We start from the raw sequence: 57,448 nt of genomic DNA, 5'->3' as shown, positions 1-57,448 counted from the left end.
GGAATCTTTTGATGCCACGTTTTTTGATTTTGATTTCAAGATTAATGGCATCGGATCGAGAGGTAAATTCTTTAAGGAAGACGAGCTTCCATGGTTTGCCGGAATTAGTAGATTTGGATTGTCCGGAGGAATCTTTTGATGCCACGTTTTTTGATTTTGATTTCAAGATTAATGGCATCGGATCGAGAGGTAAATTCTTTAAGGAAGACGAGCTTCCATGGTTTGCCGGAATTAGTAGATTTGGATTGTCCGGAGTTGTGTTCAGTTAAACGTCTATCGATGTCGTTTGTGGAGCCGACGTAAAATCTGTTCTTTGAAGGACTGAAAATAATATATGTAAAAAAAGTTTCCATTGAAGATCTTGTCGGGGTGGAGAGATTCGAACTCTCGACCTCTTCGTCCCGAACGAAGCGCGCTAACCGGGCTGCGCTACACCCCGACTTAAATGGACAAGCAAAAATATAACTTTTTTTAATAATTTAAAACCAATAACCTCGAAAAGGGGAGGATGTATGAAAAAAATAATCACTATTCTATTTCTTTTAGTGCTTTTTGTCGTTCAATCTGTAAACGCTCAGTTATCTAAAAATAGCTGGGCAGTAGGTGTTGGATTTGACTATCCTCGATATGTAAATTCCAATATAACTGCCACAAACGCTAATTATGGTGCTTACTTATCGATTCAAAGGAATTTTTCAGAACATGTGGGGCTTCGACTCTCGGGTGAATATCTTCATCTGGAAGGAGAATGGGGAACACCAGTTACTACTACACTTAACAATACGATCACAGGTGATTTGAATCTTCTCTATTATCTTGCTCCATGTGAGCCGGTATCTCCATATCTTAGTGTCGGCGGCGGTGTAGCATATCGAATGCTTACAGATCAAGCTACGCCTGGAGTGGAAGATAATGCCGCAAGCGGTTTATTCAATGCTGGATTGGGTGTCGAGTGGTGTCTGAGTGCTGACTTTAAATTAGTAACAGAGGGAAATTACAACCTCGTGGCCAACTCGGAATTTGATGGTGCCCTCGGTGTGGGGGAAATCAATGGTAAAGATTCTTATTTGACAGCTAAAATTGGCGTTCTCTACTATTTCAAAAAAGGAGAGCCTTCAAAACTGTGTAATCTTTATTCTGGTCTGAGCGTAGAAGAGAAAGCACTGCCTATCGATTATGCACGCATTGAAGAAATTGTTCAAAGATATATTCCGAAAGAAGTGGTTAAAGAAGTTGTTGTAGAAAAACCGACCAAAGAAGAAAAAAGATGGATTCTTGTAGGCGTAAATTTTGAATTTAATAGTGCTGAATTGACTGCAGAATCATATCCCATTCTCTATGACGCTGTAAAAACACTGCTTGCTAATCCCGATATGAAAGTTGAAATCCAAGGCTATACCGATAATATCGGCTCCGAAGAGTATAATAAAAAGTTATCTCAAAAAAGAGCCGATGCAGTTAAAAATTATTTGATTGCCAAAGGCGTAAACGGTGATAGATTGACTTCAGTTGGTTACGGCGAGAGCAATCCAATCGCAGATAATAAAACCGCAGAAGGTAGGGCAGCCAATCGAAGAATTGAATTTGTAATAAGATAACTTTCTAATTGTATGAGAGAAGCCCTTTGCGACTTCTCTCATTTTGTTTTATTTAAATTTTTCTTAATTTTTCATTTAGAACAACGGAATCGAAGAGGTCCTGTGAACTATCGATATTGGCTCTTCAGCATTTTAGTATTTCTCTTGATTTCTTTCTACACTTTTACCTCATTTTACAACGACGAGAAAAATAACGTCATCAAAAATTCTTACCGCCTTCAAAACATTCACGCGCGACAAACTTCATTGTCATTTCAAGAAATGTTCGAAGACTGGAAAAGCATTTTGAATTATCTTGCAGCTGATGAGGACATTATTAAAATAAATGAACGTGGTAAAGAGGAGTTAAGATTTTTGTACAAAAATTTGAGCAGTGAATTAAAGAGCATTACACGCGTAGGACCGGACGGAAGAATTTCTTTTACAGTTCCTTATGAAGAAGCAATTGGTATGGACATTTCTTCTCAGGAACACATCCAAGAAATCTTTAAAAATAAAAAAACTGTTATAAGCGACGTATTTTTAACCGTTCAGGGCTTTTATGCCATCGGAATTCACGTGCCCGTCTTCAGAAAAAATAAATTCGATGGCACAATTGCTTTCGTGCTAAACTTCGAAAAAATAGCCGAGAATTTTGTTAGAGATGTAAGAATAGGTAAAAGTGGTTATGTGTTGTTACTAAGTCGAAACGGCACCGAACTTTATTGTCCTCAGCGGAAACATGTGGGCAATAATATCAAAAAGAGAATACATGACGATCCAGATTTTGAAGCTATGATTAAAAATATGCTCACCGGTAAGCAAGGTACTTCCGTATTTTTCTATGATCATGTTTCTGAATCGTACCGTAAAATGCATGCTTTTTATATGCCAATCTATCTCGACGGAATCCACTGGTCGATGGCTGTTATAATATCTGAAGATGAATTAATTGCCGGACTTTCCAACTTCAGAAACAAGTTGATGATACTTATCGGTGTTATTTTTTTGGGAGCTATTTTGCTATCATATTATGCCTTCAAAGCGTGGGGTTTAGCTAAAGAAACAAAAGAAAGAAAAAAAATTGAGGCAAAATTCCGTGCTATGCTCAGTAATTCCAACGATATCTTTATGCTTGTTGATCCCTCCGGGATTATTCTTTATGTCAGCCCGGCTATTGAAATGCTTACAAATTTTGAAAGAACAGACATTGAGAATTCATCGTTCAAAAAATTTATTCATCCAGATGACCTCGATAACGTTATGCAAGTTTGGGAGCAAGCGCTACAAAATGAAAAAATTGGTTTCAGGGTTGAATACAGGGCTTTAAAGAAAGACGGAAATTATATCTGGCTGGAAGCAGTAGGTAGAAATTTCCTATCGGATGAAAACCTCAATGCAATAGTTGTTAATATTAGAGATATTACTCAAAGAAGAATTAAAGACGAAGAAATACGTCAGAAAAATGAAGAGATTACAAGTTTTATATACAGCGTGTCCCATGATTTAAAGAGCCCAGTTATAACAATTCGCAGTTTTGTCGATTATATGAAAGAAGATCTGGAAAGAAACGACTTCCAGAGGTTATCAGATGATCTCATTTATATCGAAAAAGCATCAGAAAAGATGAGTTATTTGATTGAAGATTTGATAGAGCTTTCGCGACTTGGACGAGTAAGCTATAAAACGGAAGAACTACTTTTACAGGATGTGATTAATGAATCATTAGACATTCTTGCTGGATTGATAAAAGATAAAAATATTGCTATCGAAGTCACTGAAAAACCTGTAGTTATCTTTGGTGATCGGGAAAATCTAATCGAAGTTTTTCAAAACTTGCTTGAAAATGCCATCAAATTTACTTCTGACTGTGAGCGCCCTCACATCGAAGTTGGCATCAAGGAAAGTGAAGAAATAATTATCTATATTAAAGACAACGGTATAGGAATCGAACCAGAATATCAGAATAAACTTTTCGGATTGTTCGAAAAATTGCATAATAATTACGAAGGAACGGGTTTGGGATTAACAATTGTGAAAAAAATAATCGAAATACATGGGGGCAAAATATGGATTGAATCAGATGGACTGAACAAAGGAACAACTGTATTCATTACCCTTCCCAAAACAAAAATAAGGGGGTAATATGAAAAAAAGGACTGCAGTTATCCTATTAATTGAAGATGATTTTGCTCATGCAGAAATCGTGAAAAGAAGTATCGAAAACTCTGAATTTAAAATTGATCTAATTCACCTTTTCGATGGAAAAGAGGGGCTCGATTTCATTTTCAAAGCAGGAAAGTATACCGAAAACAATATTCAACCTGATATTATCCTGCTCGATATTCGTTTACCCAGAATCAATGGTTTCGAATTTCTTCAAAAGATAAAAAACAACGATACCTTCAAAGTTATTCCGATTGTTATTTTGTCTACCTCTTCGAATCAATCGGATATCGACAAAGCTTTTGAACTTGGCGCTAACAGTTATTTAGTTAAACCCCTTAGTTTCGACCGATATAAAGGAATGTTTCAAAAATTTACTGATTATTGGATAGGAGAAAATTTTTTTCCCCAGCCTCAAATATGAATTTTTTAGTAAACTTGTCTGTTTTCTAACTATATTTGGTATAAAATTCCAGGGATTTCTATGAAATATAAGAGATTCATCGCCGTTGCGACTCTGGCATTGGTTGTTTTAAGTCTAAATGCCTGTTGCACTTGTAAAAATATTCCTTATGAAAGTGGGAAAATCAAAGGTAGTATAGTAATTATCGGAAACGAGCCTTTTTCTAAACTTGCTCTTAAAACTGACGATGATAATGTATATATTCTTAAATGTAAACCAGATGTAGAAAGAGAATTATGGAAAAAACAAGGCAATTACTATCAGGTTACTTTTAGCAAAACCGAAAAAGGAGACAGAGCTATTGTGTTGGTTGTCGATGAAATTGTTCCTATAAACATCAATACAAAATAGGTAGTAATATGAAGAAAATAATTTTTGCACTAATGGTATTCTGGGCTATAAATATTTATGGCCAGATGCCCATTAAAATCAATAAATCAGCGGAAAAATCATCAATTTCCCTAAGCTATTCCGTTGATGTACGACCCTATCTTGAAAAATTCAGCAAAGCTAACGGAATTGACTTTTCAAAAATAGAACCACAGAGGACGCTCAAAAAAAGTTCTATGTGGGGATTTACTGTCGGCTCTAAGCATACATGGACCGCTTCGGATTTGGAAAATAACAATTTTTATAACGTACCTTCGACATGCCGTGCCGTCGGAAATAACTGCTATATTTTTGTTGAAGATGCTCTCTGGAATAAAGAAACTGTTGATCAGGATGCTGTTAATGCCGTATTAAATGCATTTGACAAATCGACTCCTGCAAATTCAACAAAAGGCATATACCAAACCGTTGTTGAAACTTTTGGAAATCCCCCAGATGTAGATGGCGATCCGAAAATAATTATTTTAATTCTCGATATTAAAGATGGCTATATGGAGTCTGGCGGCTATGTTTCGGGTTATTTCTATTCGTACAATGAAATGCCTAAGAGTGAACCGAATTATTCTTACAGCAACGAAGCAGAAATATATTACCTAGATGGCGTGCAGAATAAATTGCTCACCGAAGCAGGACTTACAAACGCTATGAGTACTACAGCTCATGAGTTTCAGCATATGGTCCATTTTAATTATATCTCCCAGCAAGAAACCTTTTTCGACGAAGCCTGGTCGCTTGCAGCTGAGTTTATATGTGGTTACGAAATTTATAATCAGAATCTGTATGCTCAGGAGTCCGATCATTATCTTCTCGACTGGCGTAGAGATGACAACAACGCAGTTTTGACTGACTATTCGAGAGCAGCGCGATTCTCACTCTATCTTTACGAACAGTATGGTGCGTCGTTCTTTAAAGAATATTTGAATAAGAAAATTAAGGGATTTAATGGAGTATCAAGTACACTCAGTTCATTCGATAATACTCTTACTTCTTCAACATTGCTTGAGAACTGGTTCCTGGCTAATTTTATCAATGACAGAAATGTAAATCCGAAATGGGGTTATTCCTATCCTGGTCTTCCCAAGATGACGGATATCAAATACTTTAATCCAAACGTTTCTGTAGCATCTGCCTCTGTTTTTAAGTACGGAGTCGATTATATTACTTTTACAAATGGTAGCAACTTGAACGTGAAATTTACAACCAACGAGAAACTTAATATAAAAGCAATTAAGAAGACTTCGTCAGGAAATATCGAAGTTGAAAACGTTCAGTTTGGTACTGATTACTCGTTAACATCATTTGGGTCCGAATATTCTGCTGTTACTTTTATGGTTTATCATGTTGACCAGAACGCCTATCCACTTACGAAGGCATTTCAATACTCTTTTAATGCCACCGGCACTTTCGAAAACAAACCGATCGAAATTGCCTATGACAAAACTGAGCCTGTAGGTGTATATGTATTGAGTGTCGGTGACACTGTTGCGGTAATATTTGATGGTATTGCAGGTACGCAATTGGATTCAATTAGAGTTGCTTTAAGAAATGAAGTACCAATGGAAGGCGGTGTATGGAGTTCTTTAAGCAATAAGGTACTAGCTAAAAGATATGCTCATTTTGAAGCAAAAGGCACAAGTACACCGGCATATAATAATGCAACACAAAGTTACCCGGTTCCTTATCCTAATTGGGTTACTGTTGATCTTAGAGAATTCAAAATTGATGCAGGTTCGAACTTTGCTGTAGCATTTGTAATCGATGGGGTCTACGAAAATTCTTCTTCGCCCACTAATAGAGTAATGCATACCGAGATAACAAGTTCTGGGCCTTATCATAGTTATACTTATTTGCATGAGCCATCAGAAGGTAAACTTCCTGGATGGTATTACATCGGGGATGGCGATAATATTTCGCTCTATTTAATTCGAGCTTATGTCAGTTACAAAGTTAAAGAAAATAAAGAGATAATTGAATTGTTGCCTGCTTCATTTAGTCTCGAGCAAAATTATCCTAATCCTTTTAACCCGACGACTATAATTACATATACATTGCCAGAAATGAGTGAAGTGCAAATAAAAATATATGATATTCTGGGAAGGGAAGTAAGGAATTTAATTAATGAAGTAAAGAGTGCGGGTAAGCACAGTATCCTCTGGGACGGCAAAGACAATTCCGGAAATCGCGTAAACAGCGGAACCTATTTCTATCAAATAAAAGCCGGAAATTTTGTCCAGACGAGAAAAATGTTGATGGTTAAGTGAGTAAAGAGGGATTAGAATTTAGGGATTAGGGAATAGGGATTAGGGATTAGGGGTTAGAGATTAGGGGTTAAGATTTGATTAAATTTAATAAGAGGAGCCTCAGCGGGATAGAGAGAGGCTCCTTTATTTTTATATTATTTCATAGACTGGAGTAGTTACTTTGCCATTCTTCTTGAGCTTCTTAGGTTGAGGAAGCTTAGTGTTACCGTTATCGGATGTTTCCACTTTAATTTTGGTTTCATCATTCTTTGCTTCACGATAAACGTAAATTTTATTTTGGTAATTACGCATTACAATTTTTTCTTCGTCACGATGCAAAATATAATCAGGTAGAACGGGTATTTTGCCACCACCGCCTGGTGCATCAATTACAAAATGTGGAATTGCCAATCCGCTTATGTTTCCGCGTAGTGCAAACATTATTTCAAGTCCTTTATCGAGCGTAGTTCTAAAATGGTTAGCGCCCCGTGTTTCATCAGCCATAAAAAGGTAATAAGGTCTTACGCGAATTTTAAGTAATTTTAGGAACAACTCTTTTAAAACTTCCGGGTCGTCGTTAACACCTTTCATTAATACTGCTTGATTATTAACAGGGAAGCCAGCATCTACAAGCATCTGGCAGGCTCTAGAACTTTCAGGAGTAATTTCCCAGGGGTGATTAAAATGCGTATTGATGTAGATAGGATGATATTTTTTTAGCATCTCAACAAGTTTAGGTGTAATTCGATGAGGCAAAACGCACGGCATCTTTGTGCCAAGACGTATTATTTCAATGTGAGGAATCTGGCGTATTCTTTTAATTATTTTTTCGAGCATTGTGTCGGTGAGCATTAGCGGGTCGCCACCGGACATAATGACATCACGTACTTCGGTATGTTCTTCGAGATATTTAAATGCCGATTCAAGCTGACGCATCGAAATTTTATCTGAGTTGCCCACTTTCCTTTTCCTCGTGCAAAATCGGCAGTACATTCCACATTGACTCGTAGTTAGGAACAATACTCGATCGGGATATCGATGAGTAATGTTTGGCACAGGACTCATAGCATCTTCTTGAAGAGGGTCTTCATAACCCTCGAGATCCTCAAGTTCTTTAACGTCGGGAACGCATTGAAGCCAAATTGGGTCGCCGGGGTAGCGGATTAAGCTGAGGTAATAAGGATTAATGCGTGCTTGAAAAAATTCGTCGAGCTCCTCGGCCACTTTTCTGTCGAGTTTGAATTTTTCAACGAGTTGATCTACTGTGTGTATACTATCTCTAATCATTTGTTGCCAGAGTTCCATTTTTGTGCCCTTTATTTTTATTTTTTTATATACTTTCCGAAGACAATAAGATTATCGTTTAGTTTGTAAAAATCTTTTATTTCGGCAACAATCGAGTAATTATTTCTGAAATAAAAATTCCGCGTCTCGTTATAGTTATCTTGCGAAGAAGTTTCTGCAAGTATCCACCTGCCGTTGTTTGTAATAGCAAATTTTTCGGCATGTTCGAGTAATTTTTTTCCGATCCCTTTATTCTGAAATTTCTTAGCTACTACTATCCAATAAAGGTCGAAAACCCCATCGGTCAAAGGTCTGCGTCCGATGCAATAGTAACCTGCAATTTTTGAACCTCGAAGATATACGAATACATTATAGTTATCGATGCCATCTTTTTCTAAAGCTTCTTCTATTAGTTCAATGGCAACCTTTTTTTCCTCTTGGCTGAAATTGTCAATACTATCGATAATCTCAAATAATTGTTGCTTGTCTTCAGATTGCAGCTTGCGTATCATATCGTATCCTCTTTTCTGCAAGTTCAGCAATTGTTAAAATAATATCTTCAAAACTTAAACCTGCAGCATTGGCAGACCTTATAAATCCTGCATCGGGTGATATATCGGGATTTGGATTGACTTCTATTACGTAGGGCACATTTCTTTTACTTAATCGAATATCAATCCTCGCATAATCCCTGCAGTCCAATGCATTGTATGCAGCTTGAGCAGTTCTCTTAATTTTTTCTTCTACATCTTTTGGTAGTTTAGCCGGGCATTCGGGCACAGTATGGTTATAATAGATGCTCTCGGGCGACCATTTGGCTTCGTAAGTTATAATCTTCGGTAAGTTCTCAGGCAAGCTGTCGAATTTTATCTCAGACAAAGGTAGTATTAGTGTATCAAGGATAGCAACATTAATTTCCCTTCCCTCGATATATTCTTCTATTAAAATTTCTTGTTTGTATGTTCTGAAAAGATATTCAAGTTGTTCATACAGTTCAGTAAAGTTTCTGACTAACGAGTTTTCCGAAATTCCTATGCTTGCATCTTCTCTTGCAAGTTTTGTTATAACCGGAAATTTCAATGAAAAATCTTCTCTTCTTGGATAAGAATTCAATTCAACGACTATAAATTTTGGAGTAAGAATACCATCTGATAATAAAATTTGTTTTGTTCTGCTTTTGTTTAAACAATTGCCAAGACAAAGCGGCGTATTTCCTGTATATGAAATTTCAAGAAGTTCATACACGCCTGCAATATAACTTTCAAAATTTGCATTTCCCTCGACTGACTCAACAAGGTTGAATACAAAGTCTGGGGAAATTGCTCTTAATTTGTCGATAAAATTTTTTATGTCTTTATTTACCGAAAGTACTTCTACTGAAGTATATTTTTTATTTAGAATCGAACGAATATTTTCAATCTGTTCGACAACGTTTTTTTCAGAGGAATCAATGTAATTAGTAATTTCAAGAGAATGTTTACCTGTGTAATTCTCATAGTAACGAACTGGTTCGTTAAAACAAATCAATATCTTTTTGTCACTCTTCATATGAGATTGTACCTTTTTGCAGCGTGGTAAAGTACTTTGTTAATCATTTCGCTGTAGGATAAACCAGCTGCTCGTGCAGCTTTAGGAAAACAGGAATTATCTTCTGGATTTGGTAAAACTCCAGGCAAAGGATTAACTTCTATAACATTTGGAATATCGTTAATATCGAGGCGGATGTCGATTCGAGCCCAGTCACGGCATCTTAAAATCTTATATGTAGAGAGTGCCGTCTTTTCAATCTGTATTTTAAGGTTATCGTCCAGTTGAGCAGGGCAGTTGAATATATTGAGCGGATTTTCTGGTGTATCGACAATCCACTTTGCTTCGAAAGAATAAATGGGAAGAAGATTTTCAGGCAACGAACTGTAGTTTATTTCTACAATTGGTAAAACTTCGATGTCGTCGTTGTTACCCATTATTGCAACGGTAAATTCGCGCCCGGGAAGAAACTCTTCTATCAATAAAGGTTGCTTATATGTATCGAGAAGTTCAGATAATCTTGTATGCAGCTCCTGTGTGTTGTTTACAAGTGATGAGTTAAATATTCCTTTGCTGGAGCCTTCAGCGATTGGTTTTATAATTACCGGGAATGAAAGTGTAAAATTTATAATGTCATCAATTGATTCTACAGTCATGAACTTAGCGTTAGGAATTCCGTAATAGGAAAGAATTTCTTTTGTTCTGGATTTGTCCAGGCATGTAGTAAGCGTTAGGGGATCAGAACCTGTATAAGGAATGCCGAGCATGTCGAGCATAGCTGGAATTTGTGCTTCGCGGCTTATACCATTAAAACCTTCTGCTACATTAAAAACTATATCAGGTTTGAGTGCCCTGAATTTTTCATAGGCTTCTTCATTTGCTTCGATTAAATATACTTCGTGAAATAGTTCGAGTGCATCTTTTATAGCATTTATCGTTTCGATAGTATCCCATTCTGCATAAGTGTCGTTCATTGTTAAGGTGTTGTTATTTTGAAAAGAGAGAGAGGTGCCTTCGGAAGTACTATCGACATCCGGTTTAATGTTATATGCTAATGCTAATCTCAGTCTTCTATTTAGTAAAGAAGAACTAATAGGAAATCCTTTTTATTTTTTTGTTACCAATATACAGATTTAAAAATTTTTTGCAAGAACAATAATAAATAATTAACCTATTTGTGATAATAAAATGTGTTTCGAATAAGTTTCTCTTAATACTTCTTTGATTCTAATATGCTCTTGTTGTTCTAGAAGAGGATCAGCATTAATTATATTGAAAGCAGCAGCGCGCGCAGAGTAAAGAATATCAAAGTCCTCAGCAATATTTGCATATTTAAATTCAGGCAATCCACTTTGCTTAGTACCAAAGAGATCGCCAGGTCCTCTTAATTTTAAGTCTATTTCAGATAACTCGAAGCCGCTGTTATATTTTGTCATCGCGTTTAAGCGTATCAATGTTTTGTATTTTTCTATTTGATTTGACGAAAGGTAGTCGAAATTAAAGTTGAATTGGTCAATCTTAACAGCAAATTCATCCTTTGTAATTAATATACAATAGGCTTGCTTGTCGCTGCGTCCAACTCTTCCTCTTAATTGATGCAACTGTGAAAGTCCGAATCTGTAAGCGTCGTGAATAACGATAATGTTTGCATCGGGTATATCGATGCCCACTTCAATTACTGTCGTCGTTACAAGTACATCAAATTCTTTACGAGCAAAACTCATCATCACTTCTTCTTTTTCTTGCCATTTCATTCTGCCATGTATTAGGGCAACTCTCAAATCAGTTAAATGGTTTTTGCGAAGAATTTCGTATTGCGCAATTGCAGCTTTGAGATCGAGTGTTTCTGAGTCTTCAATAAGCGGATAAACAAGAAAAGCCTGATAACCTTCTTTTACTTTCTGTTTTATGAAATTATAGATGTCTTTTAATTTACTTTCTCCTCGCAGAACTGTTTTAATAGGTTTTCTATTAGCAGGCATTTCGTCGATAACCGAAACATCGAGGTCGCCATAAAGTGTCATTGATAGAGTTCGTGGAATGGGAGTAGCTGTCATAATCAGTATATCGGGGTTCAATCCTTTGTTAATTAATCGAGAACGTTGCAATACTCCGAAACGGTGCTGTTCGTCGATTACTACTAAGCCTAGTTTATTGAATTCGACATTATCTTCTATCAGGGCGTGAGTTCCTATTATAATTTTTGCGTCTCCCGATTTTATACTTTCGAGAAACATTTCCCGTTCTTTTTTCTTTTGTCCTCCAATTAGCAAAGCAACTTTAATCCCGAGTGGTTTAAGAAGCTCGGATATTTTTTTATAATGTTGGTCGGCAAGAATTTCGGTGGGAGCCATCAAAGCCGATTGGTAACCACAACCGGAAGCAATTAGCATTGCAATCAAAGCCACGATAGTTTTACCACTACCGACATCGCCTTGTAGCAACCGATTCATCGGTCGGTTACTTTCGAGGTCGACACGTATTTCATGTAATGCTTTCAACTGCGAGCGAGTTAAATCAAAGGGAAGTAGTTTTAAAAAGCTTTTAATTAATTCTGCATTAGTTTTGTATGTATTTGTTTTGGTTTGACTTTTTAGATGTTGCTTTCTGAGAGCAACAAGGATCTCAAAATAAAATAATTCTTCGAATTTGAATCTATAACGAGCACGTTCCAGAATTTCATTTGATTCGGGAAAATGAATATTTTTTAGAGCAAGGTTAAGTGGCAGTAGATTATAGTCTTTGATAATTTTTGTAGGTAGAGTTTCATCTATCGAATTGGCAAACTCAGTAACAGCCTGTGAAACTATTCTGCGTAGTCCAAGGTCGCCTAAATTAATCGAACGGAGTTCTTTTGGAATTCTGTAGAAGGGAATAATCTTACCAGTGTTCAAGAAATCGTTCGACTCTTTGTCGCTGATTCTATCAAAATCTGGATGTACAAATTGAAGATGTCCATATTTGGTAATTATGGGTTTAGCAGAGATGGCAAAATAATAGCCCGCGTTGAAAACATCTTTAAAATAATTAATGCCCTGAAACCAAACGCACTCGAAAGAACCAGTGTTATCGCTAAAGAATACTTTCAACAATTGCTTCTTGCCGTATCGTATTATTTCCTTATCTGTGACTCTGCCAATAATGGTTACTTCACCTTCATAGCCATTTCTAAGATATTGAACAACCTTAATACTGGAAAGAATGGTAGAACGGTCTAAATATTTTGAAGGGAAATAAAAGAGAAGATCTTTTATTTTTTCTATACCAATTTTAGAAAAAGCCTTAGCTCGTTTAGGACCAACAAATTTGAGATACTGAATAGATGAGTTTAAGTCCATCTGTTCAAAATTTTTAGGTCAAGATAATAAAAAAGGTGGAAAGAAATGAAGTGTTATTCTGTTTCTGGTTTCATATCCCGTGTCATTAATTCATAAGTGACTTTAACTGGATCGCGCTCTTCGAATAAAATTTTATAAACAGCCGAACAAATTGGAGTTTCAATTTTGTGTTCTTCGGATAACTTATGGACTGCTTTACTGGTTTCGACGCCTTCGGCGACCATTTTCATCGATTTGAGAATCTCCTTTAATTTTTTGCCTTTGCCAATTTGTTCTCCCACATATCGATTACGGCTATGTCGACTCATACACGTTACAATTAAATCGCCCATACCGGACAAACCAGCAAAAGTTTCAGGACGTGCCCCCAGCGCTAAACCGAGTCTCGATATTTCAGCAATGCCTCTTGTCATTATTGCGGCTTTCGTATTGTCTCCGAAATTTGCTCCATCGACAATACCTGCACCAATTGCAATTACGTTCTTTAAAGCTCCACCATATTCAACTCCTAAGATATCGGTAGAAGAGTAGACGCGAAAATACGATGTAATAAAAGCTGCTTGAATTTCCTTGGCGGTCAATTCGTCGCTCGATGCAGCTACGACTGCAGTCGGTATTTTTCTGCTTACTTCTTCGGCGTGGCTCGGACCGGAAAGTACACCTATCTGTGAATGAGAGATGTTTTTTAATTCATCCTGTATGATTTGAGAAACTGTCATCAACGTATCGCGCTCAATTCCTTTTGAAACACTTACAATGGTTGTGTTGGAAAAATCATTTTTCTTTATTTGGGAAAGGACACTGCGAATATACTGAGTGGGTATTGCTATAACAATCATATGCCGTTGATGGCATGCTTCTTCAAGCGAATGCGTTATCTGAATTTCTTTTGGAATCTTAATACCGGGAAGATAAATCTTGTTTTCTCTCGTTCTGACTAATGTTTTGGCATAATCTTTTTTGTATTCCCAGAGGGTAACTTCGTGACCGTTAAAGTGTAGAAGGATTGCCAAGGTGGTGCCCCAGCCACCGGCTCCTAAAACTGAAATTCGCATTTATTTCTTTCCGAAAGAAATTTTATTTTCGCTTCCTTTAAGTAGTCGATCTATGTTCTTACGGTGAGTGTATATTACAAGTAATGCAAGAGCAATAGCAAACGGTAGTATTATGCCATAGCTGGCAATGTGCACGCCAAATACATTTTCGCGTACGATTAGAATTATCGGCACCGATACTGCAGCAGTTAGAGAACCGAGCGATATATAACGAGAGAAATAAACAACTATTAAAAATATACCAAGCGCAAACAGCATGTCGACTGTAATAATAGTTAACAGAAAACCGAGTGCAGTTGCAATTCCTTTACCACCCTTAAATCCAGCAAATACAGTCCATATATGGCCAATGACCGCTGCAACGCCACAAAGTATTTGTACTAGTGTGAAATCATCGAATGGAGTAATATTGTTAAATGGGAAATTATCCAGATAGAGTCGCGCCACAACAATAACTGCAATGGCTCCTTTCAGTGCATCGAACAATATGGTCAATACTCCCCATTTCCAACCAAGTACTCTAAAAACATTTGTACCGCCAGCGTTTCCGCTACCGTACTGACGGATGTCAATTCCTTTTACAAGTTTGCTAATGATAATACTTGTAGGTATAGACCCTACAAGATACGATAGAATAACAACAAATAATAAATTAAGCATAACTACTTCTTTTTAATTTCTAACACAATTTTATGCAATTTTAAAACAAAATAAAAGCTATAAATGTTCACCAGATTTAAGTAGAAGTTCAAATAGTTTGAGATCGTCTTCTGTAGTTATTTTGAAATTAAGTGACGATCCTTCTACAATTTTCACTTTGTTACCGTTCCGATAGAACAACATCGATTCATCAGTGCCAAGGAAATTCTCTTTAGCTGCTTTTTCAAAAGCTTCTTTGAAAATTCCGTACCTGGCACCCTGAGGTGTCTGTGCATAATAATATTTTGACCTATCCAAATAAGAATTAACAAAACCTTCACCTTCGATTAAAGTATCTTTTGCTTTAATAGCTGTAACGAAACAACCAAATTTTTTTGCCGCATCTACGGAAGAAATTAAAATATTATCGGTTACAAGTGGTCTTACAGCATCGTGTACTATAACTATGTCTTCATCAAATGCATCGTCAATCGAATTCAAAGCGTAATAAACAGAATATTGTCTTTCTGACCCGCCGGTAATTATTTTTTTCAATTTGTCGAATGAGTATTTATCTTTAATTTCTTTCAATTGAGTGATATAATCTTTATGTGTAGCAACTATAATTTCACTTATTATCGATGATTTTTGGAATTTATGTAGTGTGTATGCAATTATTTCTTTACCATTGACACGGATAAATTGTTTAGGAACAGACGACTTAAGTCTTTTGCCTGTTCCGCCTGCTGGTATAATTGCGATAACTTTTTCCATAATATTTAGAGAATTAACATTGCATCACCGTAACTCAGGAAACGGTATCCTTCCTTCAATGCCTTTTTGTAAGCCTTCATCGTAAAATCGTATCCTGCAAAAGCAGCTGTGAGCATTAGTAGTGTCGATTCGGGTGCATGGAAGTTAGTTATCAACTTTTTAGTAATTTTGAAATCGTAAGGCGGAAAGATGAATTTGTCAGTCCAGCCTTTGTTGGGTTTCGAAAAACCTTCAGCCGTAACGCTGCTTTCAAGAGCACGACATGTACTCGTTCCAACTACAAACACATTTTTTTTACTTTTAAGAGCTTTATTTATTATTTCAGAAGTCTCTACCGGAATTTCATAATATTCTGAATCCATTCTGTGTTTTGTTAAATCTTCAACTTCAACGGGTCTGAATGTGCCGAGTCCTATGTGTAGAATTACTGACGCAAATTGTATTCCTTTCTTTTCGATTTTCTTTACGAGTTGAGGAGTAAAATGAAGACCGGCAGTTGGAGCAGCAACCGAGCCGTCGATTTCTGCGAAAATAGTTTGATAATTTTCACGGTCTTCTGGAACAGGGTCGCGTTTAATGTAAGGTGGTAAAGGAGTATTACCGATTTCTTCAATTGCTTTGAATATGTCGCCAGCATCTTCATTGAACCTGACAGTTCTACCACGTGAAGTTGTATTGTCAATAACTTCACACCAGAGTTTATCGTTAAAATAGATTCTATTGCCAATTCTTACTTTTCTTGCCGGGTCAACGATTACATCCCAGATATTTTCCTCTTTGTTAAGCTCACGTAGGACAAAAACTTCAATCTTTGCATTTGTCCTTTCTTTTTTGCCGATAAGGCGCGCTTGCATAACTTTTGTCTTGTTAATAACGACGACGTCACCTTTGTCCATATAGTCGATTATGTCGGAAAAGACTTTGTGCTCAATTTCTTGAGTTGCTCTGTTAAGCACCATTAATTTTGCTGCATCTCGTGGATTAACTGGAAATTTTGCAATGGCAGTCTTAGGTAAATTGTATTTGAAATCCGATAGCTTCATTATTTCCTCGTCTCCTTTTTGTCAAAAAATATTTCGGCTGCCCCATTATAGAGGCAGCCTTGTAATTTAATCAGGATTATTTTCTTTTCTTGGTTGTCTTGGCAACTTTTTTCTTAGTAGCAGTTTTAGCAGCTTTTGCTTCTTTAATTGCTGCCTGAGCTGCTGCAAGGCGTGCAATTGGTACGCGGAAAGGTGAACAACTTACGTAGTCGAGACCGATATTGTGGCAGAATTCGACCGACTTGGGTTCGCCACCATGTTCACCGCAGATACCAATTTTAAGATCGGGTCGGGTAGCACGTCCTTTTGTTACGCCAATTCTCATCAATTCACCAACACCTTCCTGATCGATTGACTGGAATGGATCTTCGGGAAGTATTTTCTTTTCAAGATAATCCGGGAGGAATCCACCTATATCGTCACGCGAAAATCCAAATCCCATTTGTGTAAGGTCGTTTGTACCGAATGAGAAGAATTGTGCATACTCGGCAATTTTATTTGCAGTTATTGCAGCACGAGGAATTTCAATCATAGTACCTGTCAGATGTGGAATTTTTTTCAAACCAAATTTTTCACATACTTCTTGATGAACACGAACAACGATATCATATTGGTGCTTCAATTCGTTAACATGACTTACAACCGGAATCATAATTTCGGGGAAAGGCTTTTTACCTTCTTTGATTAATTCTGCAGCAGCTTCGAAAATTGCACGAACTTGCATTTCAGTAACTTCGGGGAATGTAATTCCAAGACGAACGCCTCTGTGTCCCATCATAGGATTATTTTCATGTAGCGATTCAGCACGTTCGTTTAATTCTTCGAGCGTAATGCCGAGGCTATTGGCAAGCTTTTCTCGTTCATCCTGACGATTTGGTACGAATTCATGCAATGGTGGATCGAGTGTTCTGATTGTGACACCGTATTTATCCATTGCTTCGAGAGTACCTTTTATATCAGCTTTTACATACGGGAATAATTCGTCGAGAGCATTCCTTCTTTCTTCTTCAGTTTTAGAAACAATCATTTTGCGTAGTTTGGAAAGGGGTTCCTCTGAATTCTTGCCGTAGAACATATGCTCGGTTCTGAAAAGACCAATGCCTTCTGCACCGAAAGCTCTTGCTTTGATAGCATCTTCTGGTGTGTCGGCATTAGTTCTGATTTTGAGTTTTCTGAATTGATCGCACAATTTCATCAATTTCTGGAAGTATGGATTCTCTTCGGCAGCTTTAATCATTGGTAATTCGCCGAGATAAACAACGCCTTTGGTGCCGTTGAGTGTAATCCAATCGCCTTCTTTAAGAGTGTAACCGTTAGTGGTCATTGTTTTTTCACTGAAATTGATTTTTATGGAGCCAGCACCAACAATACAGCATTTACCCCAGCCACGTGCTACCAAAGCTGCGTGAGAAGTCATACCTCCTCTTGCAGTTAAAATAGCTTCGGCTGCGCGCATTCCTTCGATATCTTCTGGATTGGTTTCTTCGCGTACAAGAATAACTCTTTTACCTGCTTTAGCCCATTTAACAGCATCTTCGGAAGTAAATACAATTTGTCCGCTTGCGCCGCCAGGTCCTGCAGGCAAACCTTTTGCAACCATTGTTGCTGATGTTTCTGCTTTCGGATCGATAATCGGGTGAAGAAGTTCGTCCAGCTGTGAAGGATTAACGCGTAAAACTGCTTCTTCTTTTGTAATTAATTTTTCCTGCAACATATCGAGCGCCATTTTTACGGCTGCAGGTCCATTGCGTTTACCAACTCGGCATTGCAGCATATAAAGTTTGCCTTCTTGAATTGTAAACTCGATATCGAGCATATCGCGGTAATGTTTTTCGAGTACTTTCTGATAGCCGAGCAATTCTTTATAAACCTTTGGCATTGCTGTTTCAAGCGAGGGAAGATGCTTATTGTGTTCGGATTTTCCGACTTCGTTGATTGGATTGGGAGTTCTAATTCCGGCAACTACGTCCTCGCCCTGTGCGTTTGGTAACCATTCGCCGTAGAAATAATTTTCGCCGGTAGCAGGATTTCGTGTAAATGCAACACCGGTGGCTGAAGTGTCGCCCATATTTCCGAATACCATCGACTGAACGTTAACTGCAGTTCCCCAATCGTCGGGTATTCCTTCGAAACGACGGTATGCAATAGCACGTTTACCCATCCAGCTCTGGAATACTGCAGCAATTGCGCCCCACAATTGTTCCATCGGATCTTCCGGGAAAGGTTTTCCCAGTACTTCCAGAACCTTAGCTTTGTAGATTTCAACAAGTTCTTTCAAATCATCTGCAGTAAGGTCGACATCGCTTTGATAGCCTTTTGCTTCTTTCATTTTTTCGAGTTCAGCTTCGAGCTGTTGACGTACGCCCTTACCTTCTTCTGGTTCGATTCCTGCAGCTTTTTCCATAACTACATCCGAATACATCTGGATTAAGCGGCGGTGCGAATCGTATACAAAGCGGGGATTGTTTGTCTTTTTAATCAATCCTTCGCGTGTTTCGTTGTTTAATCCTACATTCAGAATTGTTTCCATCATACCGGGCATCGAAGCTCTGGCACCCGAACGTACTGAAACAAGCAACGGATTGTCTTTGTCTCCGAATTTTGCTCCCATTACATTTTCAACCTTCTTGAGTGCGTCGAGTACCTGCTGCTTGAGCTCTTTCGGATATTTTTTGTTGTTTTTGTAGTAAGCGGTACATACTTCGGTTGTGATTGTAAATCCTGCAGGTACAGGCAATCCAATGTTAACCATTTCTGCAAGGTTTGCACCTTTACCGCCAAGAAGCTCCTTCATGTCTGCTCTTCCTTCGGCTTTCTTACCTCCGAAGAAATAAACATATTTTGGAGTCTTGGGCTGCGATTGTGACTTACTTTTTGCCATTATTTTACCTCCAATTAGTTATTGTGAGTGGGATTATGTTTTATTTTATCAATTATCATTTTTTCAAAAGTCTCGGCGTCTTCCATTCTTAAAGAAATCTTTAGATAGAAAATATCGATGTCGTCCAGCTCCTTTGAATATTTTGTCAGTTTGACTGCATCTTTCTGTGTAGTAAGAACCGAATATGCATTCGTATCGTAAAACTGCTTACGTATTGCCTGTACTTCCTTCAAAGTATAATTTTTGTGATCGGGGAAGAGCATTTTATTGGTAAAATCAATATCGTTTTTTTCGAGTACATTGAGGAATGAATGTGGCTTTGCAATTCCGCAAACTATTAAACTTTTTTGTCCCTTGAAATCTTCTAACGAATACTTTTTGTGTGTCTTTACGTCGTAAATTCCTTCGACTTCGTAATATGCTTGAAAAATGGGTTTACTATCGAAGTGATGTTTCAGTGATTCTGGGAGATAATAATTGTCGAGGAATTTGCGATTTAAAATTATGATATCTGCGCGTTTAAGTGAATCGAACGGCTCTCGCATATTGCCGAGTGGCAATAACTGTTGTTCTCTACTACCTGCTTTGTTTATAAAGCGCTGGTCGATTATCACGATGTCGATATCCCTGAAAATCCATCTATGTTGAAAAGCATCGTCGAGTATTATGGCTTCGATATCAGTCTCTTCAATCATTCGCTTGCAGCCATCAACCCGGTTTTCCGAAACTGCTGTTGGAAGATTTGTCTCAGTAGTTATAAAATGCATTTCATCTCCACAATCGTCAACGGTTGCGAAAATATTATTTCCATCGGAGACCAGCAGATACCCGCTTGTTTTACGGCGATACCCACGGCTCAGAATTCCCGTTTTAATTCCATTCTTTTTCAAAATGTCCGCAATATATAAAACTGCTGGAGTTTTACCCGAGCCTCCCACCGTTATGTTACCGACCGAAATCACTTTCGCATCAACTTTTTCTGTTTTAAAGATTCCCTTGTCGAACAGATAGTTTCTTAATCTCATCGCCAAATAATAGAAGGCAACCAAAGGTGCCAATAATATTCTTATCAGGTCAATCAATTTTTTCTGCTTCCTGTTGAAGTTTATTCAAAGCAATTTCACATTCATTAATAAGTTTAGTAGTTGCATCGTAATCGAGTTCCTTATCGATGTAAATAGGTTCGGAATATATTACGTTAATTTTAGTAAAAGGAAGAGGGAATTCGAATTTATCCCAGCTGTTGAAACAAATTTTATTTTTTATCGATATGCCGGCCAGAAATAGAGCAACGCCAGCTTTCTTGGCCGTAACTACAGCTCCGGCTTTCATTACATGTCGAGGGCCTCGCGGTCCATCGGGTGTAATTACCAGATTGTATTTTCCTCGCAAAAGTGTAATCATTTCTTCAAGAGCTTCCTTTCCTCCAATATGACTTGAACCACGAACAACTTTAAAACCCCACTTATCAAGTATGTGGTATAGTACATCTCCATCCTTGCTCCTACTTACCAGAGCGGCGGAATTTAAATTTTTATGCAAATACCATCCGGGTATCATCGAGCCGTGCCAGAAAGCAACCACAAAATTTTTACCTTTTTCAATCATTTCATCCAGATGGTTCCCATTTATTCGTTTTATTCTGTAAGTTTTTACCAAAGTATTAATTAAAAAGTATCCAGCTCTAATGCCCAAGTAACGGGCAATTTTTTTTTGAAAATTGTTAAGCTTCATTTAGTTGGCTGTAAATTAATTCCGCTGCTCTTCGGGAAGCGCCCGAATTTCCAAGCATCAATTTTATTTTACTCAATTTGTTTTTTATTTCATCATACTTTTGAGGATTATTGAGTATCTCGTTTGAGATATTGATAATCTTGTCTGCCTTAAGGTCATTCTGGATCAATTCCTCAACGACTTTTTCTCCAAGCAATATATTCGGCATTGCAATATGCTCGAGCCTTACAAACATACGACCCAACAAATAAGTGATTATATTGGTTGAATATACTACGACAAATGGAAGACCGAGCAATGCTGCTTCAAGTGTGGATGTACCAGATTTTACAATACCAAAATGTGCATACTTGTAAAGCTCGTATGTATGTCCTTTAATAATTTTATAATTATTGTTACCAAATTTCTGGTATATCGAAGTATCGATGTTATCGGCGCAAGCCACTACAATTTGTAAATTGTTGTTGCTCGCAATTTTTTGGGCAGCCGGAAGAATTATTGGAAAAATTTTTTCAATTTCATGTTTCCTGCTTCCTGGTACAAGTAATAAAATTTCTTTGTTTATGTCGAGATTGAATTGTTTAAAGAAATCATTCCGCGGTATGAATTCGTAATTTTCAATCTTCTCAATCAAAGGATGTCCGACATAACTGACATCGATATTATTGTCTTTGTACAATTTTTCTTCGAAAGGGAAGACGACGATCATTTTGTCGATTATTTTTTTTATTATCTTAATTCTTCTTCTACCCCATGCCCATACTTGCGGCGAAATGTAATAGAAGTTCTTTAATCCCAGTTTTTTGAATTTATTTGCGATTCGAAGATTGAATCCCGGATAGTCGATTAATATAGCATTTCGAATTTTGTGTTTATTAACTAAATCGATCAGTTGATTGCGCACTTTTCTGATAAAAGGTAGATGTCGAATAATCTCAGTTACACCTAAGAATGCCATACGTTTAATGTGAACAACAGGCTGAAGACCAGCGGAAATCATACGGTCGCCCCCTATTCCGTAAAATTCGATTGTCGGGTCGATTTTTTTAATTTGTTTTATTAGTTCTGCCCCGTGCAAATCACCTGAGGCTTCGCCTGCTATGATCATAATCTTTTTGTTCAATTTGTAACCAAATAAAGTATTATTAACAATAATACGGTAATGGAAATTGCCTGAAGAGTACGTCGTTCGGATTTAAGTCCGGCTTTAAGATTAAATTCCGGTTGGGGGAGTCCGGGGTTATTATATTTCGAAAAAGTCGGTATCCATCTCGGAACTTGATTGCAATAATCTTCGTAAGGTTTGCCGAATTTTTTTCTCAAATAGTTTTCTTCTTCTTTTATGATTACGCTGTACTGCCATATAAAAAATGCAAGAGCAATAATCAGTAAATATGGATAAAGTGCCATCGACATAACGCCAATACCCGTATAAATCAAGAGATTGCCAAAGTAGAGAGGATTACGCACTTGTGCAAATGCTCCCGATACTACGAGATAAGTTCCCCCGACACCTCCCGTAGTTCGTGTTTCGCTACCGGCATACGATACTCCCCAGAGTCTAAAAAATTCTCCTACCAGAACAATTATAAATCCAACAATCAGGCTTGCAGGAGTAGCTTGCTGGAATATCAACATCAACAATAAAAAAGGAATAGGAGTATAACTTCTGTACTTGAAAATTTTTGTTGCAAAATTGCTCATAGTTATCCTTGAATATAAACTTCTCTTCTTTTTAACTGTGCCTGGAAACGTTTTTTCAAGCGTTTCTTTGTGCCAAGTTCGTTTAATTTATTAATTACATCGTCAAAATTTTCAAAAGGAAAGTACGTGATCCTATTGATTTCGCAGTAACGCAGGAGCGAACCTTTCGCAAAAATAAAATCACAATATTGAGCAGGACATAAGTCGGAATAACCATCACCAATATAGACGGTATAGTCTTTATCGTCAGAATAATTAATGATATGATTTCTTTTACAGTTGGCGCATCTGTGACATTCTTCATCAGTATAAGGAAACTCAGGATAAAAGCCGCCGTGAGCATCAAAAACAAGTTTGTTTGAAAAACGTTGAACAAACGATAAATTTTCTTTTTTCAATATCCGGTCGATATAATAATCGAGTCCGTCGCTTACAATGCGAAGTTCATGGTTATTATTTTTGCAATAGTCAACGAAAGTTTTAAATGATTCGTCGATTTCCTGTAAATCAATAAAATTGTTGAATTCGTTTTTATCCAGATTCTCGATTGTACTACAGAGGAGGCGCCAAGATTCTCTGGAATTTATTTTATGGTCGATCCAATCGCGTACGATTTTGTCGGCTTTTTCTTTATCGCCAAATCGAAGGAATAATATTTCTCCGACGTCGTTTTTGGTGATTGTTCCGTCGAAGTCAACAAATATTTTAAATGTTATTTTCGAAGTAATCAACTTTGTGTCTCCGGAATTTCTTCGAATCGCACACCAACAAGTTTCGATATTCCTTCTTCCTGCATGGTAACGCCGTACATAGTTTCAGCTGCTTCCATTGTCCTTTTATTGTGCGTTACAATGATAAACTGAGTATCCTTGCTGAATTCTTTTAATAGTTTGGTAAACCGATCGATATTGGCGTCGTCGAGTGGCGCGTCCACTTCGTCGAGTATACAGAAAGGTGAAGGCTTAACGAGATAAATAGCAAAGAGGAGGGCGGTGGCAGTGAGGGTTTTTTCACCACCCGAAAGTAATTCAATCGAAGTTGGACGTTTGCCTTTCGGTTTTGCCATTATTTCAATTTTTGCTTCAAGTGGATCGACACCTTCTTCCAGCTTAAGGTCGGCTTCGTCGCCTGGATTGAAAAGAGTCTGGAATATCTTTATGAAATTCTCTCTAATTTTTTCAAATGTATCGAGGAATAAATTTTGTGCCGTGTCGTTTATTTCGTTGATTGTGTTAATCAAGTCCTTCTCGGATTCAATTAAGTCGTCTCTTTGTTTGAGAAGGAAATCGAGTCGCTTCTTTTCTTCTTCATATTCTGAATATGCCAGCAAGTTCACCGGTCCGAGATTCTTCAACTTTTCTTTGAGGTCGTGTACTTCTTTCGATATTTCTTCGAAGTTGAATTCGTGCAAGTCGTGGAATTCTTTCAATTCGAGTTCTACGTTGTAGTTTTCGCGTATATGTTCTTTCAACGTTTCTATTTTATAGTTGATTTCACTTTCCTTTATATCGAATGAATGGATAGCATCAGAAATCTCCTGTCGCTTATTTCGTAAATCGCGCAATTGATTTTCATAAGAAGAAGCTTCGTCTTTTATTTTTCTCAACTCGTCGGCAATTTTATTTTCTTCTTCACGTATAGCATTTCGTTCGCCTTCAAGGATATCGAGCTCAGCGATTAATTCTTCAATTCGAGTTCTTAGCTCTTCGGTTTCAAGTTGATTATTTTTGATCGAAGCCTCTCTCTTTTCAATTCCTCTGGTAGAATTGATGATGTCAACTTCGTAGCGTTCAACTACAGACTTTATATTATTAATTTCACCGCGGAGTCGTTCCAGTTCGAGTTTTCTATCGTTAAAAGATTTTGTAAGTAGATTATATGAATCTTCTAATTCTTTCAAGTTAGTTTCAAATTCCGATATTTCCGAATCAATCTTTTCTTTCCTGATATATAATTCTTCCAGCGTTGAGTTGATTTCTGAAATCTGGGATTGAAGCATATTCGACTTCTCGGCCAGTTCAGTAATTTCGTGACGTGAGCTCTCTATCTCCTCATTTGCTTTTTTCTTTTCAAATTCGAGCTGTGAAATTTGCTTGTCGATGTTCAACAAATCGTTTGATATCAGTCGTTCTCTTTCTGAAAGATGTTTTAAGTCAATTTCAGAAATCCGCAATTCTACTTTTTCTATGCTTATTTTAATTTCTTCGAGCTCTTTTTCGTGTGATGGAAGTTGTGCTCTGAGATTTTCGAGTAGTTTACGCCTTCCGAAGAGAGTTTCGTCTTCTTTAGGAAGCGACCCGGCTATGATAATCCCATTGGATAATATAAGGTCACCTTCGAGAGTAGCCAATCCAAAATCAGGGAAGAGAGAGTGGAGACGTAAGCAGGTATTAAGGTCCTTTACAATCCCGATATTATTGAGAATCTGAATAAAGTAGGGTTCCCATTTTTTATCGGTTTCAACAAATTGAGCTGCCCATCCGAGAAAGCCTTCTTCCTTTTCAATTTTTTTTGCTCGCCTTCTTTGTGCAAAACTGTTCAGTTTTCCGATAATCGAAGTTTTGACCTGGTTGTTTTTGAGCAAATAAAATGAAGCTTTGCCGAGCTGGTTTTTTTTCAAATAATCGACTGCTTTTACGAGCTCGTCTGTACTTTCTATCAAAAGGTTATTGAGCACAGATTTTAGAGCTGCTTCGAGTGCAAATCTAAATTCTTCTTTTGTATTGCCGACATCGGCAAAGATGAGTTTTTCTTTTTCGGTCCATTCGTCATTTTCTATAAGAATTTTTGAGCCGTTTGAGAGTCCCTCGAGGTTTGTAATTAGTGTCTGGATGAAGTCGATTTTTTCCTTCAGGGAAACGAGCAAGGTTTTCTTTTCTATTTCGGATTCTTTTAACAAATTGAGTTCGGTTTCGAGGTCGGCTTTTTCTTTCTGGCGTATGGTCAATTCCAGACCGGCTTCGTTTAATTTTTTCTCAGCTTCATTTCTTTCATTGTTCAGTTCTTCAATAAATCCAACCGTCTTGGCTATTTTGTTGGTTATATCCTGTATCTTGGTATTTAAGCGTTCAATGCTGGAAGAATGTGAATCGAGTTCTTTATTGAGAGCTGAAAGATAATTTTCTTTGTCCGATATTTCTCTTAGAATTGCAAATCTCTTTTCCTGTAGTTCTCTTAATTCTTTTCGTTTGGATTCAAGCTCTGCACGTTTAGTCTCAATTGTTTTCTCGGTGGTTTGCAGATCCGTCGTACCGTTTTCCAGCTCCGTCTCAATATTTTTAAGTTTTTGTTCTGCTTCTTCCCTTGAAAATTCAGTATCTTCAATTAAGTTACGAAACTCTTCAATTTCGTTAATCAACCGATCGTGGTTAGATGACAATGAATTAAGGCGTTCCTGTGAGACCGACAGGCTCTTTTGATTGTTGTGAATCGAATCTGTTATCTCTGAAATTTCTTTTCTTTTCTTCTGAAGTGCGGCGTCGACTTCGTTAATCTTGTTCCTGTAGTCAATTAGTTGATTTTCAATTTCACGTATTTTTTTGTCGATTTCATCTTTCTGTATTTTAAATGATTCAATTTCTGAATGGAGTTGATTTTTCTTTTCGTAATAAAGCGCAAACTCGCGTTCGGCGAGGTCGAGTTCTTTATCTCTAAGAATCGATTGAATTTGAGTGTATTGATTTGCTCGTTTAGCCTGTCGTTCAAGCGAACGAACGGATTTTTCGACCTCTGAAACGATATCATTTACTCTGGTCAAATCTGCTTTTACATCATCGAGCTTTTTTAGAGAAAGTCTTCTGCGCAGTTTGTATTTGTTTACGCCTGCCGCCTCTTCGAACAATCGCCTTCTTTCTTCTGCTTTGCTACTTAATATAGTTTCGATCATCTTGAGTTCGATTACTGAATAGGCATTAGTACCAATACCCGTGTCCATGAAGAGATTAGTAATATCTTTCAGACGGCAAATGTTTTTATTGAGCAGATACTCGCTTTCTCCCGAGCGGAAGATGCGACGTGTGATTGTAACTTCAGAATATTCGGTTGGAAGAATGCCTTTGTCGTTTACTAAAGTTAAGGATACTTCGGACATTCCCATCGGCTTTTTGAATCGAGTGCCGTTGAAAATGACATTTTCCATTTTATCGCTGCGAAGCGTCGTTGTTTTTTGTTCGCCCAGAACCCAGCGAATTGCATCGACTATATTTGTCTTTCCACAACCGTTCGGCCCTACTATGCCGGTTATACCGCGATTGAAATTTATTACGGTTCTGTTTGCGAACGACTTAAAACCGAATATTTCCAGTTTAGATAAAAACAATTCCGCCTCTTAGTGTAATAAAGTCTCGTATTCTTTCAACGTGTTAATAATATAATATCCTGTCGAATTCGTTGCCTGCAAATAAAGAGTAATAAAAAACAAAATTGCAATTATGGTAGCAAATCCATAGAAATAAACTTTTAACGGATGTAATTCCGTCAATATATAAACAGCTTTCAAAATTCTAAACAAAATCCAGAGACAAAGCATTAATAAAATCGTAAGAGCAATAATGTTTATTGTATCGATTGCCAGTATTTTATACAATACCAGTTCGACTGGCAACACAATCGTGAAGGGTAAAAACGACCACACGATAGCATAAAATAAAGTTTGAAAGTCAATTTCGTTTTTTAAAGGCAATGAAAATAATTTTAGCACAATAGCAAGGAATACCATTTTAACGAGGAAAAAGAGATATAAAAATATAAATGATTCTTCCGGGTGCCATGCAAGATAATTCATTAAATCGATTAATTTGTACGAACCAATATCAACAAGCAATTTTTCGAACAAAATATTCGTACGCAAGTAGTAAAGCAATATTGTAAAAAGGAGCGACATTGAGCCGACTTCTATAAAGAGTAATAGATAAGTATGAATACCCGATAAAATTCTGTGATCTCTTAAGTCGGCAAAAAAGTTATAACTTCTAAATAAAGCACGGCTGCAATCGTCTTTAAATTTTTTGCGCCAGTTAATTACAAATGCCATTAATATCGAAATACCAAGTGAAATTAATATGAATAATGGTTTGTTCTCGTTTATGCTCGTACCAATTGGAATGGTAACTTTGGATAAATTTTTCAACCTCGATTCAATAACTCGATAGCTGAGGCTATTAGTTGCATCCGGCCGATTGAATAGCGCAATCCTTGTGTAATTATTCTCTGAGGAACCACCATAAAAAGAAGAATAGGCGCTTTTGAAATTATATACTGTATTTATAATAAAACCGATCTCCTCTTTAAGCGTGATATCCAGAAATTTGTCAAAATAATAAGCCTGTGCTTGAGTGGAATTGTTTACTAAATATCCCGATGCATTTCCATAATAGTCGGGATATGTTACCTCGCTTAGAAAATAGGGATGCTTGAGTTCTTTAAATTCCGCTTCGATTTTTTCAATTGGGTATGAATAGAGCTCAATTCCGTATAGATCGAGAGCATTTGAGAAGATGCTGGGGATACCTGCAAAAGATGCATATGTTACGTAGCCTTTTTGTTTTATATCAGAAGCAATTTCATCAATGAAATTTTTTGTTGCCTCCGAATTAGGTAAGAATGAGCTGCCAAGACCTACAATGAAAATATTCGAAAAATGAGTATAGTTTTCGATCAAATCGTTTAGTATTCCTTTATACCTCATTCTATACTCTTTGGTCGTGAAAATCTCTTCTGGAACAGAATTTAATGGCATCTCAATCAATGGCAAAAGTCCAATCTCTCTGCATATTTTTATTGCATAAGGATTGGGATATTGCTTGGCAAATCGTACTGAATTGAATCCGGCGTTCTTAATTCGAATCAGCTGCTCTTTAATCTTTTCTTGTGCCGATAAATTATCATACTCGCCATCGTTGAAATAATAAGTAGAACCCTTTATTGTAAAATGCCTGCCGTTAAGTAAAATTTTCCCTGAATTAACTTTTAATTCCGTTAATGCAAAATTTGTAACTGTACGGTCTGTCAAGGAATCGTTTATAAACAAACTTGTCTTGATTAAATAATATTCGGGATTCTCAGGAGACCAGACTGCAGGATTTTTTAATTTTATGTTAAATGTATTTTTATTTTCACCTGCTTTCAACTCAGGCAATGTAAAAGAGAATCTTTCTGGCTCAATAGAATTGCTTACAGGCTGAAATTCGAATTCCAAACGGTAATTTGAATATGAATTCTTATTTAGTGAAAGATTAATTGCGGCATCAATCGAAATGCCTGATTGAGTAAAATTTGTTTTGAAATTAATCTCTTTCAAATAATTTCTGGGCTTTACAGTAAGATATACGTTTCTGATGATGCCATTGTAATTACGTGGGGTCAGGAACTGCTGTCTAACAGGTATCGTAGTTTTTGAATCGACGTCGGAATAAACTTTGACAATAAGAGTATTTTTACCAACTCGAAGAAGGTCTGATGGAAGCTCTACTTCGAAAGGAATTTCAGCGGCTGACTTTTTAAAAATCAAAGAATTATTTACAGAAATGTCTGCAGAGTAATTAATTCCTTCGAAAAAGAGGGAGTAAGTTTTATTTTCTTTTTCAGAAATATAAAAACTTGTTTCGAAATTAATAGAAGACGTCCCTTCGAAAATGGCGGGTATGTTTAATTTTGTTTTTGATTCGTTATCCGGGTAAACTTTCCAGTTTTTGTTTAAGAATAGTACGTTGCGAGTTGCTGTCGAGTCAATCATTTTGAAACTCTTTTCCGAATATAGAGATTTTATTAAAACACCGGAAAAGGCGTTGAAGTAAGTTGTAAGGAATATTATAAAGATTATCAAATTTTTAATCATTGTATGGAAAGTATAAAAAATAAACCCTCAAATATAAAGAAATAAGGGGGGCATATCAATTTTGATATGACTCTTATTGTGCGGATTCGATAATTTTTATGAACGAGTCTGCTTTAAGGCAGGCTCCTCCTACAAGTGCACCATCGATATCGGGTTGGGACATCAATTCTGCTGAATTTTCTGGCTTAACGCTACCGCCATACTGAATAATTAGTTTCTCTGCGAATTCGGTCGAATAGAGTTCTCCTATCAGTTTGCGAATGAATGCATGGACTTCCTGGGCCTGTTCAGGTGTTGCCGTATTTCCGGTACCGATAGCCCAGACTGGTTCGTATGCAATGATCAGATTTTTAAGTTCGTCAGCGTTGAGACCTTGCAGTCCCTCGCGCACCTGTGTTTCGATAACTTTAAACGTAACTCTGTTTTCACGTTCTTCCAGTGTTTCGCCGATGCAAAAAATGGGATGCAAATCGTTTTCAACGGCAGCTTTAATTTTTTTGTTAATTAATTGATTCGATTCGTGGAAGATAGTCCTTCTTTCGGAGTGGCCTAAAATTACATATTGACACCCAACGCTTTTTAACATTAGAGGTGAAATTTCACCTGTAAATGCGCCGCTCTTTTCAAAATACATATTTTGAGCGCCTAATTTAATTTGAGTGTTTTTAATTAAACTACTGGCAGCATCAAGCGAGGTGAAAGGGGGGCAAATTATAATCTCTACGTTTAACGATTTTGATGCCAGCAAATTTTTAATTTCTGAAATAAGAGCAACGGAAGAATCGAGGTCGTTATTCATCTTCCAGTTACCTGCAACAACCTTTTTACGCATAGATTAACTCACAATTTATGAATGGAAAATTAATTCACAGCTTCAACTCTTCTTACTCCCGGTACCTCTCGTATAAGAGCTCTTTCAACGCCAGCTCTTAATGTCATTTGCGACATGGGACATTCGATACAGGCTCCGGTGAGTTTAACTTCTACAATCCCCTCCGGGGTTACCTGGACAAGTTCTATATCTCCTCCGTCGGCACGTAGATAAGGACGGATATTTTCCAATGCTTTTTCTACTTTTTCTTTTAATTTATCGTTCATAACTAACCTCTTAATTTCCTAAAACAATTTTAGGAATTGAATTTTGAGAACTTGCTTCTACCTGTTTTGCTAGGTTACGGGCAATCTCAAGAATAATTTTTGCTTCTTCGGAATCAGGATTTGAAATTACTATCGGTTTTCCATAATCGCCTCCAACGCGGATATCGGGATTTATTGGAATCTTTCCGAGTAGAGGAACTGAAAATTCTTTAGATAGTTTTTCACCCCCGCCGCTTCCAAATATATCATATTTTTTTCCTGTATCCGGAGCGATAAAATAACTCATATTTTCAACTATTCCAAGAATTGGCACATTTACCTTCTGGAACATTCGCGCTGCTTTTTTTACATCGGCAAGCGATATATCCTGAGGCGTAGTAACAATTACTGACCCACTTAAAGGGATTGTCTGTACAAGTGTAAGTTGTATGTCACCAGTCCCTGGAGGAAGGTCAAAAATTAAGTAATCAAGTTGAGCCCAGTTGACGTCTGTCATGAATTGTTTAATTGCTCCACTTGCCATTGGTCCGCGCCAGATTACAGGTGAATCCTCGTCAATTAAAAATCCGATTGAAATAGTTTTAATACCGTAACTTTCGAGTGGCAGCATTTGCCCTGTTAGAGGATCTTGATAAATTCGGGGATTCTTATCGATTCCAAGCATTAGAGGGATGCTCGGACCATAAACATCAGCATCAATCAAACCAACCCTGGCACCTTCCTTAGCAAGGGCTACCGCCAGATTAACCGATACTGTGCTTTTCCCGACTCCACCTTTACCGCTTGCAATAGCAATTGTATATCTTACATCTGGGAGAAGGGAATTTGCAGTAGCTGTTGTTTTTTGTGCTGTCGATTTATTCTTGATCTCGATATTGCCAATATCCGGCAACGCTTTTTTTATTTCAGCTATACATTCTTCTCTGATTTTATTCTGATAGCTCGATGTAGAAGTAGGTAAGTCTATTTCTACTGTAACAGAAGAATTGTATATATCAATATTCTTTATAAAATTTGCCGATACAATGTCTTTTCCCGTAGCAGTATCAATCACGTTCCGCAATGCATCGAGTATATCTATTTTTTTAAGCTCCGACATTTATCCTCCATTTTTAAGATACAAAAATACTAATTTTTGATTAGACTACATAATAAACAAATTTTCTCACATCTCGGTTCGTAAGTGAAAGATGAATTAAATGAGCATAAAAAAATAATGCAATATACTTGACAATAAAGTTAAGTAAGCTTAAATTTCGGCAAAAAAATTTGCTTATGACGACTATTTCGAAAGAAAATTATCTGAAATTAATTTACAATTACAATGCACGTGGCATTGCAGCTTCAACCTCGCAGATAGCTAAGGAATTAAATGTATCTAACTCTGCTATAAGCGACATGGCAAAAAAGCTTTCTAAAGAAGGTTTGATAATATACGAGAAATATAAAGGGATGAAATTGACGAGGCGAGGTGAACACGAAGCATTGAAAGTGCTCAGAAAACACCGTCTTTGGGAGCTGTTTTTGCAATCGGTACTAGAAATTCCATGGAGTAAATTGCACGATGAAGCGGAAAGACTGGAGCATCACACTTCGGAATATTTAATCGACAAAATCGATTCATATCTGGGTTATCCGAGGTTTGACCCTCACGGTCATCCTATACCGAAAAAAGATGGGACTATTGAAGGCGCCGATATGTTGATTCCAATGCTCGAGTGTACCGAAGGCAAAAGATATAAATTAAAGCAGGTAGATGACAAAGATGTCGATCTAATTAAATATTTAACAGACATTGGTTTGCTATTGGATACTGAGTTTGAATTTATCGACAGAATTCGATACGACAATTCGATCAAAATAAATTATGGCAAGAAAGAGACTATTTTAAGTGAAAAAGCCGCAAGTAACCTGCTTGTGAAAGAATTAACCAAGGGGGAAATGTGATGGTTCTTTATTTTATATTAACAGTATTAGTTGTGCTGATGGCAATATGGATTAAAAAATTGTTGGGCAGAAGGTGGGAAATTTCTGACAAGGAATTAATTGAAGATACACTGAAACATCTTTATAATTCTGAAGAAACAAGTATTGAAACTGATGAGAATACACTCTCGAAAGTATTGTCAATATCCACCAAACGAGCAGCGAGATTAATTAAAAAGCTTGAAGCCAGTGGGCTTACTCAGAATGTAGATGGCAAACAAAAACTTACAAAAAATGGCCGTTCCTATGCTTTAAAAATTGTGAGGGTTCACCGTCTGCTTGAAAAATACTTTGCAGAAAACACGAGTATAAACGAAACCGAATGGCATAAAATAGCCGAGGAAAAAGAGCATCAAATTGATGATGACAAAGCCAGAGAACTTGCGGCTCAACTTGGTAATCCTTTGCGAGATCCTCACGGTGACCCAATTCCTACAGCAAAAGGAGAAATTTATTCACATAACGGTATTCCTTTGTCAAAGTTGGAAATCAATGATTTTGGCAATATAGTTCATATCGAAGATGAACCTAAAAATTTGTACAAGGAGATTTCAGAATCTGGTATTTATCCTGGTATGCAAATTCAAATAAAAGATAAATTCGAGGGTGGTATCGAAATAAAAGGCGATGGCAAGCATCAATTTATTTCGAATGAAGCGGCGGATAACATTTCTATCGTACCACTAAATAAAGATGAGATTATTAAACAGGATTACCTACCCTTATCGAGTCTCGAAGTAGGTGAGGAAGCCGAGGTTGTCGGAATTTCAAAGGCATTGAGAGGAATGCAAAGAAGGCGATTACTTGATTTCGGGATTGTGCCGGGCACACGCATTCGAGCCGTCTTGAAAAGTCTTGGTAATGACCCCGTAGCTTACGAATTGAGAAGTACTCTGATTGCTTTACGTAAAAATCAATCGGATTATATATTTATAAGAAAAATCGGGAAAGATAAATGAATACTACTCACGATTCAAAGAATTTGGTAAAACTCGGTATCGACATGACCAATGTGGATTTTATTATTGCTTTAGCAGGGAATCCGAACACCGGGAAAAGTACTGTATTTAACAGTTTGACGGGCTTGCAACAGCATACCGGTAATTGGCCTGGTAAAACAGTTACAAGAACTGAGGGGGCATTTAGTTATTTGGGACACAAATACAAAATTGTCGATTTACCAGGAACATATTCGCTCCTGTCTACGAGTACAGACGAAGAAATTGCACGGGATTTTATTCTGTTTAGCAAACCGGATGTAACAATAATAGTAGCCGATGCCACGCGCTTGGAACGCAATTTAAATTTGACACTCCAGGTACTCGAAATAACAGATCGCGCCATCTTATGTCTTAATTTAATTGATGAAGCAAGAAGGCATAATATAAAAGTTGATCACATAAAGCTCTCGGAGATTCTCGGTATTCCAGTAGTCCCAACTGCCGCACGTCAGAAGGAGGGAATACCTGAATTACTAGAAACTATCCATAAAGTTGTTACAGGAGAAATTAAATGTAAGCCATACAGAGTAAATACAAATTTCAAAAATGTGGCGCCGGCAGTCGAAAAATTAGAAAGTAAAATTAAAGCCTTGTTCCCCGAGCTCCCTAATACACGCTGGATTGCCCTGCGATTACTTGAGGGCGACCAGAAAATAATTGACGCAGTACGCAGTGGGGAAATAGGTAAATTAATTTTAGAAGAGATGGAAGGTTGATCCATGAAAAACGAACGTGAATTAATTATCGAAGAAGCCGAAAAACTTCGGTGGGAAGTTGGTGAAAACTTACACGATTCGCTTTTAGAAAGCATCTATAAAAGCGCCGAAGAAATAAGCAGAAAAGTTGTAAGTAAAAATGATGCAGATAAAATATCCCGTAAAAATATCGATTATTTAATTGATAAGATTGTTACGAACAAATGGACGGGATTACCAATAATGTTTTTACTGATGGCTATCGTATTCTGGATAACGATTGTCGGGGCAAATTATCCTTCCTCTTTCCTGGCGACAGTTTTGGTTGATACTCTTCATCCTTTAATAAAAAATTTATTTGTTTCGTTATCCTCACCTGAATGGCTTACAGGTGCATTAATTGACGGTGGATATCTGGCGGTTGCATGGGTTGTAAGTGTAATGTTACCGCCTATGGCAATCTTTTTCCCGTTATTTACTCTACTCGAGGATTTTGGATATCTGCCGCGAGTTGCATTCAATATGGATGGAATATATAAACGGGTAGGCGCTCACGGAAAGCAGGCACTTACAATGAGTATGGGATTCGGTTGTAACGCCGCAGGAGTTATTGCTGCCCGTATAATCGATAGTCCTCGTGAGAGATTAATTGCAATTATTACTAACAATTTTTCGCTTTGTAACGGAAGATGGCCTACGCAAATTTTGATTGCATCCATATTTATAGGTAATCTCGTGCCGCCATATTTAGCAGGTATTGCATCAGCAGGGGCAGTTGTCGCTATTGCTGTTTTAGGAGTAGTTCTCAGTTTGGTAGTATCATGGGGACTTACGCGCACTGTATTGAAGGGCGAGCCTTCTGCATTCAGTCTTGAATTGCCACCTTATCGGCCGCCGAGAATACTGCAAATTTTGTATACATCATTGATTGACCGTACAATATTTGTTTTATGGCGGGCTATTGTATTTGCATTTCCAGCGGGCATAGTAATCTGGTCAGTTGCAAATATTAATATAGATGGCATTAGCATAGCCGAACATTTTATCGACTGGGCTAATCCTTATGCTATGTTGATTGGATTGAATGGTGTAATAATTTTAGCTTATATAATAGCAATCCCTGCTAATGAAATTGTGATACCGACAATATTAATGTTGACAGTTTTATCTTTGAAAATAAGTGGAGTAGGAGCAGGCGCAGGTGTGATGTTCGAAATGGATAATCCGGCAGATGTAGCTGAATTGTTAAAACTTGGAGGGTGGACGGCTTTGACGGGAATTAATTTGATGTTAATCAGTTTATTACATAATCCTTGTTCTACTACTATTTACACCATCTATAAAGAAACTAAGAGTATTAAATGGACTGTGGTTGCAACATTACTACCGATAGCTTTAGGCTTGCTGGCCTGCTATACTACTACGCAGCTGTGGAATTTCTTTGCCTGATTATTTATTCTTTGCTTGGGTAGATTTCATGTGTGCTTGGGTTACATATTTAATTAAGTATTCTTGATGATTTAAAGGTTTTTCCGTATAAACCGGATGATTAAATACATACTTGCCTGTAGGCAATAAAATTCTTGCTTTTTGATTGTCCCGCAAGCATGTATTTAGAATTTTCTCTTTTATGAATTTACGCAGTTTGGGATCTTCTACAGGGAATGTAACTTCGACGCGTCTATCGAGATTCCTTTGCATTAAATCCGCACTGCTCAAATAAAGTTCTTCATTTCCGTTGTTGTAGAAGTAATAGATTCTATTGTGTTCCAGAAAACGGCCGACTATACTGATTACTCTAATATTTTCACTCAAACCTGGAACTTGTGGTACCAGGCAACAAATTCCTCTTACAATTAGATCAATCTTTACCCCTTGATTAGAAGCTTCGTAAAGTGAGGCTATTATTATCGGATCGACCAGCGAATTGAGCTTGAAAATCATCCTACCTTTGCCACCCGATTTTACATTCACTATTTCACGGTTTATAAGCTCCAAAAACGTTTGTCTTTTGTTTACTGGGGCAACCGACAATTTCCTGAATTTTTTTTGTTCGGAGTATCCGGTCAGATAATTAAAAATTTCCGAAACATCGGCGCAAATTTCTTCGTCGGCAGTGAAAAGTCCTAAGTCGGTATATAACTTTGCAGTTGTTGTATTATAATTGCCGGTGCTAAGATGCACATATCGTTTAACGCCATCAGGTTCTTTGCGAACAACGAGCGTCATTTTTGCATGTGTTTTAAGACCAACAAGTCCATATACAACATGCACACCGGCTTTTTCGAGTTCTCGAGCCCAGTATATATTATTCTCTTCGTCAAATCGTGCTTTTAATTCTACAAGAACGGCTACCTGCTTTTTGCTTTCAGCAGCTTCTATCAGGTATTTTACAATAGGTGAATTCTGGCCTATTCTGTAAAGTGTTTGTTTTATTGCCAGAACGTCGGGATCTCTCGAAGCTTCTTTAATAAAATCCACCACTGGCGTGAATGATTCATAAGGATGATTTAAAAGAATGTCTTTCTTCGCAATTAACGAAAAAATATTTTCTTCCTCATCAAGATTAATAGAAGGCGCTGGATAAAAAGGTTTTTCTTTCAAGTGGGGGAGTGATAGGTCGTATAAAATCATTAAATCGGCAAGTCCCAGATTGCCGTCAATAATGTGTACATCGTTGCGTGTTATCTCGAGATTTTCGACGAGTGTATCGAGCATATAATCAGGCATATTGCTTTCGACTTCAAGTCTTACTACAGAACCAAACTTTCGCAGGCGAATATTTTCTTCGATTAACTGCAGCAAGTCGTCGGCTTCGTCTTCCTGAATTTCGAGATCGGTATTTCGTGTAATTCTGAATCGATATGCTTCTACAACATCGAGTCCCGGAAAAAGGATGTGTAAATTGGACTTTATAAGATCGCCAATCCACACGTATTTAATAGTATTACTATTCTGAGAAGAAGAATTACAACCAATAATATGGTCGATTCTCAAAAGTCTCGGTAAAATGCTCGGAATTTTTACTCTGGCAAAATGTTTCTCGCCATCTGGTTTTTTTACCAGAATTGCAAAGCTAAGACTGAGATTCGATATGTATGGAAACGGTCTTCCAGGGTCAAATGCAAGTGGAGTAAGAACGGGATAAATTTCTTTCAGAAAATATTTGTTAAGACCATCTTTTTCTTCTTGTGTCAGTTCATTGATGTCGCAAATATAAATGTTATTGTCTCTAAGCTCAGGAATTACTGTCGTGTGCCAGTAATTGTAAATTTGTTTAACCATAGGCTGGACGGTTTCTTCAATTTTTGCGAGCTGTTCTAACGGCGTAAGTCCGTCAATTGAAGTTTCAAAAACCCGCGCTCTAATTTGCTCTTTCAAACCAGAAACACGAATCATATAAAATTCGTCGAGATTCGAAAAGAAGATGGAGATGAACTTTACTCTTTCGAGTAGAGGCAGATTCGGATTGGTAGCTTCTTCGAGTACACGTCTGTTAAATTCCAGCCAGCTCAATTCCCGATTGAAGAAGTTTTCACTCTTGAAATATTTCTTTATATATTCTTTTGTGAGTTTCATTTCTCGTAACTTTTTATTTTTTAATGGAGGTAAAATTCTCGATATCGTATTTAATGATTTTTTCCGGCATTGGCAGTCTTTTCAATTCAACATGAGCACGTTTGAAAAATTCTTCTGCAAGTGTATCATGATAATCTGAAAATATTACAACTTCTTTAATTCCGGCTGTAATGAGTGCTTTGGCACAATTGGTACACGGCATGTTAGTTACATAAGCCGTAGCGCCTTGAGTACTAATTCCGTGTGAAGAACATTGCAAGAGAGCATTCATTTCGGCATGGATGGTTCTTACACAATGATTGTCGATTACTAAACAACCTACATCTTCACAGTGGTCGTCGCCCGGAATAGAACCGTTATAACCTGTCGATAAAATTTGCTTATCTTTTACAAGTACGCATCCGCAATGCATCCTTAGACAAGTAGCTCTTTCCGAAACAAGCATTGCAACCTTTAAAAAGTACTCGTCCCACGATGGGCGTTTACTGTGATTAGAGCTCATCTTATTTCCAATATGATTGATAATGAAGTGACAAATTTAACCAAATTCTATTTAAAAAAAACACTGCTATGGTGGAGGGCGACACCATAGCAGCGAGGTTAGTTTTTAGGAGGGTTATGTAAGTTATGTATACTTAATTTAATTTCCACAAGGAGCGTGCCAAATTAAAATTGTTTTATTGCTCATATAATCCTATCCAAAGTCCGAATATTTTTCAAAAATTAAAAAAATGCAGAAATTTTTTCTTATGAATGGTAGTGGTAAAAGTAGCGATAAAAAAAAGTTAAATATTTCTTTTTAGAATGATTCTGAAGGTAGTACCTTTATTTATTATCGATTCTTTTACAAAGATTTTACCGTCGTGATAATTTTCAATAATTCTTTTCGAAAGGCTTAAACCCAAACCCCAACCTCTTTTCTTTGTCGAATAACCAGGTTTGAAAACTTCTTTTTTATTACGTGCTTCAATTCCTTTGCCTGTGTCTTTAATGTCGATTACGAGTAAATCGTTTTTTTGTTTGATGTTGAATTCGATCGACCCGTTTTCGTTTTCGATGGCGTCGAGAGCATTTTTAATCAAATTTTCGATTACCCATTCGAATAATTCTTTATTGAGAAGAGCCTTTAACGAAGCATCGCCCGTTATTGAAATATTGATGTTCTTACCTATATGTGGCAGGCGTCGTTCGAAATATCGAATTACGTTTTCAATTATTTCATAGGGCGATTCAACTTTTAACTCAGGTTTGGAGCCAATTTTTGAAAAACGCATCGTAATCTTGTTCAGGCGTTCGAGATCGTTCGAAATTTCGTCTACTATATCAAGTACTTTATCGGGGTTGTCATAATTGATTCTGAGGATTTCATTCCAGCCCATAAGACTAGAAATCGGCGTGCCCAGTTGGTGTGCGGTTTCTTTCGACATACCTACCCAGATGCGGCTCTGTTCGTTTTTGCGGATAAAGTTAAATCCAGTATATGCTATCAGTATGAAAACAATCGCAAAAAGAATTTGAAGGTATGGATAATAACGTAATTTACGAACCACAGTGGAATCGCCATAATAAATTAACTGTATTACCTTTCCGTCAGGAGCTTTTATTTCGATGGGGGGATGTTCACTCTTAAGTTCTTTTAACATTTCAGTGAGTAATTCGAATAATTTCTCTTTCGGTATGTTGGGCTCGAAATAGATATTCTTATAACCGATGCCTGCTTCAGTAGAAACGATATTGCCTTGAGCGTCGGTTAGGATGAGAGGAAAATCGATTCGCTGTATCAGATTCTGGAATATAAATGTAATGTCGCTCCCAGTTTCGTCGGGACGTGCTATATATTCCAGACTGTTTGCGTATAACTGAATTATCTCCTTTTCTCTTTCCTGCAATTTATTGACGAGATACTGTGTGTAATACCAGGTGCCGAGAGCTATTAGTGAACCAATAAAGAGGAGAGCAAACTTAATTTTTGATGTTGTCGAGTTGCTCAATTTATTCATAACGTTCTTCCGTAAGTGGAAGAAATATTATAATTCAATAGTTTGACTTCTTGCGGGACCTACTGAAATCATTTTGATTTCAAATCCGCTCTGTTGAGATATAAATGTTAAATACTCTTTTGCTTCCGAAGGAAGGTCGTCGTAATATTTAATTTTTGATATGTCTTTTTTCCATCCTTTGAGTGTTTCATAAACGGGAGTTACATTTTCCAATCTATTGACATCCGTAGGATACGACTTAAGTTTCTTGCCGTTAATTTCGTAGCCGACACACACTTTAATTTCGTCGAGGTAGCTGAGTACGTCGAGTTTGGTAATGGCAGCTCTTTCGATACCGTTAATCATTCTTGAATAATTAACCAAGAATGCATCGTACCAGCCGCAGCGTCGTGGTCTGCCGGTCGTAGCGCCGAACTCAATACCAGCCTTACGTAATTCTTCAGCTTGATCTCCTTTCAACTCGGTAGGGAAAGGTCCAAGCCCTACTCGTGTAGTATAAGCTTTTACAATACCAATAACCGAATCAATTTTCGTGGGTGGAATTCCCGTACCAGTTGCTGCACCGCCTGATGTCGGATTTGAAGAAGTTACATACGGGTATGTGCCGAAATCGACATCGAGTAATGTACCTTGTGCTCCTTCGAGCAGAATTGATTTGCCTTCATTTATTGCATTGTTTAAAAGCACTGATGTATCGGTTATATATTGATCAATTTTTCGGTCGAAGTCAGTATATTCTTTAATAATCTCGTCGACGTCCAGTTCCTCGCGATTATAGATTTTTCGAATTATGGCATTTTTTTCTTCGAGATTTATTTTAATTTTTTCTTCTAACACTTTCTTATCGAGCAAGTCGACGATTTTAATTCCTTTGCGTGCATATTTATCGATATAACATGGACCAATGCCTCTGCCTGTGGTACCGATTTTTGTTGAACTGCTTTCATTTAATGAATCGAGCAATTTATGATAGGGCATTATAAGATGAGCATTATGACTAATAAATAATCGGCCCTTTATATTGATTCCCATCTCTTCGAGCAGTTTTATTTCCTCGAGTAAAGCTTTCGGGTCGATTACTACTCCGTTTCCTATAACACAAATAATATTTTCGCGTAATATACCGGATGGGATCAAATGGAGAATGTATTGTTTATCGCCTACCTGAACGGTATGTCCTGCGTTTGCCCCGCCCTGATAACGGGCTACAATGTCGTATCGTTCTGAAAGTATATCAACAACTTTGCCTTTGCCTTCGTCACCCCATTGGCTACCAACTATTACGGTAACGCTCATCTTTATCTCCATTAATTATAAAAAGGTGGGTAAACCACAAACTATTAAATTTCCCCTTCCCCGTACTATCAAGAATAAAACGGAATTAGGAAATTATTTTTCGGAAAAACTTTTTACAGCTTCCTCAACAGATTGATAATGCTCGAAAATAGTTATTAGTTTGGTAATTACCAGTAGACTTTCGATTTTATCGGTAGCGTTAGCAAGTTTAAAGTTACCACCGCCATTTTTCATCGTGGTATATCCGCTTATAAGCATACCGAGCCCTGAACTGTTCATAAATTTACAACCGGAGAGGTCGACAACTACATTTTTTTTACCTTCGTCAAGGAGTTTGTGCAGTAAATCGCTGAATTCCTGAGCTTCCGGCCCGCCCATTACATTCCCTTTTAACTCGATTACTACTGCTCCGTATTTTTCATATGTGTTAATTTTCATGAGTTCTCCTTAAATTTATCAATTCTATTATTACTCGATTTGCAGATTATTCATTATTAATAATTATATTAGTATCTAAATTATCGAATACTATTGTAAAAATAAAGAAATATTTCCTCAAGAGAAACATTAATTTTTTTACAACGTCTAAAACTATGACTTTGCTTAATAATAATGAAGAGAAGATTGATAATCTGCACGATGAAGACTTTGAGCTGATTGAAAAGTTTATTAACGGAGACGAGTCGGTATTTAGAGTTCTTGTTTTGAAGCATAAAGACAAAGTAAGAAATCTTGTCTTTCTTACTTTGGGCGACAATGAGTTTGTTGACGATATTTCACAGGATGTTTTTATAAACGTTTATAATAAACTGAAAGACTTCCGGTTTGAATCTAAATTTACAACCTGGATTTATAGAATTACCGTAAACAGATGTCACGATTACTTGAGGAAGAAAAGAGTGCGCAGCATTTTTTCACCGCTTGAAGATACCGATCGCCAGTACGGTGTTAAATCTTTTTCTGAAAATATCGATTTACAGAAAATTGTCAGAAAGGCGATTGAAAGATTACCTGAAAATCTGAAAGTGCCTCTCGTTTTAAGAGATATAGACGGATTTACTTATAAGGAGATTGCTGAACAACTTAATACCGAAGTTGGCACAATTAAATCGAGAATATTCAGAGCCCGCGAGGCGTTGAAAGTTATTCTCGAACCATATTACAAAGAAATGAATAGATAATGAACAAAAATCAGAAAGAAAATATTAAAAGATTCCTGCCAATTCTACCGATCATTTTATTGACAATCATATTAATGCTGGTATTCAAATTCAACAAAGAAAATATTGAAGAATTTATTGAAGAAAGACAGAATGATATTATCTCCTTCTATACAGGGAATCTCAAACCTCTTTTTTACAAAACCGAGATCAGCAACGAGGATGTCTTTAACTTTGCGCTCTACAAATACCTGCCCATCGACAAAGTTAATAACGAAATTGTAATGATATCGGACGATCCTGCAAAGCGTGATGTGGTCTACGAAATAAAAACATTACCCGCCGAAGTTAAACAAAACCATTATAAATTATTTACGGATTATCTCAAACTAAACAAAAACCAGAAGCAGAGAGTCGACTCACTGCTCGATTACTATAAAAGACAAATTTATTATTCAATACTTACAGACGACAATCAAACACTGGCATTCAATCCCAGATTGTCTGAACTTCAAAAAGCATTACTTGCCGACTTGATTAAATTTGCTTCGAAGATTGATAAAAACAAAATTGATATACTTTTTGCCAACAATTACTTGCCAAAAGAGCAAGAACTAACAGATTTCGTGGAGAATATCCAGAAAGTTAGTGATAACAGGTTTCTGTTTGTTACTCCCGACACAGTCTTTTTTGCGATGGGAGAAATCGATACTCAGGCATTAGACAAGGAATTTATGCATACCGGCATAAAAGGAGTGCCCGCTGCAGGCAATATCAAATTCGAATTATTGAAAGAACATTCCAAAATAAACTTCAATTTTGATTCCAATAAATTTAAGGTATGCATACCATATGCGGAAAATTACTACAAGGATGCAGAAGATTTCAGAATCGAAATGGGAGAGTTGAATGAAGAATTACAACGAATTCAAATAGAGCTTCCCAGACTACTCGAGGCAAAAGTTTCGGTTGAGAAAAAATTTAAGTACGGCCGACATCACGTCGACCCTTCAGAAATGATTAAAGCTGCGTTAAAAGCAGTACGGGCTAAAGATGAGATTGACTGGGAAGAATTCGGAAGAAAAATCGACTCGATTGCTCGTAGTTATGCCGACTCGGTTTCTAAACAGAAAAAGTGAATCCATGAATCTTAAAAGTATTATAAAATTAACACGAAGCCGCAGTCTCGAAAATGCAGTTGTTGTCTCGGTTCTTCTTCTGATTTATAATTTTATTTTCCCTATTCACTCCAATCCATTTATATTATTATTTAATGAAGTACTTGTCTTCTTCACTATTTTCTTCATCTATAATTATATTTCGCCATATACAGAATTAAGAAAAGATGCACCGCTTTCGTTAGTTTTGAATGCGGGTATACTCGGTGCAATGGTCTTTTTTATTATTTCACTCGCCAATTCAGCTTTTGACGATGGCAATTCAATTAAGTCAGATACAGGCGCCGTAAATACTCTTTTTATTACGGTTTCGAACTACATTTTCATAATTGTTCTTACATATATCTTTTCAACATTCCGCACACTCTATTACTTGCGACAAAAGAAAGACCAATCGCTCTATTTCAATACAATGTTATTCTTTTTTGTAATGACTTTTTTCTCAGAGCTTGCAAATTTGAATTCGTCTTTGGACTTTATACACGATGCATTCTATATTGTCACTATTGTGCTTATCTCTTTGAATTCTCTAAAAGTATCGTGGATTGCATTCCTTACCAAAAAACAGAAATTGTATCTCCTCCTGATATCAATTATACTTTCAATATTATTTGGTTTTAATTTTGGTCTTTTGAGCGAAAGCAGCGTAATTAAAATGATTCTGTTTAAGCTGTCGGTAGGACTTTATTCTGTATTTAGTCTGGTGATGATATATGGCATGATTTATTTCGGCGTTATTTTTTTCACTACCTTATTTCATCTTCCGACAGCCGAAGCTTTTGATCGACGTTCCGAAGAAATTTCCTCGCTAATGGATCTTACAAAACTGATTACTCAGGTTTTTGATTTTAAGGAACTGGCTGATTCAATAATTAATTTTACTACAAAGATTTGCAATTCAAATGCTGCGTGGCTTGTAACAATTAGCGAAGACGGAATTGAAGTAAATGCAGTTAACAATATCGGTTATGTTGAAGCACGGCGAGCTGCAGAATTGTTTCTGAAAGATTCCGTCAACGGCGTCTATTCGATTACGAATGCGCATGAAATCGACGATCAATTTGACTTCCGTACAGTCGCCGTAGCCCCATTGAATGTTCACAGTAAATTGAGCGGCTATTTATTTACAGCAAGATACAGCGAAGTCGACTTTGACAAAGATGAAAAGAATACTCTTCAAACATATGCAGATTATGCTTCGGTAGCGCTCGAAAATGCCAAACTTATAGCCGAATCGATTGAAAAAGAACGTCTTGAAAAGGAACTCGATGTTGCCAGAGACGTACAACGTAAAATATTGCCCGTAATGTTTCCCGTCTCCGATAAGTATGAATTAACTGCTCTCTTTATCCCTGCATTTGAAGTGGGCGGAGATTATTATGATTTCTTTGAACTTTCCGACAACAGACTCGGTTTTATTGTGGCTGATGTATCAGGTAAAGGAATTTCCGCAGCGTTTATAATGGCCGAACTGAAGGGGATTTTCGAATCGCTTGCTAAGATTGTAAATTCACCGACCCAGCTCCTGATTAAAGCAAATGAAATTCTTAAAGATAGCCTGGATAAAAAAAACTTTGTTACTGCCGTATACGGGATACTCGATTATGAAAAAGGTGAAGTTAAAATTGCAAGGGCAGGGCACACACCTATTATTTATTGTAGCGGTGGGAAAATATCGAGACTCCTGCCTAAGGGTATCGGCTTGGGACTCGATTACTCCGATAAATTTGAAAATTCTCTCGAAGAGTTACAAATTAATTTGAAACAAGGCGACCTTTTTGTAATTTATTCTGACGGAATTCCAGAAGCTAAAAATTCAATGAATGAAGACTTTGGTTATGACCGTTTTGAAAAGATAATTTCCTCGAACTGTAGTAAAAAACTCGACGGAATTACAAACGAGATTGTAAAAGAGATCACTTTATTTTCGAAAGACAATACTCAACACGATGATATCACTCTTGTTATCATTAGATGGGGTAAATAAAATTATTAAAACGGAGAATTATAAATGGCAGATTTTAATGTCGGCTTGAGGCATGCCGGTTCCGTTAGCATTGTAGAATTAAAAGGTTATCTGGATGCTCACACAGCTCCAGAGCTTGAAAATGTGTTCAACAAATTGATCCAGGAAAATAAATACAAAGTGGTAGTCAATTTCGATCAACTAAATTATATAAGCAGTGCAGGACTCGGTGTGTTCATGGCTTATGTCGAAACGATGAGAGAAAACAACGGCGATATAAAATTTGCCAATCTTAAAGAAAACGTATATAATATTTTTGACCTGCTCGGGTTTCCCCTCCTTTACGAATTCTACAAAGATGAGAACGAAGCTATTAATAAGTTTAATGAGCTGAGTAAATCTTGAAAAACGACAGATTGCAAAAACAACTTAAAGTATACAGCAGCACGGAAAATCTGGCAAAAGTCAGAAAATTTGTGAAGGAAAGTGCTTTTGAGTGTGGCTTCGGCGAAGACGAAGTAGAACAGATTATTCTGGCTGTGGACGAAGCTTGTACAAATATAATAAAGCATGCATATCACTACTCGCCCGAAGGCGTGATCGATATCAAAATTATCTTTATCAATGATAAATTTACGGTTACAATTACAGACGAAGGCAACGGCTTCGATCCGAATTTAATCCCGATACCCGACGTCCAGGAATTTTATAAACAAAAAAAGGTCGGAGGTCTCGGTATCTATTTGATGAAAAAACTAATGGATGAGGTAGTCTATTCTGTTGAAGACAATCGCAAAAACAGAGTAACTTTAGTCAAATATCTTAAGAACTCTTGATGGATAGAACCGATAATATTGGTTTGTTGAGAAATCTATCGGCTCTCGTCGATTTCAGCAATCTTATCAACTCAAGCCTCGATATCAATTTCATACTCAACAATATACTGTTGACATGTATGGGTAAATTCCATACATCCAGAGGAATGGTCGTATTGTTTGACAGGGAGGGGGAGCCATATATAAATCTGACGAAAGGTTTTATCAATGCTCCTAAAATTCCAGAAAAGTTAAATTCGAACGACGAGACGCTCGATAATTTTATGAGGAATTGTCAGTTCGCAATTCGTAAGGAAATTAACTCTACTACCGGAACAATCGGTATGATTTTTCTTGGTAAAAAATTGATAGGCGAAGAGTATAACAAAACGGACATCGAATTTCTGGGTACAATAATCAATATCGGAGCTACGGCAATTGAGAATTCCCTGACTGTAGAAGAACTAAAAAGAGTCAACAGGGAACTTGATTCGAAAGTTAATCAATTAAGTTCACTCTTCGACTTAAGCAAAGAATTCAGCGGCTTATTGAAGATTGAAACGATTGGTAAGCTGCTGGCATTTTCATTAATCGGTCAGATGACAGTTTCGGAATTTGCCATTGTAATTTGTAGTGGCGAAAAATACCAAATACTCGAAACGAAATTCGACAAAAATAAAATAACAGCTTTTTTGAATAATTGTGATGCCAAGAAAATTAATAATGTTATAGTCGGACGTCAGTTTAAAGACGAATTAATTCCGTTGAACGAATTGGGTGTTGAATTGATTGTGCCAATGCAGATCAAAGGCGAAACCAAAGGACTAATTATGCTGGGTGAAAGAAAGAATAGTAAAAAATACGAGAAGACGGACATAGAATTTATTTCTTCGCTGGGAAGTATTGCCATAATATCGATTGAAAATGCATTGCTATTCGAAACTGCGCTTGAAAAACAAAGAATGGAAAAAGATCTTGAAACTGCCCGAACAATACAAAAAAATTTACTTCCTAAATACATACCAAAGTTTGATACAATTGAGATTGCTGCATTTAGCGAATCGGCAAAAATTGTCGGTGGAGATTATTACGATATTATTCAACTCGACGATGAGAATCTATTGATTGCAATAGCAGACGTATCAGGTAAAGGAGTGCCTGCATCATTGCTGATGGCAAATCTTCAGGCATTTATTAAAACAATTTGTAAAATGAAATTGCCCCTCGACCGAGCGACAAATTTAATTAATGACTTAATTGCTGAAAATACAACCATGGGAAATTACGTTACTTTTTTCTGGTCGGTATTTAATATAAAGTCAAAAGAATTAACTTATGTCAATGCTGGTCATAATCCGCCGTTCATAATTAGAGAGGGTAAAATCACTAAACTAAAAAAGGGAGGGATGATTATTGGCTTTTTACCAACCACAATTCCTTATGAATCTGAAACAATCAAACTTCAAAAAGGGGATTTCCTTATTTTGTATACCGATGGAATTACAGAAGCAATGGACAAGGATAACAATGAATACACAGATGAAAAATTCGAACAGCTAGTAAAACATTTTAAAGAAGAATCGCCTTATGATGCCATGAGAATTATTAAAGAAAGTTTGGATGATCATACAAAGGGAGCTGAACAGAGCGACGATTTAACTTACATAGTTGCCAAAGTGATAAAATAAAAAAGCCGCTGATATCAGCGGCTTTTATTTTAGAATTCAACTTTTTTGGCTGACCTGTTTGCCATTTCAAGCACAAATGCGCTCGCGATGAAAATAGAAGAGTAGGTTCCAGTAATCATACCGATTAATAACGCAAAAGCAAAACCTCTTAATACCTCTCCGCCAAATATTAATAAAACTATTACTGTTAATAAAGTGGTTAAAACCGTAATAATTGTACGGCTTAATGTTTTATTAATTGCTCTATTTATGTTCTCTATTAAAGGAAGTGATTTATGAATTTTGATTTCCTCCCTTACTCTGTCGAAAACAATCACAGTATCGTTAATAGAATATCCAACGAGGGTGAGAAATGCAGCGACAACACTGATTGATATTTCCAGATTTAATCCTGGTATCAATCCGTATAAAGCAGCAAAAAGACCCAGCGTTATTAACACATCGTGAAATAGAGCTATAACTGCACCGAGTGCAAAGATAAATTTAAAGCGGAATCCGAGATAGATAAGAATTACAAGCAGCGACAACATTACGGCGATGATTGCGTCTGTCTTTAATTCCTGACCTATTTTTGGACCAACCTTATCCTCTTTTAAGACATTGAACGGATTGTCCACAAAATATTCAGAAAAATTTTCTTTAATCCAGTCTGCAATACCGAGTCTGACTATGATCTGCGTATTTTCAGGTTCTACCGAAGCTTTGGCTGTTTGGAAACCGGCTTCGAAAAGTTTGTCATAGACCAGATTTGCAATTTGAGCATTAGGGAAATCATACGTCAATGCTGTAAATGATGAGTCAATTAACTTGAATTCTTCGCTCTGGGCCACTTTTTTTATTATGGATTCAATTTTATTTTTTACTGTAGGTATTATTTCTGGTGGCAATTCTTGCAATTCAGTTCTCAATAGTATCCCTAAAGAACCTCCAAAAGTCTTAACTTCAACATTACCCAATCCCATATTTTCTACTGCTTTACGAACTTCTGCAATGTCTATCGGTTTACTAAATTCCAGTGCTACTTCAGTACCACCTTTGAAGTCAATACCAAACTGTAAACCTCTGACAAGAATACTGATTAATCCTAATAATAATATGACGGAAGAAAGGATGTAATAAGTTGTCCGTTTTGACATAAAGTTGATATTTGAATTCTCGAATAGTCGCATCTATTTGACCTCTCCTCAATTAACCAATATTAATTTTTTGTCCTTTGTTTAACATATAGTCAAACATCATACGCACCAGGATCAAAGCGGAGAACAAGCTTGTCAGAATACCTATCATTAACGTAAGCGCAAATCCTTGAATGGGTCCGCTACCAAACTGGTAGAGAATAATCCCGGTAAAGAATGTTGTGATATTCGAGTCGATAATAGCTGAGAATGAATGACTATATCCGGCGTCGACCGCAGCTCGTGCGGTTTTTCCGGTATTTAATTCTTCACGTATTCTTTCGTAGATAATAACATTGGCATCAACTGCCATTCCCATCGTTAATACGATACCAGCAATACCAGGTAAAGTAAGAGTAGCCTGAAATCCTGCCAGGACACCCAGTATTAACAAGACTGTCACAATAAGCCCAATATCTGCCAGAGTGCCGGCTTTTTTATAGTAGAAAATCATAAAAATTGCAACGAGTGTATAACCTAACCATAGTGAATTGAAACCCTGTCGTATCGAGTCCTGACCTAAGGATGGTCCAACTGTTCTCTGTTCAATTATATCGACGGGCGCAGGTAGTGCACCAGCTTTTAAAACAATTTCGAGTAGTTTAGCTTCGTCTAAATTTGGAATTCCGCTGATTTGAGAATTTCCTGAAGGAATTTTGCTCTGTATTACAGGAGCCGAATAGACAACGCCGTCCAGAACGATTGCACACCTTTTGCCAATGTTTGAACCTGTAATTCTTGCCCATTCCCGTGCTCCTTCCGCATTCATTTGCATAGATACTACAGGTGCAGATGTAGTCGGATCAATGTTTGCCTGTGCATCGACAATAACTCCACCAGTAAGTTCGGGAGTCTTGTTTACCATATACATACGAAAATATTTCTCACCATCTTCCCCTACGATCGGTTTGGCATCAAAAAGAAATTCAATATTATCGGGCATTACTTTCTTAACTTCTTCAAGGTTCAGGTATGTAAGCAATTTCTGTTTATCGTTTTCTTTTACATAGGCATCGGGTACCCTACCTTGAGGGTCGGCTAAACGTGCTATTGCAAAGAAAGGATGTTGTTTTGCAAATTCTTCTTCAGTAAGTTGTTTGGTAGTATCTGTATTATTGATTTGGGAAGAATCCACACCCAAAGACTTAGCGAGTGCTTCATCGATTCGATTCATTATCGGGATTGCAAAATCGGCGTCCTTTACCAATTTAAATTCGAGGAGTGCTCTACCTTGCAATAGTCTTTTAGCTTCTTCTTCTCGGGCGACACCGGGCAATTCAACTACAATTCTTCTTGAACCCTGCTTTTGAATATTTGGTTCGGAAACGCCATATTGGTCTACTCTGTTGCGAATAATTTCGATAGCTCTTGTTACTGCGTCGGATTCCTGTTCTTGAAGACGGCTGATAATCTGGGAGTCGTCTTCACGAATTGAACCGAAGTAACGGCTTAAGCGGATGTTCTTTTCTTGCAATTTTCTAGCAAGAATTGTTACCACATTTTCATCCGAAATTTGAGATTCCTTTTCTGCTTGTTTGAGAATTTCTAAGAATTGTTCGTCGGGATCTTTTGCCAGTCTTTCAAGCAGTTTAGCTGTATTTACTTCCATGACAAGATACATACCGCCTTGAAGGTCGAGACCCAATTTAATCCTTTTTTCGCGGGCGGATCGATAATCTGGAGTATTTGCAAGTATACTGTCTTTTTTGGTAGTAATCAATTCTCTTATTTCAATTGGAGTTAAATTCGGGCTGCTCTTCTTTAGGCTATCTTCAATGTGAACAAGTTTTTCCGAGACTTTGATATTATTTCTATAGTCCTGGTAAGTAGGATAGAGGAGATAGAGTGAAAGAGCAATTGCACCGATTACAAGGAACAGTCTAAATCTTATTTCTTTCATCACGGGATCTTAAATTAGTTGATGAATTAATTTTTAGTTAAAGGAACAAAATTTAGAAAGCCGGTTGAAAATGCCGGCTTTCTAAAACTATTCTCTCACTACCCAGATTTTAACAGTAGCTGTAACGCTGGGATGAAGCTTTATTGAAACGCTATAAATGCCCAAAGCTTTAATCGGTTCGGTAATTTCGATTTTGCGTTTATCGAGGTCAAAACCCTTCTCTTTGAGTGCATCGGCAATCATTTGAGTAGTTACCGAACCAAATATTTTTTCTTCTTCTCCGACTTTTACAGGGATAGAAATGGATACTTTTTCCAATTCAGCAGCCAATGCCTGCGCACTTTCCAATTCCTTAGCTTCTCTTTTGAGAATTTGTTTTTTCTCTTCCTCAAAAGCCCTTATGTTACCTTTAGTTGCCTGATATGCTATCTGTCGGGGAATCAGATAATTACGGGCATAGCCATCTTTAACATTGACTATATCGCCCACATTACCCAATTGACTGAAATTTTTTCTAAGTATAACTTTCATCATTATCTCCTTTACTTAACAGCTTCGGATACAAATGGTAAAATAGCCAGATGTCTTGCTCTTTTGATAGCTCTGACCAATTCTCTGTGCTGCTTTGCACTCAGACCGGTAATGCGACGTGGAATAATTTTTCCCTGGTCGGTCAGGAATTTCTGGAGCTGTTTGGAATCTTTATAATCGATGTATCCTTCAATTACACGTTTTACTCTTTTGGTAGTTTTCATTTTTTAATTAATAACTCCTAATTTTCTTCTCCATTGATTAAATCCGATTCTTCATCGGTTAAGAATTTGTCGAATGAATTATCTTCAAAGCTAGAATCTTCGTTCTCGTCAACTATACTGTCGTTATCCGAAGTGTCTTCTCCGTTGTTTTGTGCTTTGCTGAATTTATTAAGAAATTGAATTCTCTTGGCTTTGATTTCAACTATAGTTCTATTGCGGCCGTCTTCTGTTTTGAAAGTTCTGCTCTGTAATTCGCCGTCAATTAAAACAGCACTTCCTTTTTTCAATCTGTCTCTGCAACTGTCTGCCAGTTTGTTCCATGCTACTACTCCAACATAACATACATCTTCCTGCCATTGATTGCTGCTATCTTTGTATCTTCTATTTGCAGCTATGTGAAAATTAACTACAGGTGTGTTGTTGGATGTTTGTCTGAACACAGGATCTTTGGTTAAATTTCCTGCAACAATAACACTGTTAATTTCTGGCATCTTTAATTCAGCCATCGTAACCTCCATACTTAACTTGTTTTTTATTCTTTACTTTCGTTATTAATTTCGGAGTCGTTTGAGGTTTCATTCTCAGCCGACTCTTTTTTCTTAGCAATTGCTTCTAATGCAAACTTATCGAGTAAAATGGTAAGGAACCGAATTATATTTTCTTCCAGACGATAATTACGCTCGAGTTCTTTGATTGAATCTGTTGGAGCATTAAAACGGAAAATTGCATAATAACCGCTTTTTGCTTTCTGAATTGGATATGCGAGGCGTTTTCTGCCCCACTTATCGATATCGAGTATTTCACCACCGTTAGTCGTGATGATATCTTCGATACGCTTTAGAATAGATTCGATTTGTTCATCTTCAAGTGCAGCATTAATGACAACCACACTTTCGTATGTTCTTATACGCATCTTTTCACCTCCCTTTGGACTTTTAGGCCCCTTAATTCTAATTAATAAGGAGCAGGGTTAATAATTAAAATCAATTAGGCTTCAAAAATACAATAAATTTTAGAGTCGAGCAATATTTTTTTGTACTGTATATTAATCCGATTTTCAGGAAGCAATTTTGCTAAAAGTATCTAACATTGCTTTGTAACCTCCAGTTATAAAATTTTCTACAAGATGGACTGCTAAATCAATTGACGAATCAATCATTTTCAATTCATCTTCGGGGAACGGAGAAAGCACATATTCCGATAGAATTAAATTGCCAGGATTGCCAATGCCGAATCGCAATCTAGGAAAATCGGTTGCTCCCAGTTGTTCTATTATAGATTTGAGGCCATTATGGCCACCATTGCTGCCGCGTTGACGTATTCTTATTTTTCCAATTTTAAGATAGACATCATCTGTAATTACGAGAACTTCTGCAAGAGGGATTTTATATTTATTCAGAAAATCTTTTACAGCGACACCGCTAAGATTCATGAAAGTGGTAGGTTTAACCAAAATAAAATCGGAAGACCCTAATGAGCCTTCCGATTTCAGATAATTGTTTTCACGATTAAAACTAAGTCGATAGACCGAAGCAAAACGGTCTAAAATAATAAATCCAATATTATGTCGTGTATTTGCGTATTCTTTACCGGGATTTCCGAGACCTATTACAGCACGCAATTAAAACTAGTCCTCTGATTCCTCTGACTTACCTTTCGATATAACTTCTGGCTCTCGAGGTTCTTCTGTTTCAGCAACTTGGGTTTCTTCCTGAACTCTTGCATGGACTATAGAAGCAATCACAACCTCTTCGTTATGTTCTATCTTGTACTTATCTGTCATGATATCTTTTACATGAACAGAATCTCCAATTTTTAGATTAGTTATATCTATTGCTATATGTTCTGGAATATTGCCGGGTAGACATTTAATTGTAAGTTTATGTAAAAGTTGCTGGAGAATCCCACCTTCTTTAATGCCTATTGCCGTTCCCTCGAGCACAACTGGTACTTCGACTTCGATTTCATGATCGAGAGATATCCCCATAAAGTCGCAGTGAATCATCTTATCCGTAACGGGGTCGAACTGAACTTCTTTAATAATTGCTTTGCGTGGTTGATCTTCGTCAATAACCAGATTAACAATGTGTGTTTCTGCAGTATAGACTAACGGTCGAAGTGCAGATTCTGTTAAATATAGAGGGATCGGATCCTGACCGCTGATATAAAATATTCCTGGTACGTTACCAGCTTTGCGTAATTTATTCACAGCGCCTTTGGTGGTAAGTACTCTACGTTTTGCTTTGATTGTGAATTCTGACATCGTTTATCACTCCTTGTACTAATTTATTTATCTTTATCTATTTCGAACAATGAACTAATTGATTCATTTCTGTTTGAACGAATTATTGCTTCGGCAAGAAGCGTTGAAGCAGTTCTTACTTCGATTTTTTCACATTTATGTCTTAATGGTATACTGTCTGTTACGTATAATTTATTTAAAGGTGAGGATTCAATTCTTGAAATGGCTTCGCCAGACAATAGAGGATGAGTAACTGCGCCGAAAATTTGATTTGCACCTTTTTCTTTTAATGCTTTCACAGCGGAAACAAAAGTTCCACCAGTATCGATTAAATCGTCAACTATCAAAACATTTTTGCCTTCTACGTCACCAATAAGATGCATTACTTCGACAACATTGTGTCTGGGTCTTCTTTTATCGATGACCACAAGCCCCGCATTTAATCGATTTGCATAAGATCTTGCAAGTTTAATTCCTCCAACATCTGGCGAAACAACGACCAAGTTATCAATCTGGTCTTTAAATAAATGTGTAAAAATTGGGGATGCATACAAGTGGTCGAATGGTATATCGAAAAATCCCTGAATTTGTGCTGCGTGGAGATCCATTGTTATTACACGATCGGCTCCGGCCACGGTAATTAAATTAGCTACCAATTTTGCCGTAATTGAAACGCGTGGTTGGTCCTTTCTATCCTGACGTGCATATCCAAAATAAGGCAAAACAGCAGTCACGCGTTTAGCAGATGCCCTTTTGGCAGCATCGATCATTATTAACAATTCCATTAAATTTTCAGCTGGGGGCTGAGTCGATTGTACAATGTAAATATCCTGTCCACGTATATTCTGGAGAAACTTTACCCAGATTTCCCCGTCGCTAAAACGCCGAATATCAATTTTACCTTCTTTTAAATGAAGATAATTGCAAATTTTTTGCGTAAGCTCAGGATTCGATGTGCCAGAAAATATTAAAGGGACGTTTTCCAATTTCTTAGGCTCGATTTTTTTCTTCTAAAACAAGCCACAAATATAATTAATTACAAGAGGTTAGTCAAACCGATACTATCTTACTCTTTTTGTAAAAAGAAATACTATCACGGTCAGTAAAACCAAAAGAGCAGCATAATAAATCCAGGACGGTGTTTCTTTTAATTTAAATGGTCTATAAGTAGCTGTTATATATTTGCCTGTTCCGATTTCATTAAGAGAATATTTCCAGGTTAATTTATTACGTGTAATTTCGGTTGCATTATGGCTAAGAATTTCTCCCGGCAGGTAATAGATGAATGTAAGTGAAAAGTTGCTGCTTTCGAATCCGAAGCCGGTTGCAATTGGCTTGATAAACTGGGAAAATACTTTTGTTTTGTCGTCAATATCTTTTATGCTGAGTTTGGAATCCCTGAAGATGGGCGTGAGGTTAAGAGAATCGAGGTTTGTAAACTCAAATTCAATCTGCGCATGAATTGTGCTGTCATTGAAATCACGATAGGTTGCCACGCTTGTCAATTTGTTAAATTCTGAAGTAAATTCCTTACGAATTGAATCCTGATTGAAAAGTCCTAATTGCTCGACGATAATTGAATCTCTTTGAGATGTCCATTTCATCCAGTAATGAATGAACATTTTTCCTGAGCCGTCTGTTTTGATGGTAGTTACTTGAGTGTAATTAAGACACCCAGTGAAAGCTGTAGAGAGCAAAAAGAGTAATATGAATTTTTTCATAGAGTCATCATATTTTTTATGAATCAAATATGCAAAAAATCTATCTAATAAACGTAGTGTTTTTATCAACTAATGTTATTATTTTAGAAAGTTAAATTTACTGTGTTTGTGACAAATGAGGAGTAATTATGCCCACATACGAATATAAGTGTAATGATTGCGGTTATTTGTTTGAAGAATTTCAAAAAATTTCAGACGAACCACTCAGCACATGCCCCAAATGTGGTGGCACTGTTAAGAGGCTTATTGGAGCCGGAGCAGGGCCAATTTTCAAAGGAAGTGGATTTTATCACACAGATTACAAAGTCAAATCCAGTTCCTCAGGAAAAGACAATTCTAAAAAAGATTAACTAAGGAGAGCTGTCTATGAAAAAGGCAGCTCTCTTAAAAGTCCAATCCTATCGAAAGGTAATATCTTGGTTTAGAAAAACCTTCCAGATTCCATTTCCAGGCTATATCAATCTTCCATAGGAAGAGCATGTAAATTCTGAAACCAACACCTGTACCAAGGAGCAAGTCGTCTGTTACCAGAGTGCCATTCTCGTTGCGTCCGAATAATTTTAATTTAGAATTGTCCGTCCATGCCGTACCTGCATCGAGAAAAGCAGTGCCAAGAATATTCTGGAAGAAAAGGGGGAGGGGACCGGTAAGCAGATAACGAATTAACGGCATTCTCAGCTCTAAGTTGAGAAGAGAATATTTTGTCCCAATTTGCTCGGCATAATCGTAACCTCTCATCGGCATAGCCGGCGACAAGAATGCAAAGTCGGCGGCCGATTCTACGGGCACATCCTGTGTGGCAAAACTTCTGTTAATCCAGTTTTCTGTGCCACCCATAAAGAATCTTTGCGGATTGCCACCGCCAGAATAACCACCTGAGAGGCGTATTGCAAAGGAGTTGTCGAAGAAGAATCTGAAATATTTTCTGTAATCCCAATTAATAGAATAGAAACTTTGTCTTGTGTTGAAAAGACCTGCATTCCCGAATAGTGTGATCGAATAACGGGTACCTTCAATAGGTGACGTGTAACCCCATAATGAATTATCGTGAACAAAACTGACAGCCGGTACTGTATAAGTCGATTTATCCACTGGTTCGTAGTAGTTATCCAGATTTTCAGCCGTAACATTCATTACACTGAACGAACCGTCTATCCGATAAAAACGATTGAGTGGATAGCTGAAAGATGTTACCAGTCCCAGATTGCGGAATCGATAAAGCTCATATCCGAAAAAGGTTGTCCTGTAAAGAAAACGAGCCGTATGAAACGCTTCAATTCCGAAATCCAGACGTTTTTCGAGGTAATAATAAGCAAGCCCATAATCGCTGTTTTTTAAGTCAACCTGCAAACTAGTAATTCCAATCAAGCGGTGATTGCCAAGTACATCACTGAACGAAAGGACTGTTGTACCCAATAATCCATAAAGTGTACTGTAGCCGGCATTTGCATAAATTAAATCGGGTGTAAAATTAACTTTGTACCTGTTAACGAGAAAATTACCTTCGTCGTCGAGTTTCTCTGTAAATAATTTTTGTCTTGCT

The 57,448-nt window shown here is 37.1% G+C and carries 51 protein-coding genes, 1 tRNA gene and 1 pseudogene; 15 read left to right on the top strand and 38 right to left on the bottom strand.

All coding sequences use genetic code 11. From position 1 onward, the window contains the following. Positions 1-104: 104 nt before the first annotated feature. Both ACUN8G_RS05845 and ACUN8G_RS05840 read right to left on the bottom strand, forming a co-directional pair. Positions 105-353 (bottom strand): GIY-YIG nuclease family protein, encoded by a 249-nt coding sequence (locus ACUN8G_RS05845; protein ID WP_445480914.1) that lies wholly within the window; start codon positions 351-353, stop codon positions 105-107. Positions 354-364: 11 nt separating this feature from the next. Further along, positions 365-439, bottom strand: a tRNA-Pro gene (locus ACUN8G_RS05840). 73 nt (positions 440-512) lie between these two features. Here ACUN8G_RS05840 and ACUN8G_RS05835 point away from each other — a divergent pair. The 5 genes from ACUN8G_RS05835 (at position 513) to ACUN8G_RS05815 (ending at position 6,857) form a co-directional block, all read left to right on the top strand. Next, positions 513-1,598, top strand: a complete 1,086-nt coding sequence (locus tag ACUN8G_RS05835) for an OmpA family protein (RefSeq protein WP_437346537.1) — start codon at positions 513-515, stop codon at positions 1,596-1,598. 102 nt (positions 1,599-1,700) lie between these two features. Then, positions 1,701-3,722, top strand: a complete 2,022-nt coding sequence (locus ACUN8G_RS05830) for a sensor histidine kinase (RefSeq protein ID WP_437346538.1) — start codon at positions 1,701-1,703, stop codon at positions 3,720-3,722. A 1-nt stretch (position 3,723) separates the two neighbouring features. Beyond that, the gene (locus ACUN8G_RS05825) at positions 3,724-4,167 is read left to right on the top strand and encodes a response regulator (RefSeq protein ID WP_437346539.1); all 444 of its coding nucleotides are present in this window, start codon (positions 3,724-3,726) and stop codon (positions 4,165-4,167) included. A 60-nt stretch (positions 4,168-4,227) separates the two neighbouring features. Continuing rightward, entirely contained in the window at positions 4,228-4,557 is a 330-nt protein-coding gene (locus ACUN8G_RS05820) for a hypothetical protein (RefSeq protein ID WP_437346540.1), read from the top strand. An 8-nt stretch (positions 4,558-4,565) separates the two neighbouring features. Further along, a complete protein-coding gene (locus ACUN8G_RS05815) occupies positions 4,566-6,857 on the top strand; it encodes a FlgD immunoglobulin-like domain containing protein (protein ID WP_437346541.1) in 2,292 nt (763 codons plus the stop codon). Positions 6,858-6,986: 129 nt separating this feature from the next. On the opposite strand, the gene ACUN8G_RS05810 is transcribed toward ACUN8G_RS05815, so the two are convergent. From ACUN8G_RS05810 to apbC, 20 genes are all read right to left on the bottom strand, one after another. After that, on the bottom strand, positions 6,987-8,141 hold the full coding sequence (locus tag ACUN8G_RS05810) for a KamA family radical SAM protein (protein WP_437346542.1): 1,155 nt from the start codon (positions 8,139-8,141) through the stop codon (positions 6,987-6,989). A 17-nt stretch (positions 8,142-8,158) separates the two neighbouring features. After that, positions 8,159-8,632: a GNAT family N-acetyltransferase gene (locus ACUN8G_RS05805; RefSeq protein ID WP_437346543.1), complete on the bottom strand. Its 474-nt coding sequence runs from the start codon at positions 8,630-8,632 to the stop codon at positions 8,159-8,161. Further along, positions 8,610-9,668, bottom strand: a complete 1,059-nt coding sequence (locus tag ACUN8G_RS05800) for a D-alanine--D-alanine ligase family protein (protein ID WP_437346544.1) — start codon at positions 9,666-9,668, stop codon at positions 8,610-8,612. The genes ACUN8G_RS05805 and ACUN8G_RS05800 overlap by 23 nt, the downstream gene beginning before the upstream one ends. Continuing rightward, positions 9,665-10,621, bottom strand: coding sequence for a D-alanine--D-alanine ligase family protein (locus ACUN8G_RS05795; protein ID WP_437346545.1), 957 nt, complete (start codon positions 10,619-10,621; stop codon positions 9,665-9,667). The genes ACUN8G_RS05800 and ACUN8G_RS05795 overlap by 4 nt, the downstream gene beginning before the upstream one ends. A gap of 192 nt (positions 10,622-10,813) precedes the next feature. Further along, positions 10,814-12,985, bottom strand: coding sequence for an ATP-dependent DNA helicase RecG (gene recG, locus ACUN8G_RS05790; protein WP_437346546.1), 2,172 nt, complete (start codon positions 12,983-12,985; stop codon positions 10,814-10,816). Between the two features lie 53 nt (positions 12,986-13,038). Next, positions 13,039-14,040: an NAD(P)H-dependent glycerol-3-phosphate dehydrogenase gene (locus ACUN8G_RS05785; RefSeq protein WP_437346547.1), complete on the bottom strand. Its 1,002-nt coding sequence runs from the start codon at positions 14,038-14,040 to the stop codon at positions 13,039-13,041. Further along, complete coding sequence (gene plsY, locus ACUN8G_RS05780; RefSeq protein ID WP_437346548.1) at positions 14,041-14,700, bottom strand: glycerol-3-phosphate 1-O-acyltransferase PlsY; 660 nt, start codon at positions 14,698-14,700, stop codon at positions 14,041-14,043. A gap of 57 nt (positions 14,701-14,757) precedes the next feature. Continuing rightward, complete coding sequence (gene ispD, locus ACUN8G_RS05775) at positions 14,758-15,453, bottom strand: 2-C-methyl-D-erythritol 4-phosphate cytidylyltransferase (protein WP_437346549.1); 696 nt, start codon at positions 15,451-15,453, stop codon at positions 14,758-14,760. Between the two features lie 5 nt (positions 15,454-15,458). Next, entirely contained in the window at positions 15,459-16,496 is a 1,038-nt protein-coding gene (gene queA / locus ACUN8G_RS05770; RefSeq protein ID WP_437346550.1) for a tRNA preQ1(34) S-adenosylmethionine ribosyltransferase-isomerase QueA, read from the bottom strand. Positions 16,497-16,572: 76 nt separating this feature from the next. Next, on the bottom strand, positions 16,573-19,377 hold the full coding sequence (gene ppdK / locus ACUN8G_RS05765; RefSeq protein ID WP_437346551.1) for a pyruvate, phosphate dikinase: 2,805 nt from the start codon (positions 19,375-19,377) through the stop codon (positions 16,573-16,575). Positions 19,378-19,391: 14 nt separating this feature from the next. Then, positions 19,392-20,459, bottom strand: coding sequence for a tetraacyldisaccharide 4'-kinase (gene lpxK, locus ACUN8G_RS05760; protein ID WP_437346552.1), 1,068 nt, complete (start codon positions 20,457-20,459; stop codon positions 19,392-19,394). Further along, positions 20,452-21,111 (bottom strand): lysophospholipid acyltransferase family protein, encoded by a 660-nt coding sequence (locus ACUN8G_RS05755; RefSeq protein WP_437346553.1) that lies wholly within the window; start codon positions 21,109-21,111, stop codon positions 20,452-20,454. Before ACUN8G_RS05755 ends, lpxK begins: the two co-directional genes overlap by 8 nt. Beyond that, complete coding sequence (gene lpxB, locus ACUN8G_RS05750) at positions 21,101-22,234, bottom strand: lipid-A-disaccharide synthase (RefSeq protein ID WP_437346554.1); 1,134 nt, start codon at positions 22,232-22,234, stop codon at positions 21,101-21,103. The genes ACUN8G_RS05755 and lpxB overlap by 11 nt, the downstream gene beginning before the upstream one ends. After that, entirely contained in the window at positions 22,231-22,815 is a 585-nt protein-coding gene (locus tag ACUN8G_RS05745; RefSeq protein WP_437346555.1) for a methyltransferase family protein, read from the bottom strand. Before ACUN8G_RS05745 ends, lpxB begins: the two co-directional genes overlap by 4 nt. A gap of 2 nt (positions 22,816-22,817) precedes the next feature. Beyond that, positions 22,818-23,546 (bottom strand): MtnX-like HAD-IB family phosphatase, encoded by a 729-nt coding sequence (locus ACUN8G_RS05740; RefSeq protein WP_437346556.1) that lies wholly within the window; start codon positions 23,544-23,546, stop codon positions 22,818-22,820. Further along, positions 23,543-27,133: a chromosome segregation protein SMC gene (smc, locus tag ACUN8G_RS05735; RefSeq protein ID WP_437346557.1), complete on the bottom strand. Its 3,591-nt coding sequence runs from the start codon at positions 27,131-27,133 to the stop codon at positions 23,543-23,545. Before smc ends, ACUN8G_RS05740 begins: the two co-directional genes overlap by 4 nt. 9 nt (positions 27,134-27,142) lie before the next feature. After that, positions 27,143-29,548, bottom strand: coding sequence for a sugar-binding domain-containing protein (locus ACUN8G_RS05730; RefSeq protein ID WP_437346558.1), 2,406 nt, complete (start codon positions 29,546-29,548; stop codon positions 27,143-27,145). Positions 29,549-29,723: 175 nt separating this feature from the next. Next, the gene (tpiA, locus tag ACUN8G_RS05725) at positions 29,724-30,482 is read right to left on the bottom strand and encodes a triose-phosphate isomerase (RefSeq protein ID WP_437346559.1); all 759 of its coding nucleotides are present in this window, start codon (positions 30,480-30,482) and stop codon (positions 29,724-29,726) included. 29 nt (positions 30,483-30,511) lie between these two features. Then, a complete protein-coding gene (locus ACUN8G_RS05720; protein WP_437346560.1) occupies positions 30,512-30,748 on the bottom strand; it encodes a NifU family protein in 237 nt (78 codons plus the stop codon). A 10-nt stretch (positions 30,749-30,758) separates the two neighbouring features. Further along, complete coding sequence (gene apbC, locus ACUN8G_RS05715; protein ID WP_437346561.1) at positions 30,759-31,847, bottom strand: iron-sulfur cluster carrier protein ApbC; 1,089 nt, start codon at positions 31,845-31,847, stop codon at positions 30,759-30,761. Between the two features lie 176 nt (positions 31,848-32,023). Here apbC and ACUN8G_RS05710 point away from each other — a divergent pair, with 176 nt between their 5' ends. The 3 genes and pseudogenes from ACUN8G_RS05710 to feoB all read left to right on the top strand — a co-directional run bounded on the left by ACUN8G_RS05710 (position 32,024) and on the right by feoB (position 35,879). Then, on the top strand, positions 32,024-32,695 hold the full coding sequence (locus ACUN8G_RS05710) for a metal-dependent transcriptional regulator (protein WP_437346562.1): 672 nt from the start codon (positions 32,024-32,026) through the stop codon (positions 32,693-32,695). Next, positions 32,695-33,693 (top strand): metal-dependent transcriptional regulator, encoded by a 999-nt coding sequence (locus tag ACUN8G_RS05705; protein WP_437346672.1) that lies wholly within the window; start codon positions 32,695-32,697, stop codon positions 33,691-33,693. The genes ACUN8G_RS05710 and ACUN8G_RS05705 overlap by 1 nt, the downstream gene beginning before the upstream one ends. Continuing rightward, a pseudogene (gene feoB, locus ACUN8G_RS05700) lies at positions 33,690-35,879 on the top strand (ferrous iron transport protein B). The gene ACUN8G_RS05705 and the pseudogene feoB overlap by 4 nt, the downstream one beginning before the upstream one ends. Here feoB and ppk1 read toward each other — a convergent pair. The 5 genes from ppk1 to ACUN8G_RS05675 form a co-directional block, all read right to left on the bottom strand. Continuing rightward, a complete protein-coding gene (gene ppk1, locus ACUN8G_RS05695) occupies positions 35,880-38,009 on the bottom strand; it encodes a polyphosphate kinase 1 (protein WP_437346563.1) in 2,130 nt (709 codons plus the stop codon). Positions 38,010-38,022: 13 nt separating this feature from the next. Further along, the gene (locus ACUN8G_RS05690; protein ID WP_437346564.1) at positions 38,023-38,511 is read right to left on the bottom strand and encodes a deoxycytidylate deaminase; all 489 of its coding nucleotides are present in this window, start codon (positions 38,509-38,511) and stop codon (positions 38,023-38,025) included. 283 nt (positions 38,512-38,794) lie between these two features. Beyond that, positions 38,795-40,009: a sensor histidine kinase gene (locus ACUN8G_RS05685; RefSeq protein ID WP_437346565.1), complete on the bottom strand. Its 1,215-nt coding sequence runs from the start codon at positions 40,007-40,009 to the stop codon at positions 38,795-38,797. A 27-nt stretch (positions 40,010-40,036) separates the two neighbouring features. Then, entirely contained in the window at positions 40,037-41,305 is a 1,269-nt protein-coding gene (locus ACUN8G_RS05680; protein ID WP_437346566.1) for an adenylosuccinate synthase, read from the bottom strand. A 93-nt stretch (positions 41,306-41,398) separates the two neighbouring features. Further along, positions 41,399-41,743 (bottom strand): STAS domain-containing protein, encoded by a 345-nt coding sequence (locus ACUN8G_RS05675; RefSeq protein WP_437346567.1) that lies wholly within the window; start codon positions 41,741-41,743, stop codon positions 41,399-41,401. Positions 41,744-41,898: 155 nt separating this feature from the next. Here ACUN8G_RS05675 and ACUN8G_RS05670 point away from each other — a divergent pair, with 155 nt between their 5' ends. Genes ACUN8G_RS05670 through ACUN8G_RS05645 form a run of 6 tightly spaced genes read left to right on the top strand, consistent with a single transcriptional unit; the run spans position 41,899 to position 48,112 of the window. Beyond that, a complete protein-coding gene (locus ACUN8G_RS05670; RefSeq protein WP_437346568.1) occupies positions 41,899-42,486 on the top strand; it encodes an RNA polymerase sigma factor in 588 nt (195 codons plus the stop codon). Beyond that, positions 42,486-43,604, top strand: coding sequence for a hypothetical protein (locus tag ACUN8G_RS05665; RefSeq protein ID WP_437346569.1), 1,119 nt, complete (start codon positions 42,486-42,488; stop codon positions 43,602-43,604). The genes ACUN8G_RS05670 and ACUN8G_RS05665 overlap by 1 nt, the downstream gene beginning before the upstream one ends. A 4-nt stretch (positions 43,605-43,608) precedes the next feature. Then, positions 43,609-45,630 (top strand): PP2C family protein-serine/threonine phosphatase, encoded by a 2,022-nt coding sequence (locus tag ACUN8G_RS05660; protein ID WP_437346570.1) that lies wholly within the window; start codon positions 43,609-43,611, stop codon positions 45,628-45,630. 24 nt (positions 45,631-45,654) lie between these two features. After that, the gene (locus ACUN8G_RS05655; protein ID WP_437346571.1) at positions 45,655-46,014 is read left to right on the top strand and encodes an STAS domain-containing protein; all 360 of its coding nucleotides are present in this window, start codon (positions 45,655-45,657) and stop codon (positions 46,012-46,014) included. Further along, positions 46,011-46,445, top strand: coding sequence for an ATP-binding protein (locus ACUN8G_RS05650; protein WP_437346572.1), 435 nt, complete (start codon positions 46,011-46,013; stop codon positions 46,443-46,445). Before ACUN8G_RS05655 ends, ACUN8G_RS05650 begins: the two co-directional genes overlap by 4 nt. Continuing rightward, positions 46,445-48,112, top strand: coding sequence for a PP2C family protein-serine/threonine phosphatase (locus ACUN8G_RS05645; RefSeq protein WP_437346573.1), 1,668 nt, complete (start codon positions 46,445-46,447; stop codon positions 48,110-48,112). Before ACUN8G_RS05650 ends, ACUN8G_RS05645 begins: the two co-directional genes overlap by 1 nt. A gap of 29 nt (positions 48,113-48,141) precedes the next feature. Here ACUN8G_RS05645 and secF read toward each other — a convergent pair whose 3' ends face one another. The 10 genes from secF to ACUN8G_RS05595 form a co-directional block, all read right to left on the bottom strand. Further along, complete coding sequence (gene secF / locus ACUN8G_RS05640) at positions 48,142-49,281, bottom strand: protein translocase subunit SecF (protein ID WP_445480913.1); 1,140 nt, start codon at positions 49,279-49,281, stop codon at positions 48,142-48,144. A 19-nt stretch (positions 49,282-49,300) separates the two neighbouring features. Further along, positions 49,301-51,187: a protein translocase subunit SecD gene (secD, locus tag ACUN8G_RS05635; protein ID WP_437346575.1), complete on the bottom strand. Its 1,887-nt coding sequence runs from the start codon at positions 51,185-51,187 to the stop codon at positions 49,301-49,303. Between the two features lie 87 nt (positions 51,188-51,274). Beyond that, complete coding sequence (gene rplI, locus ACUN8G_RS05630; RefSeq protein ID WP_437346576.1) at positions 51,275-51,718, bottom strand: 50S ribosomal protein L9; 444 nt, start codon at positions 51,716-51,718, stop codon at positions 51,275-51,277. Between the two features lie 11 nt (positions 51,719-51,729). Next, positions 51,730-51,942, bottom strand: a complete 213-nt coding sequence (gene rpsR / locus ACUN8G_RS05625; RefSeq protein ID WP_014856529.1) for a 30S ribosomal protein S18 — start codon at positions 51,940-51,942, stop codon at positions 51,730-51,732. A 17-nt stretch (positions 51,943-51,959) separates the two neighbouring features. Beyond that, positions 51,960-52,448 carry a single-stranded DNA-binding protein gene (locus ACUN8G_RS05620; protein ID WP_437346577.1) on the bottom strand — a complete coding sequence of 163 codons (489 nt, stop codon included), beginning with the start codon at positions 52,446-52,448 and terminating at the stop codon, positions 51,960-51,962. 26 nt (positions 52,449-52,474) lie between these two features. Beyond that, the gene (gene rpsF, locus ACUN8G_RS05615; protein ID WP_437346578.1) at positions 52,475-52,855 is read right to left on the bottom strand and encodes a 30S ribosomal protein S6; all 381 of its coding nucleotides are present in this window, start codon (positions 52,853-52,855) and stop codon (positions 52,475-52,477) included. Positions 52,856-52,999: 144 nt separating this feature from the next. Continuing rightward, a complete protein-coding gene (gene pth / locus ACUN8G_RS05610; RefSeq protein WP_437346579.1) occupies positions 53,000-53,563 on the bottom strand; it encodes an aminoacyl-tRNA hydrolase in 564 nt (187 codons plus the stop codon). A gap of 6 nt (positions 53,564-53,569) precedes the next feature. After that, positions 53,570-54,205: a 50S ribosomal protein L25 gene (locus ACUN8G_RS05605; RefSeq protein ID WP_437346580.1), complete on the bottom strand. Its 636-nt coding sequence runs from the start codon at positions 54,203-54,205 to the stop codon at positions 53,570-53,572. A 23-nt stretch (positions 54,206-54,228) separates the two neighbouring features. Continuing rightward, positions 54,229-55,170 carry a ribose-phosphate diphosphokinase gene (locus ACUN8G_RS05600; RefSeq protein WP_437346581.1) on the bottom strand — a complete coding sequence of 314 codons (942 nt, stop codon included), beginning with the start codon at positions 55,168-55,170 and terminating at the stop codon, positions 54,229-54,231. Between the two features lie 75 nt (positions 55,171-55,245). Beyond that, the gene (locus tag ACUN8G_RS05595) at positions 55,246-55,905 is read right to left on the bottom strand and encodes a hypothetical protein (protein ID WP_437346582.1); all 660 of its coding nucleotides are present in this window, start codon (positions 55,903-55,905) and stop codon (positions 55,246-55,248) included. Between the two features lie 128 nt (positions 55,906-56,033). On the opposite strand from ACUN8G_RS05595, the gene ACUN8G_RS05590 reads away from it, so the two are divergent. Continuing rightward, positions 56,034-56,255 carry an FmdB family zinc ribbon protein gene (locus tag ACUN8G_RS05590; protein WP_437346583.1) on the top strand — a complete coding sequence of 74 codons (222 nt, stop codon included), beginning with the start codon at positions 56,034-56,036 and terminating at the stop codon, positions 56,253-56,255. Between the two features lie 34 nt (positions 56,256-56,289). Here ACUN8G_RS05590 and ACUN8G_RS05585 read toward each other — a convergent pair. Then, on the bottom strand, positions 56,290-57,448 hold a 1,159-nt coding region (locus ACUN8G_RS05585; protein WP_510186460.1), incomplete at its 5' end, for a BamA/TamA family outer membrane protein.

It is taken from the genome of Melioribacter sulfuriphilus (assembly GCF_052656625.1).
This window is presented reverse-complemented; position numbering and strand designations above follow the sequence as displayed.

What these genes read in the sequence shown, in the direction of transcription:
- ACUN8G_RS05845 (WP_445480914.1), bottom strand. Translation starts at nt 353, where the DNA reads ATGGAAACTTTTTTTACATATATTATTTTCAGTCCTTCAAAGAACAGA.
- ACUN8G_RS05835 (WP_437346537.1), top strand. Translation starts at nt 513, where the DNA reads ATGAAAAAAATAATCACTATTCTATTTCTTTTAGTGCTTTTTGTCGTT.
- ACUN8G_RS05825 (WP_437346539.1), top strand. Translation starts at nt 3,724, where the DNA reads ATGAAAAAAAGGACTGCAGTTATCCTATTAATTGAAGATGATTTTGCT.
- ACUN8G_RS05820 (WP_437346540.1), top strand. Translation starts at nt 4,228, where the DNA reads ATGAAATATAAGAGATTCATCGCCGTTGCGACTCTGGCATTGGTTGTT.
- ACUN8G_RS05815 (WP_437346541.1), top strand. Translation starts at nt 4,566, where the DNA reads ATGAAGAAAATAATTTTTGCACTAATGGTATTCTGGGCTATAAATATT.
- ACUN8G_RS05810 (WP_437346542.1), bottom strand. Translation starts at nt 8,141, where the DNA reads ATGGAACTCTGGCAACAAATGATTAGAGATAGTATACACACAGTAGAT.
- ACUN8G_RS05805 (WP_437346543.1), bottom strand. Translation starts at nt 8,632, where the DNA reads ATGATACGCAAGCTGCAATCTGAAGACAAGCAACAATTATTTGAGATT.
- ACUN8G_RS05800 (WP_437346544.1), bottom strand. Translation starts at nt 9,668, where the DNA reads ATGAAGAGTGACAAAAAGATATTGATTTGTTTTAACGAACCAGTTCGT.
- ACUN8G_RS05795 (WP_437346545.1), bottom strand. Translation starts at nt 10,621, where the DNA reads ATGAACGACACTTATGCAGAATGGGATACTATCGAAACGATAAATGCT.
- recG (WP_437346546.1), bottom strand. Translation starts at nt 12,985, where the DNA reads ATGGACTTAAACTCATCTATTCAGTATCTCAAATTTGTTGGTCCTAAA.
- ACUN8G_RS05785 (WP_437346547.1), bottom strand. Translation starts at nt 14,040, where the DNA reads ATGCGAATTTCAGTTTTAGGAGCCGGTGGCTGGGGCACCACCTTGGCA.
- plsY (WP_437346548.1), bottom strand. Translation starts at nt 14,700, where the DNA reads ATGCTTAATTTATTATTTGTTGTTATTCTATCGTATCTTGTAGGGTCT.
- ispD (WP_437346549.1), bottom strand. Translation starts at nt 15,453, where the DNA reads ATGGAAAAAGTTATCGCAATTATACCAGCAGGCGGAACAGGCAAAAGA.
- queA (WP_437346550.1), bottom strand. Translation starts at nt 16,496, where the DNA reads ATGAAGCTATCGGATTTCAAATACAATTTACCTAAGACTGCCATTGCA.
- ppdK (WP_437346551.1), bottom strand. Translation starts at nt 19,377, where the DNA reads ATGGCAAAAAGTAAGTCACAATCGCAGCCCAAGACTCCAAAATATGTT.
- ACUN8G_RS05755 (WP_437346553.1), bottom strand. Translation starts at nt 21,111, where the DNA reads ATGAAGCTTAACAATTTTCAAAAAAAAATTGCCCGTTACTTGGGCATT.
- ACUN8G_RS05745 (WP_437346555.1), bottom strand. Translation starts at nt 22,815, where the DNA reads ATGAGCAATTTTGCAACAAAAATTTTCAAGTACAGAAGTTATACTCCT.
- ACUN8G_RS05730 (WP_437346558.1), bottom strand. Translation starts at nt 29,548, where the DNA reads ATGATTGACTCGACAGCAACTCGCAACGTACTATTCTTAAACAAAAAC.
- tpiA (WP_437346559.1), bottom strand. Translation starts at nt 30,482, where the DNA reads ATGCGTAAAAAGGTTGTTGCAGGTAACTGGAAGATGAATAACGACCTC.
- ACUN8G_RS05720 (WP_437346560.1), bottom strand. Translation starts at nt 30,748, where the DNA reads ATGAACGATAAATTAAAAGAAAAAGTAGAAAAAGCATTGGAAAATATC.
- apbC (WP_437346561.1), bottom strand. Translation starts at nt 31,847, where the DNA reads ATGTCGGAGCTTAAAAAAATAGATATACTCGATGCATTGCGGAACGTG.
- ACUN8G_RS05710 (WP_437346562.1), top strand. Translation starts at nt 32,024, where the DNA reads ATGACGACTATTTCGAAAGAAAATTATCTGAAATTAATTTACAATTAC.
- ACUN8G_RS05705 (WP_437346672.1), top strand. Translation starts at nt 32,695, where the DNA reads ATGGTTCTTTATTTTATATTAACAGTATTAGTTGTGCTGATGGCAATA.
- ppk1 (WP_437346563.1), bottom strand. Translation starts at nt 38,009, where the DNA reads ATGAAACTCACAAAAGAATATATAAAGAAATATTTCAAGAGTGAAAAC.
- ACUN8G_RS05690 (WP_437346564.1), bottom strand. Translation starts at nt 38,511, where the DNA reads ATGAGCTCTAATCACAGTAAACGCCCATCGTGGGACGAGTACTTTTTA.
- ACUN8G_RS05685 (WP_437346565.1), bottom strand. Translation starts at nt 40,009, where the DNA reads ATGAATAAATTGAGCAACTCGACAACATCAAAAATTAAGTTTGCTCTC.
- ACUN8G_RS05680 (WP_437346566.1), bottom strand. Translation starts at nt 41,305, where the DNA reads ATGAGCGTTACCGTAATAGTTGGTAGCCAATGGGGTGACGAAGGCAAA.
- ACUN8G_RS05675 (WP_437346567.1), bottom strand. Translation starts at nt 41,743, where the DNA reads ATGAAAATTAACACATATGAAAAATACGGAGCAGTAGTAATCGAGTTA.
- ACUN8G_RS05670 (WP_437346568.1), top strand. Translation starts at nt 41,899, where the DNA reads ATGACTTTGCTTAATAATAATGAAGAGAAGATTGATAATCTGCACGAT.
- ACUN8G_RS05665 (WP_437346569.1), top strand. Translation starts at nt 42,486, where the DNA reads ATGAACAAAAATCAGAAAGAAAATATTAAAAGATTCCTGCCAATTCTA.
- ACUN8G_RS05660 (WP_437346570.1), top strand. Translation starts at nt 43,609, where the DNA reads ATGAATCTTAAAAGTATTATAAAATTAACACGAAGCCGCAGTCTCGAA.
- ACUN8G_RS05655 (WP_437346571.1), top strand. Translation starts at nt 45,655, where the DNA reads ATGGCAGATTTTAATGTCGGCTTGAGGCATGCCGGTTCCGTTAGCATT.
- ACUN8G_RS05645 (WP_437346573.1), top strand. Translation starts at nt 46,445, where the DNA reads ATGGATAGAACCGATAATATTGGTTTGTTGAGAAATCTATCGGCTCTC.
- secF (WP_445480913.1), bottom strand. Translation starts at nt 49,281, where the DNA reads ATGCGACTATTCGAGAATTCAAATATCAACTTTATGTCAAAACGGACA.
- secD (WP_437346575.1), bottom strand. Translation starts at nt 51,187, where the DNA reads ATGAAAGAAATAAGATTTAGACTGTTCCTTGTAATCGGTGCAATTGCT.
- rplI (WP_437346576.1), bottom strand. Translation starts at nt 51,718, where the DNA reads ATGAAAGTTATACTTAGAAAAAATTTCAGTCAATTGGGTAATGTGGGC.
- rpsR (WP_014856529.1), bottom strand. Translation starts at nt 51,942, where the DNA reads ATGAAAACTACCAAAAGAGTAAAACGTGTAATTGAAGGATACATCGAT.
- ACUN8G_RS05620 (WP_437346577.1), bottom strand. Translation starts at nt 52,448, where the DNA reads ATGGCTGAATTAAAGATGCCAGAAATTAACAGTGTTATTGTTGCAGGA.
- rpsF (WP_437346578.1), bottom strand. Translation starts at nt 52,855, where the DNA reads ATGCGTATAAGAACATACGAAAGTGTGGTTGTCATTAATGCTGCACTT.
- ACUN8G_RS05605 (WP_437346580.1), bottom strand. Translation starts at nt 54,205, where the DNA reads ATGTCAGAATTCACAATCAAAGCAAAACGTAGAGTACTTACCACCAAA.
- ACUN8G_RS05595 (WP_437346582.1), bottom strand. Translation starts at nt 55,905, where the DNA reads ATGAAAAAATTCATATTACTCTTTTTGCTCTCTACAGCTTTCACTGGG.
- ACUN8G_RS05590 (WP_437346583.1), top strand. Translation starts at nt 56,034, where the DNA reads ATGCCCACATACGAATATAAGTGTAATGATTGCGGTTATTTGTTTGAA.